The sequence below is a fragment of the Paenibacillus qinlingensis genome (assembly GCF_013204845.1).
GTDB lineage: Bacteria > Bacillota > Bacilli > Paenibacillales > NBRC-103111 > Paenibacillus_E > Paenibacillus_E qinlingensis.
On record NZ_JABMKY010000006.1, the window covers coordinates 1 to 57,671 of the forward strand.

Here is a 57,671-nt window from a genome sequence, read left to right on the forward strand (position 1 = left end):
AGCTTTGGATATCCCAACACTTTGAGCTACGGTATCCTGACTTTCCTTTCCCTCAAGGTACCTTCTTGCAGCTTGTATTTTTTCTTGTGGTGTTAATTTGGACATATAGAAAAACTGCACCTCCAATTGTTAGATTGTGTCTAACAATTGGGGTGCAGTTCAGAAAGTTACATCCTGACGGTCTTTGCTTTTAAGAGAATTTAACTACCTTGTTCTTTCCGGTCGTTTTGGCACGATACATCGCTTCATCCGCTTGTTTGATGAGTTCTTCGGCACTTAGTCCGTTCTTGTACTTGCTATATCCGATGCTAGCGGTAACGATCGTTTCTTTTTCAATGCGACTGCGAATACGTTCAGCAAAGGTTTCCATTTTCACACTCGGATCAGAGACGAGCACAACCATTTCTTCACCGCCGTAGCGACCGGCAATCCCGCATTCTTCCGCTTCATCTTTCATAATTTGAGCAACCTGTTTAAGTACATTGTCGCCCATTTGATGCCCTTGTGTATCATTCAGCTTCTTGAAGTTATCAATGTCGCTAAACAACACATAGATAGGCAAATGACGCTGTACATGTTGGGTAACACGATTGTAAAAAAATTTACGATTATAAAGGCGAGTTAAGCCGTCTGTAATAGATGAATTGTAGATGGCTTGCATGAGCTCAACGACACGTTCAAAGAGAATCAAAAATAAGAGAAAGTAATAGATGATGGGCAGGATATTGACAGCTAAGATAAGCACCGGCTGCGCATCATTATACACATATGTATTTAGAAGCTGTGACGTCTGGAACAAAAAGTAAATCGTCAAAGCCAGTTGATATTTCATTTGCTGACCTATGTAGGGTGGAATCATATAGAAACAGAGAAAGATGAGCACGAATACATATAACTCAAGTCCAATATCCTGCAAAAGACGAACTTGATGCTCCGTCCCGTTGTATAGATTTGGAACGATATAGTGAAGTGTAGAAACGACGAATCCCATCACGATTAAGCCGTAGAAAAATATATATTGCTTGCGATTTGTGCGATTATATAATTGGTAAATCCCCATATTTATAAGTACAAATGAAATAATTTTGAGCATGATCTGGGAGTAAGCAGTGACGCTCGTGTTGCTGCCGCTTAGCATGAAATACATTTGAAGCAAATAATGGATGCCGACGAATATAAGCGATATCGTCATGGACATATACGCTTTTTTGCGTCGGTCTAAAAACAAACGCAGTGAGATCACAATCATGAGCGCAATGATGACAACGATCATGGCATGTGATAGAAACGAAGCTAATTCACCGAATAGTAAATCCATGATGTCCATGAGTTCCTCCAAGTTGGTCTATTTTTCCACAGAAGTAGACTCTATTATAAAGGAAAAAGCGGAGCAGGGATAGAACATTTGTGCTGTTGAGTTTGTGTTCTCTTTTCTATTCGCCAGGCACAGGTTACAATAGGAAGTGGTAAGCTCAAGGATTTGGGAGAGGGGCTCATGCAATGAACATATTGCAAGCATTATTTTTCCCCCCGGAACAACCGGGTGGGGTATCATCCATGGTTCCCTATATTTTGGAACGATTTAATAAAAAAGGTTGGGAAATGGAACTGTTCTCGCTACCTAAGCGTATTCGCGGCAAGGGATCCGAGGATGTGTCATTCGCTACGTTTGATTGGCGGAAGTATGCCGGCAACCCAATTATCGATAAATACATTCAAACCTATAAAGACTATGTATGGTGGACAAAGCTCAGAATTTCTAAGAAATTTGATATTATACATGCTCATCACCCGATTGCTGCACTGGTTATGAAACAAATTTATCCAGATACACCTGTTATTTTGACAATTCACTCTAGTTTCGAGAGAGAGCTTATTCTAAATGGGCGAATTGCTGAGAATGGCGTGGAACATCAATTCTTAACCCAGATCTATGGGGAGTTAGAGGCGAAGGTAGATCAGATTATTACGGTTTCAAATTCGTTTAAGCAATACATGGCTGATTACGTGCAAGACAGTGAACGCATTGGCGTCATTCCAAATGGCTTTGATGAGAAGCGATTCCGCCCGATTTCACATGAAAATCAAGTCACGCAATTTATTACGGTTTGTCGTTTAGTTCCGGCGAAGGGCTTGGATACATTGCTGATTGCATGTGGCGAGCTGAAAAAACGCGGACATCCATTTGTTTTACATATTATTGGGGATGGTCCCAGTCGTGAGGAACTTGAGAAATTAGCCGTCGAGCATAATATTTATGAAGATACGATTTTTTATGGGTATATGCTTCATCCGGAAGAGTTCATGCCATTCTTCGATGTGTTTGTTCTGCCATCTCGTGCCGAGGCCTTCGGGTCTGTATTCGCAGAAGCAGCGCTGTGCTGGTTAGCTTTGATTGGTACGAATGTTGGCGGAATCGCTGAGCAAATTGAGCATGGCCACAATGGATTGCTTGTACCTGTTGGTGATGCGATGGCTTTGAGCCATGCTTTGGAGAAAGTCGTCATAGACCCTAGCTTCCGCTACAATTTAGCGCGAGCTGCATGGGAAAAGGCGAAAAAAACCTACTCATTAAATCGTGTACTTCGTCAATTAAAAAGTGTGTATGAACGCTATCAAGTCACGGAGCCAACAAGTCCAGAAGAAGCAGGTCAACAGGAATAAAGTTCATAAAGGAAGGCGTTTGAGCCATGAAACGACTGCGGTTTATACATGCTGCCGATTTGCACTTAGATAGCCCATTTAAAGGCATGTCGGCGCTTCCTGAACGGGTTCGAGAGCGAGTTCGAGAATCGACGTTCGAAGCGTTGAAGGAGCTTGTGGCGCTTGCGATACAAGAAAAGGTGGATTTTGTACTAATTAGCGGGGATGTCTATGATGTATCGGATCGTTCACTGCGGGCACAAATTCGCTTTCAAAAAGCAGTGGAACTTTTAGCGTCTGAAGGCATTCCTGCTTATATTATACATGGTAATCATGACCCCGAGGATGGACGTGCCGCAAAGTTGGTTTGGCCGGCAGACGTTCATTTTTTTGCGTCTGATCATGTGGAGACTTTACAGGTCGTGAAGCAAGATCGGGGCATTATCGCCGAAATTCATGGGATATCCTATGGGAGCTCAGCAGTAACAGAGAATCTTGCTTTGAAATTTAAAAGAGGGCTTAGTCAAGTGTGTCAGATTGGACTCTTGCACACAAATGTTGATGGCGATCCTCATCATGATAATTATTCCCCTTGCAGTAAGCAGGATTTAATCGATGCAGGCATGCACTACTGGGCACTTGGACATGTACATACGAGACAAGTAATGAACCTTCAGCCAGCGATTGTGTATCCAGGTAATATCCAAGGCCGAAGTATTCGGGAAACCGGTCCTCGCGGCTGTTATCTCGTAGATATCGACGATACTGGGCGGGCAGAGCTTATTTTTCATGCCTTAGACACGGTTCGTTGGTATCAAGAAACATTGTCTGTGATCTCAATTCCATCGGAGCAAGTGTTGAAAGATCGCTTAGGCGAGTTATTAGACCGGCTTCATCAAGAGGCTAACGGCCGAGATGGGATTGTCCGCATTGTATTGGAAGGTCGCAGTGAAATCCATGAGCGGCTGCGCAAAGGCCGTCCCTTGCAAGAATTGATGGATGAGTTCAGAGATGACGAAATGGAGCGCAGCAGTTTCGTGTGGATTGAATCCATCGAGGATCGGACAGCCAGTGAGCTTGATCTGGCAGCCGTTCTGGAAGAGAAGAGCTTCCTAGGAGATCTATTAAGGTATGCATCGGTGCTGCAAAGTGACGAATCAGCCTTGGAAAGTTTCGCTGAAGAAGCGCTGGCAGCGCTCCAGGGGATGCCTATATCTGCTAGGAATCCAGCGGCAGCAACGCCTGAACAGCTGCGCGATTGGCTGCGTTCCGCGGAAGTGCTTGTTGCTGATCTGCTAACCACGGATGGAGGGGGACCTGGATGAGAATTATTGCCATCCAAGTCGATGGATTTGGCAGCTTGCGTGATCGTCAGCTGCATACGGACAGCAATTTGGCTGTGTTTTACGGCGCCAACGAAGCGGGCAAGAGCACGCTCATGGGCTTCGTCCGAGCGGTGCTGTTCGGTTTCCCGACGCGAACGAATCGTTCGGAGCGTTATGAGCCTTTGGGCGGCGGTGCCCACGGAGGTGCCCTAACCCTGCTCGATGAGCAGGGTCAGCGCATCCGCGTTGAGCGCTACGATGCGCCCGCCACAGGCGGCAAACGAGCCTCTGCGGGGCTCGTTAAGGTCACACTCGCCGATGGTACCACCTGCGGAGAAGAGGAGCTGAACACGCTGCTGGGCGGCCTCTCGGCCGACCTCTATCGCAGCTTGTTCGCTTTTGGCTTAACCGAGCTGCAGGAGCTTCGCTCCCTGCAGACGGACGAGCTCAGCGGCTATCTGTATAGCGCTGGGCTTGGTGTAAGCGGCTCGGCCATCATGGAGGCCGAGCGCAAGCTGACGGCGCAGGCGGACGGCCTGTACAGACCCCGCGGACGCAATCAGGAGATGAACCGTCTCCTGAAGGAGCTCGAGGGTCTGGAGCAGTCGCTGCGCCGCAGCCGTGATGGAGCAGCCGACTACGATCGGCTGCAGGAAGAGCGCCGCGCCGCGGAGGCGCGCGCTGCTGCCCTGGAGGGGCAGCAGGAGGCGCTGCGCGCGGAGCTGCACAAGCTCGGCTTGGCCGGCAAGGCGCGCAGCGGCTGGCTCCGCTTGCGGCAGATCGGCCGCGAACTGGAGGGCCTGCCGGTACGGCCGGGCTTCCCGGAGCAGGCCACGGCAAGGCTGGAGGCGCTCGAGGCCGAGCAGGAGCGCCTCCAAGCGGAGTGCGACAAGCTGCTGCTGCGCGTGCAGAGCTTGCGTGGAGAGATGGCTGCGCTCCAGTTGGAGCCCAAAGTGCTCGCCAATGGGATTGAGCTGAATCACTTGCTAGAGCAAGCGGCTGGCTATGAGGAGCATAAGCGCCAAATTGAGCAGCTTGGGGTTGAGGTAGCACACCAACGTGCTCAAGTGGATAGACTCCTAGCCAATTTGGATGTGCAGTGGGATGAGACCGATGTCACTTCATTCGCTGTGACGATTTCACTTCGTGAACAAGTGCGTACGTATAAAGAGCAATTCCGCAATCGCTCCGAACTTGAACTGCGCATTGGAGCAGAATTGGACAGTTTACATACACAAGTTAATCGTGGACAAGATCAGGTAAGTCATCTTGAAGCGACATGCAAAGGCATACAAGCAAACGCAGAGATGATGGTCTCTGATCCATTTATTTTATTACAGAAGTTGGCTGCGGATTATGCGCGTTGGCAGCTAGTCACAAGTCAATTTACACATCAGCAAGAACGCCAAGCTGAGCAAAATCACTACTTGCAGAGTCTCGAAGATGCGACAAAAGCTGGTAAAGATGCAACGCGTGCATTTCGTCAACGTATGATGATAGGGGCAGGCATTCTTGCGCTTGGCACTCCGTTATTTATCGGATGGCAGGGAAATTGGCTTGCAGCCTCATTTGTTTTCCTTATTTTCGCAGGGGTGACCGGCTATATTTGGCTTATGGGTCGTCGAGTGGAAGGGAGCAGGGCATCTCGTGCCATGCCCGCCACCATTGTCCAAGATCATCGTTTGGAGCAGGAGCTGGGGCAGCTGGAACGTAGTATTCAGGAGCAACTGCGCCATTTTGAACAAGTGCACGATCTACAATCTAATCTTCAAGAAGCGGCTGCTGCAACAGAATTTACCCAACATGGTCACTATCGTAATGCTAGTGTGTCGATTCAAGACCTTCAGCCACATCTGGATGCTTGGTTCCGAGAAGTAGATAAAGGTAAACATGCACATAGTGAACAGCTCCGTAAGCTTGAGAAATTAAGGGATGCGCGTGAAAATTTACAACTGCTTCGGCAACAAGTTGAGCAGCGTATTCGTTATGCAGAAGAAATCAAAAAAGAAACGCTGCAAATACATGCCTCATGGGAGCAATGGTTGCACAAGCTGGGGGTAGGGGCGCATCTATCGACGGATGCCTTGCTAGAAACGATTGGAGTCATCGAGTTGGCACAGGATGGGTTGCGCCAACTTCACAAATTGAGTTCCAAAAGAGACATGTTAACCGAAAACGTTCATACCTATGAAGAAACGGTTCGCAAATTACTGGAATTGCCTCCCTCCAACCAAGATTATTTGTTTGCTTTGAAGCGATGGAAAGAAGATGAGCAGCGTCAGCACGTACATATCGCGGAACAAAGGCAATTTGAACAGTTAATCGTTGAGACGGAACAGGCGCTTCTGCTAGTTCAACAACATATGGACCGGACACAAGCGCGTCTTCATCAACTCTTACAGGAAGCCACTGCACGAGATGGCGAACACCTGCGGATTATGGAACGGGAACAGCTGGAACGCAACAAACTTGAAGACGAAAGTCGCGTACTCCAAGCCTCCTTTGAATCGTTAGTAAGCCGTTCATTAATGGGGAGCTTTATGGAGCTAATGGAATCACAAGGAGAAGAAGATCTGGCTCTTCTAGCTACTTCGCTGCAACAGAAGTTGTCGGAGACGATCACGCAAGCGAATGAGCTCAGAGAGGTCATTGGCAAGCTCTCGGGGCAGATTGAGAAGCTAGAGCAGGGGGCGGAAGCGGCAAATCTGCGACTGCAGGCGGAAGGGATTCGAGCGACGATATCTCAGCAAGTAAATCAATATGCGGTGGCTTCGTTTGCTGCGCTCCTATTGAAAAAGGCCCGTGATATGTACGAAAAGGATCGTCAACCAGGCGTGCTTCTGCGGGCTTCTACGTATTTCGCAATGATGACGAATGGTGCATTCGAAGCTGTGAAGGCCCCATTTGGCGAACAACGCTTACTGGCGGTAAGAGCAAATGGACAACAGGTGGATACGAATCAACTGAGTCGTGGCACAGCTGAGCAATTGTATTTATCCATGCGATTTGCACTTGTAGAAGAGTATGGCGGCAAAGCTATATTACCGCTGGTTTTGGACGATATTCTCGTGAATTTCGATGAGGAACGGATGGAAAGTTGTTTGCGTGTCTTAGCTGATTTGAGCCAGCGTCATCAAGTGCTGTTATTTACTTGCCATGGCCATGTGCGCGATGCAGCTGCAAATGTAATTCCTGATCACCTGTATATTCAATTATAGGGGTTGTCCGAACTGGACTTTTTAGATCACGCAATTATTGAAACATGGGACTGGAGGTCTCGAACGTGGAAGGAAACGATAAGCGGAAAGATCATCGAGAAATTTCCTATCAAGTCGGATGGAAAAAAGGCAAGATTCAGTGGAATGAGGGAGCGAGTGACGCTCTCCGAGTTCATAAGGGAAATCAAGAGGACGGGGAGCTGGAAAAGAAACAACTGCAGTTGCTGTGGTTTCCTGCGATAAAGCTTCCTCACGTGATGATCTTACCCTTGCTCTATGCGCTACCAGTCATTAGTTTCGGCTGCACATTATTGCTCATTTATGGCTTGCGCCAGCACTAGCTCAAGGTCAAATGAAAGGAGGGTCATGAATGAATTTGTTTTTAGCTATTCTAGGTGCGGTGGTCGGTCTATTTGTGACAGGTGCCGGCTTCTATACCGCATGGACGGTGCATCAGCTATGGAGGCAGCAAGCTGCCTCGCCAAGAGCCGTCGGCCAAGCCCAGATTGCAGTCACCTATCTCTCAAGATGGACGATCATGGATTACTCTGTCGTTGGTTTATTTATCATAGGAATTTTACTCATGATCGCAATGCTAGTGGCTGTCGGTCGAGATCACACAGAAATCGCAAATTTCCATTGGGCATACTTACTTACTGGTATTATCTTTTCTGCGATGGGGATGCTGCTATTGATCATACGGTTGATTATCGTACTCAGTTTCCCGCTAGGGAATGCCCTACAACGTACTTCGACGGTTACGCCAGATCATCAACACGAGCCAAACGACACTCACCACGCCAAATAGCGGGTATAAAGCGGTTAACAGCGTTTTAAAACCAATGTGACTGATGGCATAGCTGAGAAGTAAAATACCGATGAGCAGCAATTTGGGAGGTATCTTGATTCGTTGCTGGAGTTGCATGGATAACCCATAGGCATCCCCGATAAAGGTCGTGAATATTTCGCCGTAAATAACGAGCAGATAGGCGACTTGCGGGAAATAACCTAGTTTTGTCATAATATTTCCCATCGGAATTTCAAATTGTGCGATGCCCGGCATTTGTGCAGAAAGGGCATAATGTGCGGCAAGTAGAAGTAATCCAATGCCAGCACCTCCAAGCAATCCGCCCCAGTAGAGGACAGAGCGATCGCGGATCGCGCCTCCCATCGGAACGAGTACAGCTTGTGCCATGGCCAAATTAAATGCTGTATATAGAAATGGTGCAAACCAAATGCGTACAAGAGAATCATCGCTGGAGATATGCAGCCAGTTGCCGGACGTTGGCGAATGCCAAGTATACACAACAATGACGAAGCTGAAGAGCAGCATGATGGGGACAACAATGGAGTTTACGGTCATGATGGCTTTGATCCCGCGTGTTAGAATGACATAAGAAAGTACAAGCGTGATTAGAAGTCCTGTGGTGTACGAGAGGTGGAGCTGTTCCTCAAAAACTGTTCCTGCACCTGCTAACATGACGGTTGTAATGCCAAAAAGAACAACCATCATAAACAAGCTGATCCACTTTCCGATTTTTTCGCCAAAAAGAACTTTATTCAAATCCTCATAGGATTCTGCTTTTAAGTCATGCGCCATAAGCATAAGTTGTATCCCAATCCAAATAAACAACACGGTAGATAAAGCGATCGTTAATGTAGCGAGCGAGCCATAGCGAGTGAAAAATTGAAGAATTTCTTGCCCGGAAGCAAACCCAGCCCCAACGACGGTTCCGATGTAGGTGAAGGCGACACGGACAATCTGTGCACGATTTCGCATATATTGCCTCGCTTTCTTTCGTTTGATATAGTACAAGGTATGTTTGTACATAAGCTTGCATGACTGTTACATAGGACGAGATTTGTTTAAGTCCCTTTGACAGCTAAGAGGCAGTTGAAGTTAAACTCGGGAGAGTGTAGGTCGTGAAGGAATTCCTGTTTGATTTTATTAGCCAATATGGCTATGTTGCCTTATATCTTTTGTTGTCCGCTGGGATGATTGGCGTTCCAATTCCTGATGAGACCTTGATGGTCTTTATCGGTTCTTTGACCGCTTGGGGAGGTCCTTTTGACTTCGGTCCCACACTAGCTGTTATTTATGCAGGGACTATGACGGGCATGACGGTTAGTTATTTCATTGGTCATCGCGTAGGTAAACCATTTCTCAATCGGTATGGCAAATGGGTGAAGCTGACGCCGAGCCGAATCGAGAGAGCGGAAGGCTGGTTTAAGAAATACGGTCTGTGGACGGTTTTCTTCGGTTATTTTGTGCCTGGCGTACGTCATTTCACTTGTTATTTGTCTGGCGTTAGCGGTGTGAAGTTTTATAAGTATATTTTGTATGCGGGAACCGGGGCGCTGCTCTGGTGTACAACCTTTGTGACGCTGGGCCGATTTATCGGCAATAATTTCGAGAGTTTCTTACATTTGTTTCATACCTATATGGGGATTTCATTATTCATATTGGTCATACTAGCTGCTATTGGCGTATTGATCTACCTGCGCTTTCGCAACCATCACGTTGTTGTACTGAAACGAAAGCCGAAAAAAAGACCATGAAATTCAACCTTTAAGGCTGAATTCATGGTCTTTTGTTTAATAAATGTGTACGAATTTAAGAATTTGCAAAAAGTTTAATGGATTGGATCGTGTTGTCATGCGGGTCGATATCGATTTTAAGCAAAGTGCCTTGTGCTTTATAAGACAGGACATAGGTGGAGTTCGTATCAGGCTTGCCTAGGATGGCAATCGCATCTTGTTGACTTTGCCCTAAACGCAAGCCATGTAACCCTGGATCAATGTCAATCGAGTGCACGTCTACGAATTCAAGCGTTCCTTTGCTATTGAAACCAACCGAAAAGTCGTTGAAATCATAAACCTCGATGTCGTCTTCTTCCATCAGGAATTGCTTCTTCACTTTACCAAAACGCTCCAAGACTGAAGCTTTCGGAGTGCCCAACTTTAAGCCCATCAAGGTCGGCTTTTCTTGCTGATAGGCGTCCTCAGCTTTAATCTTCGGCTTAGCAGTGGGCTTCGGACTTGCAAAAATTTGCGATGGGACATCATCTTGATCCACTTTGGTAATACCAGCCACTTGTGCCTCATGCTTGATGCTTTCGTCTACCACAGGTGTCGACGTCGGAGATACAACGATAGTCGGAGGCGTGGATTCCTGGTTTACCTGTGAAGGTATATACGTTGTTGTTGCGTCTATGGTAGCCTTTGGAGCAGGAGCAGATGATTCTTGGCATCCAGTCACCAAGAATGATGCAATTGCAACAGGCATACAGCCTACAAGGATGGGTTTAATTAGGTTGTTCATTGCCATCTATCCTTTCCTCCGAAAAGTAGTTGAAGTGTGTAATTGAAGTGAAAAATATTAGTAAGATTAATGATACTGTTTTATCGAAGGTTTTCAATGCATCTTCGTGCCCAAATGTGAGCAATTCTAGAACGAATTCCAATTGAATGAAATCCTCATATATATATAGACACCACAGAAGCCCAAAAAGTTTCAGTGTTTTTTGTTATTTTCTAAATGGACTTGAAAGAGGCGGGAGCAATATGGTAACTTACTCATAATAGACAGCTATAGGGGGCCGATTTCATGGAGTTATTAAAACAGCGGATCTTAGAGGTCGGCGTCGTTGCTTCTGATCAAGTACTTAAACTTGATGCTATTCTGAATCACCAGGTAGATCCTGTTCTCATCATGGAGATGGGGAAAGAATTTGCAAGATTGTTTAGAGAGACCAAGCCAGACAAAGTGTTAACTGTGGAATCATCCGGTATTCCTATTGCGTATACGACGGCTTTGCAACTTGGTGTCCCGATGGTATTCGCTCGTCGCAAGAAGACGTTGACGATGGATCAAGATACGTATAGTGAACGTGTTCCTTCTTTTACCAAAGGCATTGTTACTGATATTATGGTGTCCTCGCATTTGCTTGGTAAAGGGGAGCGTATCCTGTTGATTGATGATTTCATTGCTAACGGGGATGCTGCACGCGGCTTAATTCGCATTGTGGAAAAAGCAGAAGCAGAACTTGTCGGTGTTGGGATTGTTGTCGAGAAATCCTTTCAAAATGGCGGAAAATCCATTCGTGAACGCGGTATCCGCGTAGAGTCACTCGCTCGAATTGCTTCACTTGCCAACGGGCAGATCACTTTTGACTGATTTTACATGACGAGAATGACTTCCCTGAAACCGATTTATCCTTTATAATGATTACAAGGTAAGAGAGGAGGCTGACATCTATGGGTATCGAAAATGGTTCCATTGACTATTTTATGACAAAGCTAGGGGAAGCAAAGACTCACTTTGAACGTGCGCTTGATTGTAAACATACAGAGTTTGATGACCTGTATCCGTATATGATTGAACACCCTCAATTTTTCTGGTATAAACGCTATGTAGCCTGGTCCGAGTTGTTAACAATCGTGAAGCTTTGTACGGAGCTAACAATCGAGTGGGAGCAGCAGTTCTCTGTTGCACAATCGGATTATATTAAGAAACGTGTGATGTCAAGCAAAGTCCTTGATTTCTGGTTTGAAACGAACGATTCGAAAGAGCATGTAAGTTAAATAAACCATATATGACAAAAAGGCCAATGAATTCCATAGGGATTCTTGGCCTTTTAATGTTTGGCAAATTCAAGGCTAGATGCCATTTTCTAACACGTTCATGGTTTCAATATGCCTTTTGGTTTGCTCAGAACCAAGTCGGTGCAGCGTACGATATACTTCGGTTAAATAGTAATCATATTCCTGATTCGTTTCATTGGAGTAATATACTTTCCAGGGGAGCCAGGAAGTCGCATAGCTGCCTTGAGATGAATTGTCAGTTTCCTCAAAAAGCTCCTGCAGCTTGGCGACATCATCTTCCGTTGCAGATATTTCAAATTCATAATCAAGTGCTGTGCTATCTTCGAGTACTTCTCCCGTGCCAACATTGATGTAGTACGTTCTCTTCTCCATTGGAATGTCCCCCTTACGGTAGCCATGAGTTAGCCTGTGCCTTATCGCGTGCCTCGTCCTCGTTAAGTTAACCGAAGATCAACGGATTTATGTAAAGTTTCACCGAATGGCAATTTGGTGTATGCTAAGGAAGAACGGTTTGATTATAACCATGCCTAAAATGGAGGTGCTATATAGATGATTTCGGAAGACCAATTGGATCAATATCGCGTAGATAGCACATTGCTGCGAGTAATACGAGATGTAAGCCCGACGAACGATGTTCGAGGCATTGTTGTGGCTTGGGATGATGAGACGGTTCTTATTCGCAAAAAAAACCGAAGAGTCGTCAAGCTGGCCCGCGGATACGTATATCAGCCTTATGAGAATGAAAGGCCGCCAGCGTTCATGTTGCCTCAGGAAACGATAACGCCGGATGATTTATCCGATGATGCAGAGTGAGGGAGAGCGAACTTCAGCTAGAAGTTTAATAGCTGGTGTTGAGATGAAGCAAGTGATATCGTCGCATGGTCGGTATATGGCGATATCAAGTGAGAATCTACTGCGAACATTGAATTCCTCACCGTGGGGCGGTGGTTTTGGCCACCATCGGGTGTTGATGAATCGACAAGTGGACAAGACGTATAACGAGACCGACCCGTTGGTAGAGATGGAGGCTTTTATTGGCCGAGAAGGGCTGGAACCTTCTGATACGGCAGGGATGCTCACCGCGGCGTGGGTAAAGGATGTTGGATTCAAGGAGTTAGCTTGGCCACCTGAGGAAGAATGTAGTGTTCAACGTGAAGATGAGCTAAACGAGGTAAAGGAAGACGAATCACTTCGTGTTGCTGCATGGGTGACTGTCGGACTGGGGAATAAAGCGCGAGCTGGTGCCGTATTGCCAGCAGCTTCGCTCTATCCGGGCACGATTAATACGATTGTGGTCATCGAAGGTAGTTTGACGGATGCGGCCATGGTGAATGCAGTTATTACCGCGACGGAAGCCAAAGCTGCCGCTCTGCAGGCATTGAACATCACCGTGGATGGTCAAATCGCAACAGGAACAACGACAGATGCCGTGTTAATTGCTGCAACAGGCAGAGGAACGACATACCGCTATGCAGGTACAGCGACGACGCTGGGGTACTTGATTGGCAGAACGGTTCATGAAGCTATTCTAGCTTCTAGAGAGTTATATGAGCTTGAAATGAGCAGGCGCGTTGGGGGGCACTCGCAGGGATAACGTGGATGTCAGCGGTGAAATGGAAGAGAATCGCCAGCTCATGGTGCTGTAACGGTGGAAAACACGCTTACAGCGGCGAAATGGAAGAGAATCGCCAGCCCGTGGCGCTGCAACGGTGAAAAACACGCTTACAGCGGCGAAATGGAAGAGGATCGCCAGCCCGTGGCGCTGCAACGGTGAAAAACACGCTTCACCTCCGCACTCTACTGGTGATCACTTTTTGCACTTATTTTAAATCGATAGGCTGTTCCGATAAAAAAGGTTGCTTTTTTGCACTTTTGCTAGGCATCGCAGCAGTGTTCATGAACAGAGTGGTTTGGAGCATTGGTTTCAAGGTAGATCGCAGCGAACTCCCATGCCCCCGAACCACATTACAAAAAGAGGGCCCCCTCCACAATAGTGGCTTAGGAACCCTCCTCGTTTGTGCAGTTGGATTAGCTACGTTCTGCGGAACACGCCAAAGCCGAGGCCTGCCGCAAGCGCGTCGATATCAGAGATATCGTCATCTTCATTCTCGTTTTTGAAATTCGGATCGTGAACGATCCCCTCTGCTTCACCCTCGGTTAAATGACGCTGATTGCCTGTATATTTCGGCTCTAATGCTTTGATTTCTTCTTCATCCATAGATCATACCTCCTTTGGGATTAGGGTTAGGAAGTGGCCATGGAATTATGCATTGTTGTCAAAAGTTTCATTGACGAGCTTTTGGGTCACATGGTATATTAATTTTGTAAACGCGATCATGGCGGAATTGGCAGACGCGCACGGTTCAGGTCCGTGTGGGCTTACCCCCGTGGAGGTTCGAGTCCTCTTGATCGCATCAATGAAACACCCTTCTCTGACATATTAGAGAAGGGTGTTTTCATGTCCAACCGCCACCCTGTAGCGATTTTCATGAATGTCAGGTATAATACATAGGATAGATTGTACATTTCTTTATATCTAAAGGAGCTGAATTTCATGGATAGAACAGTTACGATCACACAATCCGGCAGCTTTGCACACGTGCTTCAAACGTTTGCCATTTCCCTATTAGTTTCATTTCTTGGAACATTGATCGGTGCGATGGTTGTACCGCCATCCATGGTTATGCTTTTCGTCATTGCAGAGGTCGCGATGCTCGTAGCCGCTATCGTGATTCGAATTCGCGGCAAAAATATTGGCTACGGTTTTCTATACGCATTTACAGCCATTTCAGGCGTGACGCTATATCCGGTCATCATGGCTTACGGTGGTCAGCTAGGGGCTAGCGTGGTGTCGGGTGCCTTCTTTGCAACGGCAGCGATTTTCGGCTCTTTGGCCTTCTATGCTCACCGTTCCCAACGTGATTTCAGCTTCTTAGGCGGATTCTTGTTTGCAGGAACAATTGGTCTTGTTCTCATGAGTGTGCTCGGTATGTTCTTACATTTTGGATCCATGATGAACTTGGTATGGTCCATGGTGGGGATTCTGATCTTTAGCGGCTGGGTTCTCTACGATGTGGCTCAATATCGTAACGGTGTTGCAGCGGAAGCTGTTCCACTTGCTGCATTGAATATTTATCTGGATTTTATTAACTTGTTCCTTTATATTCTGCGTTTCATTGCTTCAATCGCGGGAATCAACAGAAACTAACATCAGTTTTACACACCACGATGATATAAAAAGCACGATGGCTCCGAACCACAGGAAGTGGGGGAGTGCATCGTGCTTTTTTGCTGCTGGGCTAGGCTTTGCCTGGCAGCTTTTTCGTATGAAAAAAAGGAACATCTCCTCGAAAGCTGCGATTGATTTCCAGCAGGGTATAGATTAACTGGGTCAAATCTGTATGGTTCATACGAATTGTTAAAGGTACTAAATCCCGATCTGACTTTATTCGGATCTCGAGTCTAAGATTAACTTCATCCATATAAATCTCAAGCTGCTCGGTTGCAAGCATTAGTTCCCACATTCAAACCAACACCTCTTTCTCTCTCTAGTTACTCTAGCTTATGTTTGTTGGACGAGATTAGAAGCAAATGCAACGATCCGGCGATAGGCTTTTTGGGGAAATAAGCACGATTTCAGCTCTTGCCTCATACAATTTAATGATCCTATTTGAAAGAGGTGAGAAAACCTATGGCAACTTGTAGCACATGGATGTATAAAGGGATTTCGCCTTCCGTATTCAGAGCACTGCAGCAGGTCGGTAGGAGGCAAGGGTTTGCTATTCCTAACACAGCATCAGGCAAATTCACGATTTCAGTCGTCAGCATGAATGTTGGCTTCCAATATGCCTGGGATACGAGCGCTCAGACCTTGCTGTTGCAATGTGACAATAAGCCAATGCTGTTAGGCTGCGGCACGATTAAATCGTTTGCTGATAAAATTATTGCGGAGAGCGGCGGAAAACCAGCGTGAATGGCAATAAGTAAGCGGCCTGCCACCTGTCTTCGTGTAGTTTAAAGCCTTGTTGCTCTGGTTACAATAAGGGTAAAGGCAGGTGGGCGTATGGCAAAAAGCGATGATCTTGTGAAGTACATAACCCAACAAGTCGTTACCTATATCGACACGCCGAAGGAAGTTCGTCAACAAGCCAAAGCGTCGATGAAGGAACAACGTGAGGGTTGGCAAACGCGTTGGTTTGGGATGCTGCCATTAGCGACACGGATGCTGTTCGGGCGGACGAAGTCGAGAAAATGAGCGGGGTATAATGTGCAAAAAAGTGGCTGTCACCTTGTAGAATCTTCTACATGTGATCAGCCACTTTTTGTTATGAACAGATAACAGTTTGATTAAATGGTGTCAAGTATGCCATCAGAGATCACACGTTATGCGAATCATAAATGATGAAGGGATCGTAGGTGTGCTATTCACATTAAAATCGAATCATTTTAGCAAGAAGGGGAACGAGAGTGCTCTATTTATCCGATTTTGCCAGTTTCCTGCGATTTTCGGCTAGATAAGTCACTGACGTTCCCCTTCGGAACCTATTTGGCGCAAAACTACAAAATAGCGTATCCTAGTTCCCTCTGACTACGGATAAATCTTCCCAAGCCCAAGCGAAGCATCCAGTAGCACATATCGCGGGCCATCATGCTCGAGTATGAGATAGTTATCCCCATATATCCATTGTTGATAACCTAATACCGTTAACGGCATCGTCACCTGATCATCATACAACTCCGTGACGTAGGTCAGATCACCTTGCTGCTCAAGAGCAATCTGGAGCTCAGGCAAAGTTGACACTTGCAACGGTGTGCCTTTAATCCATGGCATCCGCTCATAAGGATCAAATGGGGGGCGAATCAGGCTTTGAGCAGTACCATGCGACAAATCAGATGAGTGACTAAGATCATACACCATACGTGGTGTTGGATCCTCCGTGAGCGGAAGCAATTCTCCTGATTTGGCATCGAGATAATAGGTCTCGCCACCCTGCTCGATTTTCCAAACAGAAGTAAGGGTATCCATATATAAGCGGTCTTCGATGATCTTTTCATTTTGCACAAAATCGTTGTATAAAGTTGTAGAAGGGATGAGTTCTTGTTGTATCAGAGAGCGATACAACGTAGCTAAACTAAATAGCGGAGATTGGCCTGTCCCATATTCGGTCAAACGGAACCCGCCAGAGTCAGTGGCATGCACAATCATGTAGCCCACTTCATGACCTTGGTCGGTGAGGATGACGACCCAGCCATGGGTCCCAGGTCCAAGCGGATAGCTGTTCCAGCGTGCGTTCATCCAGCCTGCAAAACCTTCTTCCTTCGCAAGCGTAGACTGCCACTTCTTGATCGTTGAATCGAATGATGATGCGCTCGTCAAGTCCGGGGTTGAGGCTACTGCTTTATTAGGTTCTTTCACTTGCGCCTGAGTAGGGCTTGTCCCGCCTATGTTGTCAACAGCTGAAGTGTGTAGGGGCATGAAGCCAATACTGCACAAAATCATACAAGTGGCTGTCCAAGTGGTCCACGACTTCATCTTCGTTCACCTGCCTCTCGCTAACCTCTTAGTGTATGTGACTATTGTAATGTTTATGCTTTAAAAAGAATGTTAGAACCTGTTGCGGGTTATTTGCGAGGTTTTAGCGACTAGCGTCAGTTTCTGGATGCGTTTCGGCTCGCATTTAAGTGAAATAGTCCGCCATTGATGACGGAGACAGCGATCCGCGGCTTATGCTGCCAATCGATCTCTTCCAAGCGATTCCGACATTGAATTTCGATTTCGTCTCTTTTGTCAGGTTCTGCTGCAAGCAATAGGCCGTTGTAGTAGCCCTCCACACGATCGATTTCACTGCGATGCCGGGCATTCGCCTCATCGGCCCAGCGGTGATCGTAGGTGCTGACTTTGCGCTCGAGCATCATCTCTAAGGCATTGATTGCCTTCGGGATGGAAATCGTGTCTGGCAAGATGTGACTATTCGCCGGGAGCTTTGGGGACAAACTTTTCGTAAGCATTTGCTTATGAAAATGCTCGCGTATTTCACCAGTACCCAGCTGGATCGCAAGGGAATGAATTTCTGTCCGCTTCCGGTCACAGAGAAGCTCAACCTTGTAGTTCACACAGAGCCACGTATTGTAGACGAGAGAAGCATGATACGTAGCCCCCGTCGGAAAGGGCTCTTCGAATAAGTGAATGAATCGACCGCGTTCGCGAACGATACCGAAGATTTGATCGAGTCGCCGACTGCCGAAGGTGACATCATCTTGTGGAATTCGCGCAGTGATGGTCGTCGGAACGAAGCCGAAATAACGCCCGAGTATGCTGTCGGGCGCACTGCCTGCAGGAGCACCAACACCGCCTGTGCCCGAAGGCCCATAACCGGTGGACGGAGGGCTTTGGACAGCGGTCACGGCCGCGGGTTTCGGTTTCGTTTCCAGCTTCATTTGCTCCGGATCGATTACGAATTTATACGTCATCGTTTCGGCAGCAGCGCCTGTTCGCTCAATGAAGCTCCAATAGTAGGGGCGGCCCGTCATTTCCCGATCTGCCTCGGGAGAGAGTTTAACCGTCACGGAGGCAGGTGTTTTCTCTAAAATCGTACAGTCGTAAGCCTCGAGAAAACGCATCACGAACGAGTGGATGTTTCGTTTATTCATGGGCCCACCTCCATACCTTGGGAACCACCGACAGCATCAAGGATGTCTTGGAACTTGGCGCCATATTGCGGATTTTGTTCAATTTCTTCTCTTACTTCGCTGATGGAATGTCCGAGTTCATCGATTTTACGGCGGATTTCCTCGCCGGAACCGGCTTCCATCACCATGCGGAACAGGGATGTTTCAAGCGAACCACGTTTCTCGATTTTCTCTAGAATCGTATCCAGTTGGCCAATAACTAACTCAAACATATTGATCTTCTCGTGCAAGAGCGAGAGGATATGTTCTTCGATCGTATTCCTTGTGGATAAGTTATAAATGTTTACGTCATGTGTTTGCCCAAGGCGATGAACCCGACCGATCCGTTGTTCCACGCGCATAGGGTTCCACGGCAGATCGAAGTTGATCATGTTGTGGCAAAATTGCAGATTAATCCCCTCGCCGCCGGCCTCGGTGGCTATAAGAACTTGTACCCGATTTCGGAATAAATCCATCATCCAGTCTTTTTTGCCGCGATTCATGCCGCCGCGATAGGGGACTGCCGTTATTTTATGTTCCTTAAGATAGTTCAACAAATACTCTTGCGACGCCCGATACTCCGTGAAAATAATAACTTTATCATTGATGTCTTGAATGAGTCGCATCGTGGTTTCCGCTTTGCTATTGGACTTAATGCTGCGAATAAGCTCGACCAGCTCCCAAATTTTGGGGCGTACTGGCGAGTCCTCGGCTGTCTTTTTGAATAAATTGACCAATGTAATAAACACAGCGTCTCGCGAGCTGCACACTTCACGTTGCAGTGTGATCATAGACAGCATGGAGCTAAGATCGCCGCCACTTTCGGAATAGCGTGTTCGCACGAAATTCGTAACCCCATCATAGAGCGCTTGCTCATCATCCGAGAGCGTGAGCGGGATATTACGCACTATCCGCTTCGTATAGTGAACCCCTCCGTCTCCCCGACGGTTGCGGATCATGACTTTAGAAAGCTCTTGCTGCAGCTGAATCTCATTCTTCGGTGTACGTTTGCCGACAACGAAGTTGCTCTTGAAGCTGTTCTGCCCGCCAAGCTGACCTGGCTTCAGCAGCGTAATCAGGTTGTAGAGCTCTTTGAGATCGTTCTGCACAGGCGTAGCTGTGAGGAGTAAGCAGTATTTTTTGCGCAGCTCGTTGACGAAGGTGTAGTTGGTTGTTTTTTTATTCTTCAACTTGTGCGCTTCATCGACGATGAGCATGTCGTATTCAAGGCCCATCACAATCTCGCGATGCGGGTCCCTTTTGGCCGTATCCATAGAGGCTACGATAATGTCGGCTTGCTGCCACATGTAGGCTTTCTTATGCGCAACGGCAGGGATGCCGAATTTGGTATTCAATTCCCGAACCCATTGCAGCACAAGGGAAGCGGGTACAAGGATGAGCGTTTTGCGGACAAGCCCGCGAATCATGTATTCTTTTAAAATTAAACCAGCTTCGATGGTCTTCCCAAGTCCAACCTCATCGGCCAAAATGGCTCGTCCACGCATCTCGTTGAGCACTCGTTTCGCTGTATCAATCTGATGCGCCATAGGTTCTAGGGTCCCTAAGTGCGCAAGGCATTGCATATCATCAAACGTAGAAATAAGCCCCGATTCTTCTGATTCGTAGGCAAGCTGATATAAGGTCCAGTCATCCCAAGGACCTCCTCCACGTACACGATTGTCCAGCTCGGTAAACCAGTCCCTCTCAAAATGCATATCCAGCTGTTTATGAATGGGGCGAATGTTCTCTTGCTGATCATGTTGACGCATGGCTGTGCCCTCCTAAAAGTTTTGCGTAGCAAAACTAGCCTCGTAAGCATATGCTACGTTCTCATACTGCGCCTACCCTCGCAAACGTCGCATACTTGTTAGTATGTCCAGAGAAGAATCTTTCATAACTTTTTCCATGTAAGAGTTTTACTTAGGGGTGTGGTCTCGGAGGTCGAATGCGGAACTTGAATATGCTATGATAGATGTTAGTTTTCGAGAAAGAGTGAAGTTCTACACGAAAGGAAGTTGAATGAGATGACAGCTTGGCGATTTATACATACAGGAGATCGTTCTCCTGCTGAAAATATGGCTTTAGATGAAGCAATACTTACCGCTCATAGTGAAGGCAAGGTTCCACCAACGGTTCGTTTCTATGGATGGAATCCAGCGACGTTATCGATTGGTTATTTTCAAAAAGCAGCAGAAGTGGATCAGGAAGCTGTAGCGAGCGAGGGAATTGGCTTCGTAAGACGGCCTACTGGCGGACGAGCTGTGCTGCACGATAAAGAACTGACGTATAGTATCATCGTGGCTGAGGATTATCCAGGCATTCCCCGCAATGTAACGGAAGCTTATCGGGTTTTGAGTGAAGGGCTGTTGCAAGGTTTTCGCGCGCTAGGCCTTGCAGCAGAAATGGTGCAGCTGGCGAGTGATGAGGAAAAAGAGAAATATGCTTCCGCTGGTTCTGCGGCATGCTTCGATTCACCTTCGTGGTACGAGTTGGTTGTAGAAGGTCGCAAAGTCGCTGGCAGTGCGCAGGTTCGTCAGAAAAATGTGGTTTTGCAGCATGGCTCGATCCTGCTGGATATGGATACGGATCAATTATTTCGGATGCTGCGCTTCTCGAATGAGAAGGTGGCCGATCGCATGAAACAAAGCTTTCTGAAGAAAGCGGTGGCGATTAATGAATTGCTGCGTGCGCAAGGGAAAAAGGAAGTGACGATTGGTGAAGTCGAAGAAGCGTTTCGACGTGAAATCGCCCTTGGACTGGGCGTCGATCTCGTCGAGTCGTCATTGACGGACTATGAGGTAGAACTTACGAATCGTCTGGTTGCCGAAAAATATGGCACGGATGAGTGGAATTTACGGCGCTAACAGGATGTGGGTTGGTCAGGTAGAAATGCCTTGCCAACCTATTTTTTGTTTCGATGGCAAGCGCTTACCTACCATCATCTCTCTGCTAATTGGCTTTAGTCCGATATCTCCGAACTAAAACGAGGATTCCCCGGTGCAAAGAAGTAATAGTCAGATTCTGCCGAACTAATCCTGTCATTTTATCCTGCGAGGCAAGTTTTATGTAATTTAGTTAGGCCATTTAGGACTATTCAGGATTTTTTAGCGCGAAGGGTGAGATTAGTTCGGTAATTTCGGACTACTCGGTGCGTTAGTGAGGCTCATCCATCTCTTACCCGCATATACCCGAATCGTGTGTATTGAATGAACTTTCCTCACACTTTAAAGTGTAACCATACCCTAAGAAGTGGATGGAGGAGTCCAATGAGAGCATCACCTGGAGAGAAAGTATTTTATGCAATGAATTATATGGTGCTAACCATCATCGGGATATCGTGTGTGTTACCGTTGATCCATTTGTTGGCCATATCATTTAGTGATCAGCCAGCTGTCATTTCGGGACATGTTGGCTTATGGCCGGTAGGCTGGAATGTGGAATCGTACCGATTATTAATTAAGGGAACGCAAGTTTTACCAGCTTTTGGGAACAGTGTCAAGATCATGGTAGTCGGGACCCTATTAAGTATCTTGTTCACGATTTTCGCGGCGTACCCGCTGTCCAAGCGGTATTTCTATGCTAGAAGATCTTTCACGCTGATGATGATCTTCACCATGCTGTTTAGTGCCGGATTAATTCCCAATTACTTGTTAGTTAAACAGCTAGGCATGGTGAATACGTATTGGTCGCTTTGGCTGCCTGGGCTTATTAGTGTGTATAATACGTTGGTTTTAAAAGCTTTCTTCGAGAATATTCCTGCGGAGTTGGATGAAGCAGCAAGAATGGATGGCTGTAATGAATGGCGGCTAATCGCCAAGATTTATTTGCCGCTCGCGATGCCTGCTATCGCAACACTGATCTTGTTCTACGCGGTAGGTTACTGGAACATGTTCCAGAATGTCCTCATCTATATTAACTCACCGCTGAAACAGAATTTAACGGTTATCGTCCAACAAATGATTATGAACAGTATGATCTCTGTTGATCAGTATCTGCGGCCAGAAGAAGCGATTCAAGTGACACCAGAATCTATCAAGTCATCAGGTGTCATCGTCATGATTCTCCCCATGTTGATTGTGTATCCATTTGTTCAGAAGCACTTCGTGAAAGGCGTCATGATAGGCTCGGTCAAAGGGTAAAGAAACCCGAAATAGGCATATCGCTGAAAAAGGTATATCCCCTAGAACGAGGCTATACAGAGATTCTTGTATATTGCTGATAAGGTTCTTGCAGGGCTACATTGAGGGCAAGCGAACCGCATCGGTGATCCCGATGATCACATGGTCGTATATTCTCGAGGAGGTCATAAGAATGAAAAAGAGATTACTCGTTGTTTCCACTGTAGCTGTTGCGTTAGCGTCCATAAGTTTACTTGCTGCGTGCAGTAAGAGTGAGGATGGTACAAGCACGGCAACATCCACAGGCGCGGCAAGCACACAGGCTACTAAAGCTCCTGAGAAGAGGGGCAAGATCACGACCTCGATTTACGATCGGGGAAATATGGTGCCAGAAGAAGGTACGCTGGACAAAAACCGTTGGACAGATTGGATTAATAAGAATAGCCCTGTCGATGTGACATTCATCCCGATTCCACGTTCCAAACCAGAGGATAAACTGAATGTTATGTTTGCTTCCGGAGAGGCCCCTGATTTAATTCAAGATTATGATGGTAAAAATCGCAGTTCTTGGTATGAATCCAAGCAATTATTGCCTTTGGATGATTTAATTGAGAAGAATAGCGTAGAGTTCAAAGCGTTGCTGGCTAAAAATCCACTTCTGAAGAAATTTGGCACACGTTCAGACGGGAAGCTCTATGATATCGCGGTCCTTGCGAAGCTGGATGTGAACTGGGTGTATTTGGTTCGTACGGATTGGCTGAAGAAGTTGGGCTTGGAAGCTCCCAAAACGACGGATGATCTCTTTGCCGTTGCGAAAGCTTTTACGGAGAAAGATCCGGACGGCAATGGCAAGAACGATACGTACGGTATTTCGCTTGGCGGCGGCTATAACAACAAGGTTATTGACTTCATGTTCGGCGTGCCCGTATTCTCCAATTACAATTTGAAAGACGGGAATTTGCAATATGCTTGGGAGAATCAGCTAGCAGGCCTCACATTTAAGAAGAAGTTATTCCAAGAAAATATCATTGATAAAGATTTCGCTGCGGATACCACGGGGGACAAGGCGAAGCGGGATTTCTTAAACGGAAAACTTGGCTTCTATGTGGGGGCATTGCCGAGTACAATCGAGATGGAAACGTTGATGAAAAATGATCCCAATGCGACGTTGTCCCCAATCGTGCTTCCGAAGAGTTCGTTCGGGCAATTCAGTCCTCCACTTACTTCACCTGTGCAAAATGCCGCTGTAGTGAATGCGAAAGCCAAAGATCCAGTCGCTGTTATTAAATATCTCGATTTCTTAACCAGAGAAAATTCGGTTAAAGCTTTGAAATGGGGTATTGAAGGGGAGCACTACAAGCTGGATGCGAAGGGCTGCCCGCAAGTAATTGACCCTGACAAGAACAAGAAGGAACGCAGCTATGCAGGGGATTACGGTATGATCATGTCATCGCTTCCAGGCCTGCCAAGTTGCGATACTAGAATTGATCAATTAAGCGACAGTAAACCAGCAGAAAAAGAGATTAAACGTATTCTGACAGAAGCGCGTCAGTTGTATCTCGCTCCTGAGCGCCCTCAATCCGGCTTCTTCCTGGATGTACCTTCCAGTCCCAAAGATTTGGATATGATTGTACAAAGCGTGCCTAACACACAAATTGCTGCCGCGAAAATTGGTACGCCGGATGAGTTTGTCAAAGCGATCGTAACACCAGCTATTTCTGCCGAACAAGCGATCAAAACTTCGCAGGATATTTGGAATAAAGCAGGTGGCACCAAAGTTGATGAATGGTTCCAAAATTGGTATAAAACGAATAAAGAGAAAGCCATTCTAGTTACGGATATCTATAACTTGAAATAATCCATATTTCATTGAAGATCGGACAGAGAATAACGCTCTGTTCCGGTCTTTTTGTCATGCTGCAGGAAAATTGTATATCGCTGAAAATAGCGTATGGGCAAGCCGATTAGATCAAGGTACAATGAATGCTACCAGCCCTACATCGAAGGAGTAGTGTGTCATGCAGACAAAGAAGAACTGGTTTAATCGGCTACTCATTTCGTATATTCCTGTGTTCGTAATCATCGTCTTCCTGTTATCTGGATTGTTCTTCGTGTTCACCAATTATATGACGCAAAGCCAATCGAACAAGACCAACGACATCTTCATGCAGCAAGCGCTTGGTAATCTGGATCGCACGCTAAAGCAAATTGATCAAGGGGTATTGCGAGAACTCAATTATAACGATGGATTGAATGGATTTTATTTTGCAGCAGAAGGGGAACGTTATAACGGTTTAGCGCTTCCTGCGTCCAAGCTGGAGCAGTTGCTTTCGGGTTATCCCGAAATTGACTCTGCCTATTTATATCGTAACACGGATGGTAAAGTCCTAAGCCGAAGTCTGATCGTTCCCTCTGAGCTGTTTGGAGATGCCGAATTTATTCAACGCATGGCGAAAAGTGGTGCGCCAGCGGAATGGCTTCCCGTGCGCAGTTACACGGAATATACAGGCGAGAGCCCGCGAAACGTTATCAGCCTTGTACGAAGAGCACCTCTCCTAACGGGAGATAAAGGATTTATTGTCATCAACGTAAATGTGGAGTATATCGGCAAAATGATTGATGCCATGGCGTATTCCCAGTACAGTTTTATTCAAGTGTTGGATGCCAATGGTGTTGCGTTTAATCGTGCAGGCAAATTGTTGGGGACTGCAACTTCGTTACAGTCAGGCGTTATGACATCTCCCTATACGGGATGGGTTATGCAAATTGGCTTGAAAGAAGGCGGATTTACGTATCTGTTCTCCAGCTTATATATTTTATGGGTATTAATTACGATCGTGATGTTGGTCGTTGGTGTATGGTGGATCATCCGTGTATCGAAGCATCATTACAGGCCAGTAGAATCCATTTTGCAACAAGTGAGGACGGGAGCCCTTCAAAAAGGTACGGACAAACATTCAAAAGGACAGGATGAGTTTCATTTTATCCAAAATGCCATTACCGAACTCATTGATCAATCTAATGAATTTAGGCAGAAGCACAGACAAGATATGGTGTATCGAAAGCAGGTTTTATTTACAGATTTGCTCCAAGGCAGTAAATCCTACACACCGGAAGCTTGGCAGGAGCAGTTAGCCGCCTACAGAATACCCACTCCATATATGGGAATGCAGATGGCTGTCATTGAAGTGGATAAATTTCAGCAGTTTTGCGAGATGTACAATCAGCGTGACCAAATCTTGCTTAAATTTGCACTCAAAAGTGTCACAGGTGAGATTGCGGAAAAGCATGGGTTGGCTGCTTGGGGAGAATGGATTGATAACGATCGTCTAGGTGTCCTCTTGTTTCTAAGGGAAACAGCGGATGGACATGCGACCAAAGTGGTGTTGGAAGAGATGCATCAATGGGTGAATGATCATTTGCATTTTACTGTAACAACGGGCTTAAGTTCGCTTGCTGGACAGTCGGAGGATGTCCCATTGGCTTATGAAGAAGCGGTTACATCGTTAAAATATAAGACAGTTCTAGGGTTAAGCCGCGTCATTTACTTCCCAGATGTGAGAACGAAGATTGATAGTGACGTGTATAATCGCTTGCAGAATGTACGTGGCATTGTCATTATGTTCAAGCAAGGAAACGGGGAATGGCGTACGGCTTTCCATAGTCTGATTGCTAATTTACGGGATGAACATGCCGTGAAGGACGATATTGTCATTACGATGGAATACTTCAACTATCAATTGAATCAATCCATGAAGGAACTGAATGCGGCCTATAAGGGGCATTGGGAGACGGAAGCTTATCCAGCTTTGTTATTGATTTTGGATCATTATGAGTTGTTGGATGAACTAGCAGATCATTACCTGAAGCTTCTGGATCAAGAATACAGTCATCTTACCCACATTCATGAAAGCAGCTCAAATCGGTCGTTGATTCGGCAAATCCAGAAATTTATTGATGAGCATCTCGTCAATCCGGATTTATCGTTGAATATGATCGGAGAAGCATTCGATATGAATGATAAACAAGTCAGCCAATTAATTAAGCAAGAGCTGGGCGAGAAGTTCGTTGATTACTTGGCGCGCCTGCGCATTCAATTCGCGAAGCGTTTGTTGGAAGACACCGATGAGTCCATTCAATCCATCTCGTTAAAAGTGGGCTATATCCATTCGTTGTCTTTCATTCGTATGTTTAAGAAGATGATGCAGATGACACCTGGTGATTACCGCAAGTTGAATCGGTCGTCCTAATACTCGTAAAAGCTTATAAAGCTAAAAGCATTCACCTATGGGAGGTGGGTGCTTTTTTCATGTAACTACGCACGCATATACTGGATTCTTGTGTATTGTGAATAGGCCAGAGCACCCGTAAAGTAGGGGGAGTTGATGAGCGATTTTGCATGAGTGAAAGGAGTAATTGAAGATGAAACATTCGGCTATGTACACAAGGAAAAAACTTTGGGTGTTAAACGGGCCACTCCTGATGATGTTCGTTCCCGTTCTATTGTATTTTATTATTTTCAAGTATGTGCCGATTGGCGGCTTAGTTATTGCTTTCAAAAGCTATAACTTCACAGATGGAATATGGGGAAGTCCTTGGGCGGGCTTGGACAATTTCAAGCTGCTGTATAGCAATCCTAATATGTTCAGCATTATTAGAAACACGTTGACGATTAGTCTATTAAGCACGTTTATTGGTTTTCCGTTTCCGATTCTGCTAGCTATTCTGCTGAACGAAGTGCGTAAGTCATTTTTCAAAAAAGCCGTTCAGACGCTGGTGTATTTCCCCCACTTTCTAAATTGGGTCATTATTGGATCCTTTGTTGTCCTTATTTTTGCCCAAGAACATGGGATTATGGCTTCTATTTCTAAAGGAATAACGGGGGAAAGTTTTCCTTTCCTGTATGAAAAAAGTTCCTGGCTAGCTATCTTCTTGGGATCTGGGATATGGAAAGAAGCGGGCTTCTCAGCCATTATTTACTTGGCAGCTTTGAACTCCATCGACCCTAGTTTGTACGAAGCGGCAAGCATGGATGGTGCGAATAAGTTGAAGCAAATGTGGAATGTCACGCTGCCGGGTATAGCACCGGTCATCGCATTAATGCTGATTTTATCTATGGATCGCGTTATGAATGTTGGTTTTGAACAAATTTATGTCCTTGGCAATCCGGTCGTATCCGACCTTGCAAATGTGATTAGCGTATGGAGCTACAATGTTGGTCTTCGAAACGCTCAATTCAGTTTGTCGACTGCACTTGGTTTATTTGAGTCCTTGGTTGGATTAACGCTAGTTCTTATTGCGAATGGGATTGCACGTAGGTTTGGTCAGAGTATGTGGTAAAAAGAGTAGAATACCTGTGGTCAGACATCGTGGTAAGTAATCCTTTTATTCTTCAAATATGTCCCAGAATGAGCAAATTAGATACAGGAAATCCATCTATTTCGCCTGAGATATTACTTCAACTAGAGGATCTACGCCTCCCAGAACCAAGCGCCCATCCTACTATCTCAGCTCTAACAGAATGGCAACGTCAATCGTATGATGAACAGAAATAGAGGTTATAAAAGGCAAGGGGGAACGGTCTGGCCCTCTTTTCTTTTCATAATAGAAGTGTTAGAAAGGAGGATCTGAAGACGTTCTACGTTGCACCGAGGCAAGTGTACACTTACTTACAAACTAATGGATGAGGTGAATGAAAGAATGAAGGTTAGAACGAAATTAGGGTTGAAAAGTATGTTCATGTCCTTGGCTCTGATGGTTGCTGCTCCTTTCTCGGTTTTGGCATTTGATTATGGCGATTTACCTAGCACGATTTTCCCATCAGCTGGGTATACGAATACCGTATGGGGAGATCCAGGTGGATGGACGACGCTCAACGTAACTTCGTATAGCGTTCCTGTCAACAATCCAAGTGTAGATGCTTCTGTCGCAGTTCAGAATATGATTAACAGCACTTCAGGTCGTCGGATCTTGTATTTCCCAGATGGCGCTTATTATTTTAAAACCCCGCTCAGTATCACAACAGGCAATATCATTATTCGCGGAAATGGGTTGACGAACACAACGTTCTTGATCGGTGATTCAGCGAATGTGAATACGGAGCTCCGTTTTGATGGAAGCCTCACGGGGAGTCCAGTACCTGTCACAGGCTCACCTGCTCCTGGCAGTCAGACCATAACTGTGGATGACGCCAGCACGCTGAATGTGAATGATAACATTCTGCTTTATCTCTCCGGGGGCAAGCTTGCATGGAGTTTCTACACGGAATCTCAAATTTTTACAATCACTGGAAAAACAGGGAATACCCTGACGCTGGGTAAGTCGATTGGGCTAGATTATCCAGCTGCTAAACAGCCGATGGTCCAAAAGCTCAATTTGCTGCCGAATATCGGCGTGGAGAAGGTTAAACTCGTGCGTACGGTTCAGCCAACGATCGAGAATATCAATAATCTCTCTTTAAATCGGACAGTGAACAGCTACGTGAAAGACATTGAATCTGTGCTCAGCGGTCGGGGACATATTTCCATAGATAACAGCAAGGATGTCGTGGTAGAACGGAATTATGTTCATGACGCTTTTATCAAAAATGTTGGTGGCTACGCGTATGGGATCGTAAATAATGGTTCCACAAGCGTTCGGATTACGGATAATAAAACGTGGGATCTGCGACATCATATCCTGCTTCAGTTGGGAGCCAACCACTCCGTTGTTAGCTATAATTCGTTAGAATCACCCTATACCGATTATAACGATTTGGCGTTTCATTCAAATTATGCCTATATGAACTTGATTGAAGGTAACAGCTTCAGAGAAGGATATGCGGATAATTCCAAATCAGGTGATCCTGTTATGACAGCTACGGGTCCTCGCAATACATGGTTTCGGAATAAAGCTACTGGCAAAATTGGAACGGATAATACGTCTACGGTTAATCAAAATATGATTGGCAATTATATCGGCAGTATGTCTACTTCGGGGTCTGGTCACTATCTGGGCGCTAATAAATTAACGAGTGGTACGATTAATTGGGGATCCCTCAGTGCTGTCTCAAACATCCCAGCATCCTTATATCTGACAGCTCAGCCATCATTCTTAAGCGGGAAGCCATGGCCATTATACGGTCCTAATGTAGGAACGGATTGGGGAGCTAGCAACACGAATCCAGCCAAAGATAGAGCGATTCCTGTAAGCGGTAACACGATAGTCGATGATTTGAACGATTGGAGCAAAACATACAGCCACACGGCTAACCTTGGTTTTGATATGTTGAATACGGCTAAATTCGAAAGCGATACTTCCCGTGCGAAGCGAACAACCAAGACGAATGAAGAGATCGTGTGGAATCAAGCGGGAATGAAATCCTTTAGCGCGGTTACGTTCTTCTGGCCATCCGAAGGCGTATCGGCTTTCACACTTTATACGTCACCAGATGGTTCGACGTGGACGGTGGCGTCACCTGCGATATCAGGTGGATCAGGGGATTGGAAGAAGTATACGTATACGCTAACAGGCATGGTAGGTGTGAATTACGTGAAGATGCGATGGAACAATACAGCAGGTTCCGTGTGGAATCCGCAAATTAGTAAAGTAACGATGACGACGTATTAATGTTGCCCGTGATGTGTTGAAAGGCAAGCATCGACTCCACAAACAAAGGAGCTAAGCGATCAATCCGCTTAGCTCCTTTTCAGCATAATAAATGGATTTCATGTAGCTAAATTAGAGGAAATGGCCGACTTTATAGGAATAAATGGATTATATACAGGTAATCTCAGCCATTCTCGGCATTTTGGTCAGAAATTGCTGAATTAGCTGTAGAATTTACAGTTATTCAAGTAATTGAACGAAAATGTTCTGAAATAACTGGAGTTTTTCCAGTTAGCTGATTCTGAAGGAATTTAGCACTTATTAGGAGGAATACGAGATAGAGGGTGAGGAATGCAGAGAAAGGCAGTGAATGTAGAGAAAGACAGGGAAAGGCATAGAAAGGAAGCGAAAGAGAAAGGGAAAGGGAAAGGGAAAGAAAAAGAAAAAGAAAGGGCGGCCCCTCACCATGTAGTGAAGGACTGCCCTTCTTCTATTAGCCAAGTACGACGCGGTCATCGGCTAGCTTATTACCGCTGATGTGCTCAAACTCACCGAGCAGCTGCGCTACCGTGAGATTCTTCTTGCGTTCCTCGTTCACATCAAGAATGATGCGACCTTTATCCATCATGATTAGCCGATTGCCGAGACGGATCGCTTGCTCCATATTGTGCGTGACCATGAGTGTGGTCAGCTTCATTTCGCGCACGATTTCCTCGGTCAATCGTGTGATGAGTTCAGCCCGCGCGGGATCGAGCGCGGCAGTGTGCTCATCCAGCAGCAGAATCTGCGGCTGGGTGAACGTCGCCATCAGCAAGCTGAGGGCTTGACGCTCGCCGCCGGAGAGCAGACCGACTTTCGCGCGCAGACGGCTTTCCAGGCCGATGCCGAGGCGCTGCAGCTGTTCAAGGAACAGCGCGCGCTTCCGCGCATTGGTGCCGAAACTGAGCCCGCGCTTCTTGCCGCGGGCATAAGCCATGGCGAGATTCTCCTCGATGGTCATTCGAGGAGCGGTCCCCGCCATGGGGTCTTGAAAGACGCGGCCGATCCAGCGGCTGCGTTCGTATTCCGGCAGATGGTGAATGACTTCACCATCGATTAGTACTTCTCCGGCGTCTGGCGTCATGACGCCGGAGATGATGTTCATCAGCGTCGATTTGCCTGCGCCATTACTGCCGATGACCGTGACGAAGTCACCGGGCTTCAGGGTTAGGTTAATGCCGATAAGCGCAATTTTCTCATCGGCGGAACCAGGATTAAAGAGCTTGGAAACGTTCGAGAGCTGCAGCATTAACGCTCACCTCCTTTGTTCATTTGCAGCGCGAGCTCGAGGAGCTCGGCAGAGCGCTTCTTCGCATTCGCTTTTTGTTTTACCGCTCGCTGCACAGAGGGCAGAACGAGCGCGATAATGACGATAATCGCGGTAATTAACTTCAAGTCGGACGCTTTCAGCCACTCGACTCGAAGTGCTAACGCGACAACAATCCGGTACACGATGGAACCGAGTACAGCAGCAAGTGTCGCTTGGAAAACGGAGCGAGCCCCAAAAATCGCTTCCCCAATAATAACAGAAGCTAGTCCGACTACAATCATTCCGATTCCCATGGAGATGTCGGCAAAGCCGGATTGCTGAGCAATGAGTGCACCGGATAAAGCGACTAACCCATTTGATAAGCTCAGGCCAAGAATCGTTGTTCGATCCGTATTGGCACCGAAGCTGCGAATCATTCGTGCGTTGTCACCTGTTGCACGGAGGGCAAGACCCAGATCGGTATGCAGGAACGGCATCAAGTAACAATTTGAATACAATCACAATAATCAGTACAACGGTAATTGGCGACATGGAAGTGAACAACGTATCTACACCAAGAAGTGAAATGTTCGGCTTGCCCATGCTGCGCATATTAATTGAATACAGGGCAATCGAGAATCCCGGACAGAAGCCCATTAATTTTTCCCTTCGTATGAAGCAGTCCTGTACAAGCGCCAGCAATAAGTCCACCAGCAAAAGCGGCTAAACAAACAAGAATCGGTGAGTAGCCATTTGCGATTAGAATTGCAGCAATGGCTCCGCCTGTTGTAAAACTCCCGTCTACGGTTAGATCGGGGAAATCAAGAATACGAAACGTAATATAAACACCTAGCGCCATCAACGCATAGAGCAGGCCTAGCTCGACGGCACCAATCATTGAATCCATCATCCTTATTCCTCCTTACTTTGAAAAAAAAGAGATGAACGAAAGTGACGTTCACCCCTTTAGTGTCTTTCAATCTTACTGAATAATATTTTTCTCTTTATCTTTTACTGCGGCTTTCATAGCATCCGTTACTTCGATGCCCTGTGCTTTAGCTGCTTTTAGGTTTAGGATGAGATCCATTTTGTCAGGTACGGTAACTTTCATGTCTGCAGGTTTCTTCCCATTTTTGAGAATATCGACAGCCATTTGGCCTACTTGGTAGCCATGATCGTAGTATTTGAAGCCAACGGTTGCGAAAGCTCCTTTTTCAACGGTATCACGGTCACTGGAGAAGAACGGGATTTTCTTGTCGTTCGCGATTTGAATGATACCATCCACACCACTAACGACTGTGTTATCAAGCGTAATCAAGAATGCGTCTACACGGCCAACTAGGGATTGTGCAGCTTGTTTTACTTCTGATGTGTTGGTAACAGGTGCTTTAATTAACTTGATGCCATGCTTACTCAAAGATTGTTCAGCATTTTTGGCCATAATGACAGCGTTGGGTTCTCCTTCATTCAGGACAAGACCAACTGTCTTAATCTTCGGCATGTTAGCTGCTACGAAATCCATTAATTGGGCGATGGCCATTGGATTCGTATCGGAAGCACCTGAGACATTGCCGCCTGGCTTATCCACATTGGTTACGATTTTGGCTGCAAGAGGGTCCGTAACAGCTGCGAAAAGAATCGGAGCTTTCTTCACTTGTTGTACAACTGCCTGTGCCGAAGGTGTTGCAATACCAAGTACAAGATCGTTGTCGGCAGAAGCTATTTTTTGAGCGATGGATAAGTTATTGGGTTGATCACCTTGGGCGTTATTGAAATCAACTTTCAAGTTCGTGCCTTCTACGATGCCTGCATCCTTAAGTGCTGCTAGGAAACCCTGACGTGTGGCATCCAAGGATGGATGTTCCACAATTTGCGAAATCGCGATTTTGTACGTTTTGGATGCGGCTGCTGTAGCTGCCGGCGTAGTTGAGGCAGAGATCGGAGGGTTTCCGTCAATTGTTTTATCCGTAATTGTGATTTTTCTGTGAAAATTTGGCGGGAAATGGAAGAAGTACATTTGGGGAGAGATATGTTGGTAAAGAAGAGAGCAACCTTAGAGGTCATTTGAGATGACTAGGGTTGCCCTTGAATGTAGTGAAGTCTGCGACTTCTATTGGAGAAAGGTTCTTTCAAATTCAGCTTGAAGTCTCTGGGTAATTGGACCAGGTGTACCCGTACCGATGACTTGTCCATCGATTAGTAGAATTGATGTAATCTCAACTGTCGTCCCAGTTATGAAAACTTCATCCGCTTGCAAAAGCTGCTCGGTCGTAAAGGGTTCTTCTTTAACTTGTACTTGTAAAGCATGCGCTAATCTAAGTACCACTGCACGCGTAATACCATGCAGAATCAGGTGATTCGCAGGATGGGTGTAGAGCAAATGATCTTTGACCATCATCAGATTCGATGCGCTGCATTCGGTGACTGTTCCTTCTCGATGCAAGATGACTTCTTGTACGCCATGATCTAGCGCAGCTTGTTTTGCAAGTACATTAGGAAGCAAGTTCAAGGTTTTGAGATCACAACGTAGCCAGCGAATATCGGGTTGAGTGATGGCTTTTATACCATTTTGAATTGTAGATAACGGACGTTTCACTTCAGAACAGTAGGCCAGTAAAATCGGCTCTGCCTGTGCCGGGAAAGGATGCGCGCGAGGGGCCTCTCCGCGAGTGATTTGCAAATAAACCGTACCTTCGATGAGGTTGTTATGATGTATAAGCTTGTTGATAATGTCGATGATTTCTTCATTGTTGTAAGGTAATTGCAGACGTACCTCGCTTGCTGTGCGTTCGAGCCGCTGCATATGTGCTTCGCCTTCATAAATCTGCCCATTGTATACGCGAAACACTTCGTAAATCCCATCTCCGAAATAATAACCGCGATCATCAGGTGAAATCTGAATGTCTTTTTTATGAATGAATTCGTTTTTATAAAAATACATGTGGGTGCGCTCCTTTGTATGAAAATATTTATGGAACATATGTTCTAAAATATATCCTGATGTGGTATCCTACTTATAGGTTAACAAAGGAAGAGAGACGCGTCAAAGCTAGTAAATTCGTGACTAGAGTGAATTTGGTTCTTTTGCCAATGGTACATCCATATCTTGTGTAGTATAATGATTTAGCACTACCATATATTGAGATTTATTGGCTATCGACTCTTGTAGTGATTATCTTAATTGCAGCTGAATTTGCACTTTATTGGGAGGCTTATGTTCATGGGGAATGTGTATGAGAGTAAGAAGCTAACGGGATTGAGTGAGAAAATATTTCTGGATCGCTATGCACTTAAGAATGCGGACACGAGTCATGCGAAGGTAGGGGATACCGTCCTCGTATTGACCAAAGATGATCCCAAATTCCCAGCCAAAGAGGTTGGTGAAATTATTAGTCGTGAAGGAAATACCGTGAAGGTTCGAACGCGCAGTGGAGAAACCGTTGAATCTGCAGTAGAGAAACTTACGTTAAATATGGAAAAAACACCGGAAGAAATGTGGGATCGTTTAGCAGGAGCAATGGCTTCGGTTGAGAAGACAGCGGAGAAACGTCAGGAATGGACGGAAAAATTCAGATATATTCTAAACGATTGGAAGCTTGTACCCGGGGGCCGTATTGCAGCAGGAGCGGATGCGAGCGATGAATTAACTTTGTTCAATTGCTATGTCATTCCTTCGCCGAAGGATAGCCGTGGCGGGATTATGAATACCTTGACCGAAATGACGGAAATAATGTCACGCGGTGGTGGTGTTGGGATTAATCTGTCATCGCTTCGTCCGAGACGTTCTGTAGTGAAAGGTGTTAATGGTTCTTCCAGTGGCGCAGTCTCTTGGGGCGGATTATTTAGCTATACGACAGGCTTAATCGAGCAAGGAGGAAGCCGTCGCGGTGCGCTAATGCTGATGATAAACGATTGGCATCCGGATTTGGAGGATTTCATTACGGTTAAATCTACAATGGGGCAGATTACGAACGCGAACTTATCTGTATGTGTAAGTAATGGTTTTATGAAAGCTGTTAAGGAGGATCTAGAGTGGGAACTGGTGTTCCCGGATACGACAGATCCAGAGTACAATGAGTTGTGGGACGGTAATTTAGACGCGTGGAAGAAATTAGGCAAGGCTGTTAAGCCTTATCGCACGGTTCGCGCGCGTGATGTTTGGCATTCGATCATTGAGTCGGCTTGGAAATCGGCTGAACCGGGTGTAGTGTTCTTGGAATATTACAATCAGATGTCCAACAGCTGGTACTTTAATCCAATCATTTGTACGAATCCATGTGGAGAACAGGGGCTTCCTGCTTGGGGTGTTTGTAATTTATCAGCGATCAATCTGTCGAAGTTCTATGATGCTGAGAAGCATGATGTTGATTGGGAAGAGCTTGGTACCGTCGTGCGTTATTCAACGCGTTTTCTTGATAATGTCATTGACAAAACACCGTATCATTTTGAAGAAAATCGGGTGAATCAGCAAAATGAACGTAGGGTAGGTCTAGGTACGATGGGCTTGGCGGAGCTTATGATTCTTTTGAAAATACGGTACGGCAGCCCGGAATCACTCAAGTTCTTGGACAAGATTTATGGGTTCATGGCGAGAGAAGCGTATCTGGCTTCATCTGAGATCGCAGGCGAGAAGGGATCCTTCCAAGCTTTTATCGAAGATAAATTCATGGAAAGCGGCTTTATGCGCAAAATGACAGAGGTATATCCTGAGGTTGGTGAGGCCATTCATCAGAATGGTATGCGTAACGTGACGGTCATTACCCAAGCACCAACAGGAAGTACGGGGACAATGGTTGGCACATCAACTGGGATTGAGCCTTACTTCGCATTTGAGTACTATCGTCAAAGTCGCCTAGGCTTTGATAAGCAGTATGTGCCGATTGCGCAGAATTGGAAAGACGCGAATCCAGATCAGGAACTGCCTGATTACTTCGTCACCTCGATGAGCTTGTCCGCTGAGGATCATATCCGCGCACAAGCAGCGATTCAGACGTGGGTAGATAGCTCGATTTCGAAGACGGCTAATTGCCCTGCTGATTTTACTGTTGAAGAAACCAAACGACTTTATGAATTGGCATATGATTTGGGTTGTAAAGGCGTGACAATCTACCGCGATGGCAGTCGTGATGTTCAGGTATTGAGCACCAGCTCGGATAAGAAAGAAGAAGTGAAAGTGGAGGCACAGCCGGAAGTAGCTCCAGTAGCTGTCGCGGCAGAGGCAGTTGTGGATGAGGAAAGCTTATCGCGTCTGTCTGGAAAGCTTGCGGTTAATGTGGATGCGAAGACGGAGCAGGTCTTCGATAAGCAATACAAGCGTCGTCCGCAAATTTTACGTGGCGCGACTTATAAAGTGAATACCCCATTCGGGATGGCGTATATCACGATTAACGATATGAACGGAACGCCAAGCGAGATTTTCCTTAACGTAGGGAAAGCAGGGTCTGACGTGTTCGCGATGTCCGAGGCACTCGGCCGTGTATGCTCCTTGTTCTTGCGTTATGGCGATCACGGTGACAAAGTGAAGCTGCTCGTGAAGCACTTGAAAGGCATTGGCGGCTCTGGCGCCATTGGATTCGGCAACAACCGCGTCGAGTCGATCGCAGATGCGGTTGCTAAAGCGCTCGAGCAGCACGACGAAGTGATGAGCGAGCCTGACGACGCGCGGAACTACGTGACCGCCACGAGTGAGGTGCTTGAGGCAGCGCCGATTGCGGCTGCCCAGAACGGGCACATAGCTCCGAGCGCGACGAATGTCGCGGCGATGGACCTGTGCACGTCGTGCGGTTCCGCTTCGCTGGTGAACAGCGAAGGGTGTAAGAATTGTGTCAACTGCGGGTATAGCAGATGTAATTGATGAAAAATCCAGGGCGGGGCCCTGGATTTTTTATAATATTTTTTTTATTTCATAATTAACTGTAAATATGTTTCGAAAATTGTTGTAGTTTTTGTTTCAAACAATGCGTCATACAATGAAATGCATAAATATACAGTGTAGATCATTTAATTAATGAGGAGGCTTTTGTTCTTCACAATGTTTAAACAAAAAGTTATCAGAACTATTAGATGTATAAATAAGCACAAAGTAAGCCGATTCTTATTATCATCAGACGTAGTTAATGCTTTTAGTATTTTTAAAAATAAAAGGAAGTAGATAACAATTGAAAAAAATATTAAATAGAAAAGCAATACTCGAATATGATGAAAGTCTTAAAGGCATCATTTCATTGGGTTAGTGAAAATAAAAAACTAGGCGAAGTAATGTGGATTTACGATATAGTTAAACTGAAATCATACAAAAAGCCAACTGAAATTCATTACCAAGAAGCGGATCTTTCACTATTGTCAGATCTATTAAGTTTGGAAGTTGAGACACTATTATCGTTAACATTTATACCTGACTTACAAATGTGCGATCCAATTGTTCGAAATACAATAATTCATTATGGTATCGGAACTTATAAAACTAAAGTTTGTCAGCTTTGTATAGAAGAAGGTTGGATAAGGAAAATGTGGCACATTAATTTACTTGCAACTTGTCCTAATCACTGTATTAGACATATTGAAGTGTGTCCAAGTTGTAACAAAGACATTTCTCCATATTCAAATAAATTCAATGTTTGTAAATGTGGTTTTAATTATCAAAACAGTCCCCCAAATTAAGAGTGCCGAACAGGAGATTGAGTTCAGTAGATTAATTCATCAAAAATTATTTGTTTAAAGTCCGTTTAAAGTTGCAAGAAACAATCCTCTCTATTTGTTAGAGTTCAATCAGATAAATAAATCAAATCTAAGGAATCAACGGAATGAAATTGTTCTTAGAACATACCAAATCTTCAGTAATTTTCCAAGTGGTTTTCATGAATTCTTGGATGAATTAGCTCTTATATCTAAATCTTCTAAAAATAAGAGCTATAATGGCATACATCAACTTTTTGGGAATTTTCACTCGGCGGTGATAGATAAATTTCTATCACCAGAATACCGTTTTTTATTGATAAATTAATTAATGAGCCTCAAAGAATGACGAATGGAAAGCTGAAAATGAAATTAGTTGATAATCAGAGCGTCACATTAAGAAGATTTTTATTTCCTGAAAAATATAATAACCAGAACTTATCCAAGAAAAAAGAGTGCAAAATCAATGTCTTGTACGTGATGAAGTCTGTGAGATACTAGGTATTGGTGAAGATAAAGTGACGGCTTTGATAAAATCTAATTTAGTAAGTATTGTTAGAGGTCCAGATATCAATGGCAACAATAAATGGGTAATTGAAGAAAACAGTGTAAATGATTTACTATATAAATTCAGTGGAAAATCGAGAATTCTTGATGAAAATGATGAAAGCTTTTAGTTGAACTTCCTTCAAGCGCAAGGCAAAAAGATATTGCTTCGAAAATTTTGGGGGATCTGTTCTTCGATAAAGGGACGGAGAAAACAAAGAGAGTTAGAATAGTTGACTACATTGAAAGCAAGGGCGTTGAACTACTCATTTTAGATGAATTTAATCATCTCCTTGATAGCGATACAAAATGTGTACTTCAAAAAGTTGCTGATTGGATAAAGGGATTAGCAAATACGATAAAAAATCCAATTATCTTATCTGGTGTTCCCGATGCTGAGAAAATATTCAAAGTTAATATTTAATTGGATACTTTTGAAGGAATCCATCTCTCTGCTAGACCACACACTGTAAATCCATTTAATAATGCTACTTTTAATTTCAAAGTAGCTATTGCAGAAGAGAAGAAGAAACAGGACGATGAGGTTAGTTGAATTTGGAATTTATTGAGAAATGGATGCTGGAAGGGAAGAGTCTACTTTCGGCTACTCCATTTATACATTAGAATAAGTCAACTTCGAAGAGACTGCCAAAGATTTGGAAGATTTGATCTCAATTGTCACAATAGGACTGATCAAAGTGATTGAAAATTTCTCACTGAATAAGGGCACGAATCTGTCGACTTTTGCAGCGCGTTGTATTGAGAATGAGATTCTGATGCATCTGCGTTCCTCGTAGAAATCACGCAAAGAAGTATCACTGCATGATGATCCCATCGGAACGGATAAAGAAGGGAACGAGATTACACTCATCAACATCCTCGGCAGCTAGGCGGACAATGTGGTAGATGCTGTGCAGATGAGCATCGAGAAGTCAAAAATTTATCGAAATTTGGAAATTTTCGAGGAAGCAGCGAGAACCACTGGTGCTACAAGCGCTGGAAGCGGTTGATTTACTGGATCGCTGGCGTCGGAGCTGTCAGGTGGGTAGCAGCAACGTGTGGCAAATGCACGGACGTTGGCTGCGACCGCCGATTATTTTGGCGGATGAGCCAACGGGAGCACTGGATTCGAAGACGGGCGCGGAAATAATGGATATTATCAGAAGGTTGAATGAGCAAAGACTGACGATTATTGTGATTACCAATGATCAGCAGGTTACGGAGAAGGCGAAATAGGTGGTACATTTTCGGGATGGGCAGTTGTAAGAGAGTGCTTGGTTAAAGGGGCAGGCCAAATTGAAAATTTTTATGCCCCTAATAACGTTTAACTTCTCTATCAGATATTCGGTAGGAGGTCTTTAACAATGTTTTAATTTCATGATAAATATTGTTTTACTTATTTCAAGCACTAGAGGCCTTCTGATGTTAGGTTCTACGGTTAGGGGAAATATCCACGATCGACTGCATGTTCGACCAATACGGCTACTAATGCTCTAAAGCTTGGCAAGGGAGTTAAGGAACTAGCATTCTGAATGGAGTTCTCGCAGCTATAAAGGTACGGTGAAGATCTAACTCCGTCGCCTTCCAATAGTGGAATGGCTAATTGAACGGCTTCCGTACTGATGTTGTTGCCTACTTTGATGACCCATCTTTCAAACTCTTTCTGCGGTAATAAGTCAATAGCATATCCTAGTTCTCTCAGCGCTTCAATAAATGCATCATAATGTACTTGAACCGGATTGCAAATGTGGTAGATTTCACCGAATGTCCGCTGCTTCATTAAGGAAACCATAAAGCTGCTTGCAAAGTCTATGGGGGAGATATCCATATATGCGTCTACGATGGGCGCTTTACCTAGAAGCAAGAATGCCTTGATCATCCGATAGAAATAGTTTTCATGTATATTTTTTTGAAAGCGGCCGGTCACACTGTGGCATGACAAATTGCCTGCTCGATATATCGAACATGGCAGTCCTGCCATAATGGCTTCAACGACAGATTTTTCTGCTAAAAGCTTACTGTTTGTATATACATTTTCCAATTCTACGTTATAAAAATCCTGAGAATTTTGCGATACCGATTCCCAATTTCCGGATGATGCCATATCTTCCGGTATTCCTATTGTAGAAATGAAGTGGAAGGGGACAGTCGGCCTATCGTATACCAATTTCAGCAGGTTTTGAGTGCCTATCACATTGGTTGCATGAAAATCATCTATACTGCCAAAATGTCTAACATCCGCACCAGCATGAATAATTGAAGTGATTTTAGTAGAAACAAACTTACGGTCCTCGGCGCCCAAGCCTAAGTCAGCATTCGCCAAATCACCCTCGAGTACGAAAATTCTATTGGTATACTTGGCAAAAAAAGTTTGCCCCCAATAGGAGTCCAAGGTTTCCCATACCCGTGCAATCCCGTTATGACCCAATTTGGGGCGAACCAGCAGGTGGAGGTTGGCATCAGTGGTTGTCAACAGCTCATATATCAAATGTGAACCCAAATATCCAGTTGCCCCGGTTAGAAAAATGTCCAAACCTAAACCATCTTGTCCCTTAATATGCACTTTTGGAAGTATTGGCAGCTCCCTCAGTGTCCTGTACTCAGCGAAAGTCGGTTCTTCAACTTCGTCAGTATTACTGGATAAAGTAGACATATATGCAGCCAAATCTTTCACGGTTGGATGTTCATACAAATCATTCATCCGCAAGTTGAGGTAATCATATTTTAAACTTGATAAAACCGCCATAACACCTAGAGAGTCTCCACCAATCTCGAAGAAACTTTCGTTGCGACCGACTTGCGCAAGTCCTAGAGTTTTAGCCCAAACCGATGCAATGTCATGCTCTAATTCACTAGTGGGCTCTTCATATGGTGTATTCGTCTCTGCAAGATTGATGTTATCCATGGTGAGTAGCTTTTTCCTGTCTACTTTGCCTGTTGGCGATAGTGGTATTTCCTGTAGGCAATAAAAAAAGCTAGGAATCATATAATAGGGGACGTATGATTTTAAATGCTCACGCAGCTCAGTGCTGGATATAAGCGACTTGGTAGAGTAAAAACAAGAAAGATGCTTTACCGTATTGTTCTCTTGGACAGCGACTACGGCTGCATCGAGAACGGAAGGGTGCTTGGACAAAGAGTTCTCAATTTCGCCAATTTCAATACGGAAGCCACGTAGTTTTAATTGCCCGTCTTTACGGTATTGAAATTCGAGATTGCCATCTGATAGCACTTTGACGATATCACCCGATTTATAAACCTTGGAGTTAGGAGCGCTGCTGAACGGGTTAGGAATGAAAACTTCGTTCGTTTTGTCAGGGAGATTCAAATATCCTTTGGCGAGGGCAAAGGTTTCAATGAAAAGCTCTCCTTCTTCGCCGACTTCCGCAAGCGTCCCATCAGCTTTAACTACATAAATCTTGTAATTGCCGATAGGGGATCCGATAGGGACCGTTATCGATTTACTGTTCCAATAGTCAGTTATCTGGAAGGTCGTTGTAACTACCGTGCACTCTGTTGGTCCATAAGCGTTGAAAATGACGGTATCCATGCCAAACTTGTCTTGGAACTTACGTACATGGTCGGAGAGCAGTGCTTCCCCGCCTACAGTAATGTTTCTTACAGTCTGCCACATAGATTTGGGGTTAGAAATTGTTGTTTCAGATAGCCGATTAAAAACAGATGTGGGAATACAACCAATGATAGTAATTTTTTTTCTTTCAAGAAGTGACGAAAAAAGATCGGGCATCAATTGCTCTTCCTTAGTTAAAATAGCAAGCGTTGCACCGTTGAGCAAGCAGTTGAACGTATCTAAAATGGAGGCGTCAAAACTAAATGTAGAAAACTGAGTGAGCACGTCTGCGCTTGAAATCTCCAATTTGTTGGTAAACGTATTCGAAAGATTCACAACACCTCTGTGAGCAATCAGCGTACCTTTGGGATTGCCGGTGGAGCCGGATGTGTAAATCACATAAGCCAAATCGTCCGGTGTGATGTTCGCATCCTCGAAGCTGGTTTCGCCGTTCGAAAAACAGGTTTCTATTGAAATCGGGGTATCGACACCTAAGGCAAGACATAACTCTGAAGCGGTTTCAAAGTGGCTCTTCTTGATGATCAATTGTTTGCAACTAGCGTTTTGTACAATATACCGATTGCGTTCAATAGGATGCTCCGGGTCAATAGGGACATAAATACCGCCCATACGCAATACCCCAAGAATGGAAATAACGGTTTCGGGGCTGCGTTCCATATAAATACCAACAAAATCGCCTTTACGGCAGCCCTCATTGGTCAATGCGTTAGCAACTTGAGAGCTTTTTGTGAACAAATCGGCGTAAAGAATTTCAATGTCACCATGAGAGATTGCTGCTTTATTTGCATACATCGTTGCTACGCGCCGAAAGATGGAAGATATCGTTTCCGTTTCTGGATAGGCTTCGTCCGTATGGTTGATTTCACTGTAGATGGACGGTTTTTTTTTGACGAGATTCAGCATGGTCTCTCTCCTCTATACATGAGATATCTTATTAGAACGGATTACAGGGCGACAACCGCCTTGTAATCCGGAATTCCTAACCGTTTATTTCATCTCTATATCAAACTTGCCTACCATATCCCTCAATTCCTCAGCAACCGTTGAGAGCTTACTGGCGAAAGTTGAAATGCTTTGTAAGGATGATTCCTGAGTCAGAACCGATTCCATGATTTTGTTAGTACTGTGCGCCGTTTTTCTGGATATTCCTCCCAGTTCACCCATCATGGCAGTCACTTGCTCTGTACTTGCAGACATTTCTTGTGTAGCGGATGAAATATCTATAACTTGATTCGATACGACCTGCGATGCATCCAAAATATTTGTAAAGGATTCTCCTGTGCTTTTGGCAATTTCCAATCCTTTTTTGGTTTCATTTGTACCTTGCGTCACGAATGTAGCTGTATTGTGAGTCTCTGATTGAATGTCGGCAACAAGCGTTTCAATCTGGCTTGTCGAATTTTTCGATTGATCGGCAAGCTTACGAACCTCAGCAGCTACAACTGCGAACCCTCTGCCATGTTCGCCAGCTCGAGCAGCTTCAATACTTGCGTTTAAAGCAAGTAGATTGGTCTGAGCAGTTAAGTCCTTAATGAGGTTGAGAATACTACCAATCTCTTCTGATTTCGATTCAAGGAGCTTGATTGTGCCTGCGGTGGAAATCGAGTTCGTATTGATGCGTCCCATTTGATCCGATATCGTTTGAGCGGCCATATTGCCTTCTTCGGATAGATTTTTCATAGCATGAGAAGCATTGGCAACTTCGGTCGCGTTTTGAGCAATAACTTGCAAAGAAGCTGCAATTTCTTCAACTGATCGTCCGCATTCTTCTGTAGAATTTTTTTGCTGGTCGACATGCGTATTCATGTCTCTGATTTCTGTTGTGATCAGCTCAATGCTGTGACGATTGTCTTCAGTGATGCTGAACAGTTCGTTGGAAGCTTCGGATACACTTGAAGCTGTTTGTTTAATACTTGATAATATTTCGCGAATACTAGAAAGCATCATATTGAATTTTTGATTTAATTCGCCGAAACCGCCGTTTTCCTCCAATGTGAAATTGAATTTTCCTTTAGAGGCTTGTTCGATTCCGCGCATTAATTGGTTGATCGGCATAAGCGTTCTTCTTGCCACCCAATATTGCGCCCCGTTGCAAATCACCAAGGCGATTAAGAGTAGAATGATCGAACTCAGGAGGAACGATTTTTGAGCATCGGGAATCACTTTAGCGTCTACATCCACGCCAAAGTAAGCTGCAACATTGCCACTATCGTCAATAATGGGGTAAAGAACGCTGACCCATGTGCCGTAATCATCTTTATAGTAAGAAGTGAAGGTCTCGGTTTTAGTTTTCAACATGGTTTTCAAACCCTTGACGATCCCTTTCGGTTGCTCATACATATCTCCAATGTTCAGACCTGCCTCTTTAAAAGCTGTAACAACGTGACTTGGAAACGAAATCAACGATGTTTTATTCCCATCCGCTAACTCAACCCCAAATATGTAAGCTTGCGCTACATTGGCATTGAAGGCAGTGTAACTATCAAATTGCTTGGTTAATCGTTGTTGCTCACTTGCTTCATAGCTTTTATCATTTAGTGCACCTTGGACGTCTTTATAGGTTATACCTTGTGCCCATACGGATGTCATATTATGGGTCTGCTGTCTCAATGTATCTGTTAAAATTTGGTTCTGAAAATAAGCGCTGATAGAAATAAGCACTACCCCGATGACTAGCAAATTCAACATCGAGAATAAAAGATTTTTGCCGAAATAGTTCTTGGTCTTCAATGTAACTACACTCCTTAGATGCTATTTGAGTTGACGTGAAACGCTATAATCTGTGAGTATCCCCCATTCTTCGACATTTTTTGAATATGCAGTAGGGATAGAGGCATAAAAAAAGCCTACCCAAAATTGTTCGGGATAGGCTTACTATCACAAACTGGCGGTTTGGCAGCCATAGCTTCGAAGCTTTAGGCCCATAACTTTGCGCCCTTACCTTTCGATAAGTTTGCCTTTTACAGTTGCTTGCTTATTTACAAATTATGACTATTATAAATTAACAATACATATATGTAAATATAATTTACATATATGTATTGTTAACATAATATGAAATATGCGACTTTCAGGTCGTACTTAAGTATTGTGATATGTCTTGTTTCATAGGTAAATTGAATCAGTCACTTCAAATGTAGAAGGGGCACTCGCCAGCGTCGTCCGCTGAGGTTACAGGCTTTATAAGGGCCGCAGTGATGTCTGAACAGAAAAGATCAATCGAAATTCAGACTATTCATCACATAAGTAAAACATTTACGTTGGTTATTCAAAAGCGGGGAGAACCACAACAGACTGGTTCCTGGCAAACCGAATTTTATAGATGGCGTAGTTACTATTTGACAAAGATACAGTAACAACGCTGTTAATAGACTCATTACCTTTAGTATCCTGTTTACGTAGCGCCTATGATAAAAATACTTTAGGGATATCCGTTCTATCTTTAAAAACCTGTTTAAAGATAGAGATAATCTTTTCCAGAATGTCGGATTTAATTGTTCTTTGTTCCTTTTGTAGTATCGTTATCTCTATCAATTCAATATAATTACTTTTGTCATCAATCTTTATGCGCCATAAACTGTCCGCGTTTTAATAGTTCTTTTTTCGCCTGCGTATTTTACAACTGGTAAGAGAATGTAGACTTTGAATATGCTGGGTGCTAGGGCTATAAGATTCATCGGGCTTTTATTCTCAAGACCTTTTATTTTCGGTTTTTCTGACTAAAAGCATCATTACCCACATGAACTAGGGTTTGTTAAGTTTCTTCTTATTACCCATTCCAAAATCCTCTTCATTTTTCCAACGTACTTTTCCAGTTATTTGATATTAAAAGCCGCACCTGGGCTAGATCGCCAGCACATACTGCCGTTTGTATTTCATATATTCGGTAATAACGCTGTCTATCATGGATTGATACAAGGGCAAGCTGCCCTAATACAAATAGCTGCCCTTCGGTCTTATCAGCTGTTAACAGTCCCATTAGGTGATTCACTACAGCCAATTTAGTATATTTGTCGATAAACTGTTGCGTTGCTCGCTTATTCATTCTCGGCCACCTTCTCACCACACATTAATGCCTCTGTTGTGGACTTCATCACTTCTTTACTATTTTATTATATTTATATTAATGCTTTAGGATGAAAATTTCTACGATACTTATAGTCCACATGAACTATTTTAACGGCACGCATAGTTAACGAGATCTATTTTAAAGCAATTCAGAACTTAATTTTCATCAATTTATTCACCGATTAGACACCTTTTGAGGTTATACATGTGTATTTGAGTAAGTTCTTGTTAATCTAATATGTCATCAACTCTCCTCCAAGGAGTGGTCATTAAAATGCTGCAAACCATTGTGTCCGATCATATGCACAGTCTGGAATCCATACTAAGATACATAAAATGGAATGCCCGGCCGATGAAGCACTAACTCGCCGAGTCGAAGAATAGCTGGGCTTTCTTCTTCTCGACGATCTCCGTTCTCTTTATCTCCTGCATAATGGCAAGCTTACGAAGAGCCTCGGATTGATCTTAGGGATAGAATTCATGCCTTTAGAGGAATTGTTACGGCAATAGAAGACCTGGAAAGAGATCGAGGAGAAGTATCAGGATGAATTCGACCATTATACAGTTCCCTTCGGTTCGATAAAGGAGCAGTATATCAACCTGCGTTGGTTACCTATTGCCCATAATGGTAGTGTTAATCATTTGGGAGTGATCTAGATCCTGATTGGAGTGGGAGCGTTGGACAAATCATTAGCTTTGGCCGTGATGAATAGTACAAGTATGACGTTGCAGCGTCGCCCCCTAATTTTCTACGTATCATGCTGCAGTCTCTCCATAATGGCGAATATACGATCCACTACGAGGATCATTTTACATGGTAACGGTGTTCTTAAGACAATTTCAAGTAGTAATTTCCCAGGGAAAGAAGTTATTAATGTTGTGAGTTGAGGTTGTTTGCAATTTACTATCTTTTTACTTGTATACTTCTTCAAGAAGCAAAGAGTTTCCTAAATCAATCAAAAACAAAGAACCATTTATAGTTTTATGAACATCAACCGATATAAGGTATTAAATATGGTCTTTTTCGTTCCACAATATAGGGCCCTAGATTGAATTTAGTTGAGCTATAACCTAACAAATAGAGATTCGGGAAGGTGATTATCATAACAGCTTTTATAGTCAACGGAGACAACCTATTTAAGTTAGCGCAAAGAAGATATGGTGATTCGGTCGAAAATTTTAATAATGTTATTTCATTAATTGACCAGCAAATTTCGGAATCTGCTATTCAATTTAGCAATGTACTACAAGCCCAATTGGATGCAAGTAACGCCTTCACAGAGGTAAAGAGTGAAGCAAGGCATATTCAGATCCCACCTACCGATACAAAGTTATCCTCCGAGAGTTTATCAATCCCATTTAAGGGTAAGAGCACAACCTCCATGCCAGTCTTTAGTCCAAGCAGTTCAAATACTGGTATTGTTGCTCAGTCGAACTATACACCTACCTCTGCTTCCGTCACAGAAGATTCCAAAACTCAGAAAACGGACCTTAAAGATAAGTTAACAGTTGAAACAAAAACAGATACCCGTGCAAAAGATGCTGATTCTACTGTAAACAATCTTTATTCTTTCCTTACGGGGAAAAAGACCCCGAGCAAGGAGGACAGGGATAAAGTCGACTCGATACTGAACATCTTACAAGATGGGTCGCTCTATATGCAACCCAATGTGCTTTCAAGTCTTCAAGGTACAGCAAACAGTAAGGCTGCGAGTGGAAAGTCGCCATCCACATCTGATCTCTTAAATAGAGGATCGTACTTACAGACTCTTCTTTCAACAATGTATGGGAATTCCGCAGTAACCGACCAAAGAACATTTGATGTAGATCTTAAACGCTAATTCTGTATTTTAAAGTTCAGAAATCTTAATTGTTGGTATTGAGACCGAAAGAAGCATGTCATTAGTGATTACATCCTACGTCAATCATTTATAAATGGATGTGCGCTTAGCTAGAAATCTAGTAGAAAACACCTATTTTATGAAAAGGCATGTGTGGGTTAGCACTTGTCCCATGCCTTTTTCAAAGTGGCAAGTCTAAAAATTGGGGAGGAGCTCGATGAGGATCTGGTAGAAAGGATGGTCCCAAGAAACAAAAATATAAGTGAGTATTATTGTTTTACTAACTGACGCGCAATGGACAGCACTTGAAAAAGAAGCAGAAGTAGAGAATAGCAAAATGGCGTCAGTTATGACTAAGCAAATAGAAATATTGACAAATGAAATAATAGTGAAACATAGGTTTAATGAACCGAAAAACTAAGACCATATAGATGATAAAAGCGAGTAGACCTTCAGGTTTACTCGCTTTTATTTTCAGAATCAAGTGATGAGAATGAATTCTTTTCAGCAGGAACGTTTTTACTGAAGATCAGCTTAATGTGATGGAATGTACAGTTGATACAGAAAATATGAGTTCTGTTATTGCCTACAACTATTAAAAATTTCTTGAAGCTGCGTCAAGTAATTCAGTGAATATGAAAATTAGAGTTTGCAGCGGATTTCCCACTCGGATCGTCTAATAAGGTGAAGGTGGTGATTACGTGAAGCAGGCCGGCAGTCGACATAAGGAGGAATGGATGCGCATCTAGGCTACCAGAAGCATGATATGCTGGGTAAGCAGACCACCAATAGCCGTTATGTACTATTATTTCTCTGCATCGTTGTGTCTCTGGGGTGTAATGTTGGTGGTTTTGTGCTTTATCTGATGACACAAATTCCTATCAATCTCTCACTCATTTAAAACCCATCACGGGTCTTCTTAACTGTGCGCCCAGCATGGTTCTTACTACCGAAGGCATACGAGAGTAAATGGAGCAGTTAGATGGAGAGGAAGATAGCATTCTTACCTGAGGAGATCTGTACGGAACGTAAAGTTTACTTTGTGAAATTGTTGTAATTTGGCTTTTTCACCTTAAATCACCACTTTAATACAATTATTGGGCAAAACGATATCAAACACTTTACAGCAACATAATATGTTTCCACTTTCTTATTTAGTTGGAAAAACTCCGTTACTATACTTGCAGGAGATTTAGTTAAAAGTAGCCCGATAGAATATTCTAAAACGCTTATAACTAAGTAGGGAGGAGAGAAGACAATGAAGACGATTCATCGTGGTGATCACTCGTTCATTTTCAGAAGCGGGGAAGCTTGGAATGAAATAAAGAACTGTCGAAAATCTTAACAGTGACAACAACTTTTTAATGACATCTTTCGTCAAATATATACAAAATCTTTTCAGCTAAACTGACGAAGGAAGGTCCTTACAATGATTGTTCGATTTGCAATGGAAAGAAAGCAATATTTACTGCTTGGTATTGTTTTCTCAGGTGTGGTTGGTATGACATTTCTTAATTATACAGTGACCGGCCAAGTGCTTCCAATCCCGCTCATGGCCAAAACGATAATGCCCGAGGCGGGCACGCCTCAAATCCAGCAAGAGACCAAACCCGCAAGTCAAGAACAAGGCAAGCATCAGGAAAGGAATCCATTGCCCTCTCCGAAAGTAGAGTCTGCCGAACACACTGAGCAGCTTTCTTCGGCAGCAGCGAAACTTGGTCTAGGTTCCCAATCAAGCACTAGTCAGACAAAGAGCACGGTAGGCCGCAAAAAAATTGCCTTATCCTTCGACGACGGACCCGATCATAAGTATACGCCTCAAGTTTTAGATATTCTAAAAAAGAGCGGTATAAAAGCGACTTTTTTTGTTGTCGGTGATCAGGTTAGAAAATACCCTGACGTGCTTCGCCGCATCTATGCAGAGGGTCATGCGATAGGGAACCATACGTGGGATCACGCAGACTTAAGCAAACTCTCTATCCATCGGGTTAATGAGGAAATTAAACGAACTGACGATTACGTCAAGCAAATTCTCGGTGTTCCGCCCAGCATGGTCAGAGCTCCTTATGGTGCCGTGACATCTGCGATTAAAAGAGAGGTCGAATTGACCGGACGCCCCTTAGTAAGCTGGGATGTTGATCCCAAGGACTGGGCGGGAACTTCGTCCTCTAATATCCTGCAAAATATCCAAATGAATGCCAAAGCAGGCAGTATCATTCTCTTACATAGCTTTGGGGGGAAACAAGGCAAACTAGACAATACAATTGAAGCACTTCCAAAAATTATTACGTTTCTGCAAAAGAATGACTTTCAGCTCATGACGGTCCCTGAGATGAATTTCGGAGTGAAGGGGACACCATGATCAGCAATGGATTTAGAATAGGAGGCTTTACACCAGAAAATATATATGAAAATACTTTTAACGTTATGGCTGGTATGTAAGCTTGATGGTGGTTATTGGTTCATACCTAGAAGTAATCTCTATATATTTTGAATCAAATTCTGTCTGAACATTTACAGTGAAATATTATACTTTAAGTATTGAGTCGTAAATTAGAACATCATAACCGCCACGTCTAGCGCATTCTTTACTTTATATTTGGCGGTTATTTAACGTGGAATTATTGAGTGTGTCAGGTCCATATCTGAAAGTTATAGTCCTAGAGTCTCTCTATTTTCTAGTGTAATCTTGATGATCTATCATCGCTATGATGCTAATATGAGTAATTAATGAAAATGATACTCATAGTCCGTCGACTCTGTGTAGCGTGTAGCATATGATTGATGTATACCGTTTGACCAGAAGGACATTTCTAAAAAACTACAACTTTGATTAAATATGTCACAAGAAACACTTTATTTTTAGTTGGTGATCAATTTTGGGGTTACTTCCCAATTAAGTAATAAAGATGTGTCGTTTCGATTTTAGGGGGATATCGTTTCTTATCCATAATTGCAAGATGATAACAAAGGACATCCCATTAGGTTCCAGCATGAAGTTATAGCGGTAGTGGAGCGTTTAAACTGTGGTTTCTGCCGAATTGCGAGCAAGTCATCGTGCTTTATAATTCAATTGTAATTTCAGAAGCGCTGTTATATTGAGGATAGCTGTTGTCGACTGAAGTCGTGGATGATTTAATACATTTACTCAAACAGTATCTAACATACAACAAATAACTTGTTAGTGCATACTGTGTCTGGCAAGTTCTTAATTTATTGTGAGGAGGAATTGAATATGTCTGTTGAAGTTCACGGATCGGCTGTTAAAAGTGTTATTGAGGGTTGTGGTGTATTTCAGAAAAGGGTTAGGACACTTCTTGCAGAAAAAGGAATAGCTGAATTGGATGTACAAGCATGGTACTCACTTGACGATGTGATTACTGTAATTACAGATCTTTCTGCTTCTGTGGGGAGCAACTTACTGCTTGAAATTGGTAAATATATTCCTAAAAACTCGGTTTTTCCTCCGGAAATTGATAGTTTCGAGAAAGCGGTTGTCCTGTTGGATATAGCTTACAAAATGAATCATCGTAACGGAAACTATGGTGAATACAAATGTATTCAAGAAGATCCACAAACCCTTCGGTTTATTTGTAATGTTCCTTACCCTGCTATGGTTAATTTGGGCATTTTGCGTGGTTTCGCTCGTAAATTCCAATCGTTGGCTATCATCGAGGAAGTCAATATGAATGGCGGCGGTGAGTTTGTTGTTAAACTGTAGCTTAAAACTAAGACAGGGGACTGAATAGAAGTGAACGAAAAAATAAAAGCCTTAAATTTTCTAAAAGCTCTTAAGAGAAGTTGCCTATTCTTAATAGGAAAACGGCATATCGATGATTTGAACAATGTGTCTCCCAAAAACGATGCTATTCTGTCCTCACAAACTGAAACAACAGCTGATGCCTCTGAACATTTAGATCGTGCACATCGCTTAGCGATTATGGAACTAGTTGATTCAACAGATCAAATCGCTTCTTACTCTGACGAGCTCTCGGCAACAACTACCGAGAGTACACGAGGTATGTCAGCTATAAAAGTCAGCACCGAGCAAATTTCTCAAGGAAGTATGCAAATTGCTACATTTAGTGAGGAAAGTACACGTTCTATGGAAGAAATGGCTCAAGGAATTTCCAGAATAGCCGAAGCTTCTGCTATTGTTTATGAAGCGTCCTTGCAATCTGCTGAAGAAGCGGAAAAAGGCAACATCTCTTTGCAAAGCGTGATGATTCAAATGGATTTCATTACTGAATCAGTAAATGAATCCGATAAGCTCATTCAATCTTTGGGCGAGAGTTCGAACAAGATACGTGAAATTATTGAGTTTATTTCTGGGATTGCATCGCAAACAAACTTGCTTTCCCTGAATGCTGCTATTGAGGCTGCACGAGCTGGCGAACATGGTAGAGGATTTGCTGTAGTTGCTGGAGAAGTCAAGAAGCTCGCAGAACAGTCATCGAAGGCTGCTAAACAAATCAATCATATTCTTGAAGACATTCGAAATAAAAATGAGCAGTCTATAAGAGCCATGATGGATGTTCGTAAAGAAGTAAGCACAGGTGTGCAAAAGGTAACTGAAACGAGCGACGCCTTCGAAAAAATTCTTTTCAGCGCCAGACATGTCACCGAACAAATCCACGATGTTTCTGCAGTCGCGGAGGAGCTATCTGCAAGTTCAGAAGAAATCGCCGCATCTGTCGCAGAGATGAATCATGTCTCCCAAACAACAGCTCATAATGTTGGAACCGTTTTAAACTCAACAGAAGAGCAGCTTGGTTCAATTGAAGAGATTGCCGCTCTAGGAGAGTATTTGAACCAATTAAATCAAGATTTACGCGAAAAGCTGTCAAAATTTTTGAAATAGGATAAAGGGGCCGTCCCATAAATAGATAATCTACTTGGGGGACAGCACGTGTTTACAATGCCTAACTTTAGCTCGACCTCATAGCAAAAATCTACGAAATCCTCGTTTTTTAGATCCCCTAACAAGCTCGCGACCTTGATCATACGTTAAATTGAAAGTGCAAAAATTTCGTCGTTTCTGAATACTCATATGTATGATGTTTGAATTTACTTGAAAACGCTTTAATAAGGTGGTGGCACTATCAATTCTCTGGGTTTGGATTTGTTTGAGATAGAATATGTATTCGTGTTTTTGGGTAAGTTTCTCGGAATTTGATGAAAAACTGTTCATTTAGCTGATAATGTGATGCAAGGTAAAGATTCGGCTTATTTAAATCTATCAATAATGTTTGTTTTTATCCTAGTGTAAAAAAATAAGTATGAATTATAGCTATATATTTAGATGTATATTTGAATTGTAGGTGAATGTTTTGCAGATATATAATGTAGTAAAAGCTTGGGAATTGATAGCTTTAAGCAAATTCTCTATATTGCAACTCAAGCCATTTAAGAAGAAATATTGAGATCAGTGAGAATACAGGAGAACCAATTACTCTAGAGTGGGAGATATCAATGAAATTAAAAGTGCAAGTATATAATGAAAAAAAGGAAATGACATTTTGTAAAATCAATTTATGCAAGCTTCAAAACAATAGTGATAATACTGTAGAAAGCAATAAGGTATCAGTCTATTGCAATGGAGAATATGAATTTGAACTGGTATCCGGAGAGTATGATATTGAATTTTATAAGGGGAATTTATTTATACCTGTAAAAGAAAAGGTTGGGATTTATGGGGATGTTATTATAGAGGTATGTTTAAAGGAATTGATTGACACTAAAAGCCTCGGCCTATACTCCTTTGATGCGCATTCCCACGTTTCAAGGAATAAGAAATCAACAATAGGGAACCTTGAACATGCCTCTACTATCATGCAAGGGGAAGATTTCAATTTCCTGTTTGCAGGATCGCCATATGATCGGGAGACCCATATTCAAGATACGGATAACAGTTCTGTGGAAATGGTTCCATACAGGGTAAAGTATTCTGATATTATTCAAGCGGTAAACAATAACAGTTTTATTCTGGATATTGGTAACGAAATTGTAAAATGCCGCTATGGGCATATGTTTTTAATGAATTATGATCAGATGCCTCCTTATAGCCAATATTATGATCGAGCATGGGACCCATGGCTTTTTACCAAAGTTGGAGAAGAACCGGAATACGACATTGCATACCCCTATGAAGCACTTGGAAAGGAAAGAGGCCCAAACTCTGTTGCTGTGGCTGCCCATCCGACTAGTTGGTGGCATCATAACGGGGAATTTATATCCAATATTGCAGCAACTTTAGGGTTTGAAATCCTGGCAGAATCGATTGATGCAATGGTGATCATGGGGTATGACAGTGACCATACATCATACCAACAACTTTGGTATGATGTTTTAAACAAGGGTTATTTTATGCCAGGGGTAGCTGAATCGGATCACACTTTCGACACGACTTTAATGAAACACCTTAAGTTTAAAACCTACACCTATGTAGACAGTATTAGCATTGACTCCTTATGTACATCGGTAAAAGCAGGAAGAAATACGGTTTCCTCAGGCCCCATAATCCTATTTCATGTTAACGATCATAAGCAGGGAGCAGTCTTGAGCTATGAAGAAGAGGACGAATTTAATATTGAGATAGAAGCATTCCAATGTTACCAGGCGCTTCTTAGTAAAATCCAAATCATTGTTAACGGTAAAGTTTGGATAGAACATGGAATAAACGATAGTAGGTATGTTATGAAGGAAAAACTAAAATTTAACCAGGACAGCTATGTACTTGCAAAGTGTTATGATTTTGCTGGAAATGTTGCCATCACGAATCCCGTTTATATAAGAAACACTCCCTTTGAGAACAGGAATTTTAAATCAGATTTGACATTAAGGGTCCTTAAGGATGGAAAACCTGCAAACGGACTTTTCTGGATTGATGATAACCTGAATAAGTCTAATTTTTCAAAGGAAATCAATTGTATGATCAAAGTTGCTTCTGAAGTGAATATTGAGGTTGCTGGGATAGTAAAGAAAGTGAAACTGTTTGAAATGGACGAATTACAACAAATATTTAAGAATTTGTATTTTGGTTATTTTAATCAAGACAAACAGTATGCTCCCGGAGAAGTACCTGCATCATACTTTGAACTTGCCCGCATGAAAAAAATATTAAGCAAGGTTGATCTTCAGATCAGCTTCTAGGACGGTTCTTCCCATACAAATACTGGTATGTTAAACTATTTTATATCCATATTATGTCTCTATTGTAGTGGTGCATGATCCTGAAATTACAAAGGAATAGGTATATGATCCATGACTAAACTACTCATTGTTGAAGATAACGATTTTGAAAGAAATGCTTTACAAAATTACATGAACTGGGATATTTTGGGTATTCGGCAGGTGGAAACTGCGTTTAACGGTTTGGATGGACTGGAAAAAGCGAAAACACTTATGCCCGATATCATCATCAGTGATGTGAAAATGCCGGGTATGAGCGGGATTGAGATGGCCAAAAATATTATAAGGTTTTGCCCTGATGTCAAATTCATTTTCTCAAGCGGACATGAAGATGTTAGCCTACTTCAGGAAGCGATGGAAGTAAGGGCGTTAAGTTATTTGATCAAGCCTTTAAAACAAGAAGAATTGATAGCGGTTATTAAGAAGACTACATCTATTCTAGTAGATGAAAAACTTACGAGTCTTGAGAATACTAAGATTGTTGAACAATTTAAAAATAATCTTCACTATTTGCAAACCAAGTTTCTTGAGGAATTAATCACATCGGGAAAAAGCTCCAGCGATACCAAATCTTTGTTTGTTCAGGCAAATGATCTTAAGCTGAGAATGATTGGGATGTATAAGTTGGCTTTGATCGAGTTTGAGTTTGGTGTGGATACGGATATTTTTCAAAATTCCGACTTGCTCAACGTAGTTCTATACAAACTTGAAAGTATTTGCAACAATAAGAATGTCATTTTGATCAAGTATTCAGGCAAAGGAATCATTGTCCTGCTCCATACGCTAGTTCGAGGGAATGAGGAAGGATCCTGGATCTTAAACGATATTGAAAAAGAAATTGAAAACTTATCCCAGGAAAATAATTATAATTATATCATTGGCGTTAGTGATGTATTTGCGAATATTGAGGAGCTGCACATCGCATATAAACAATCCAGATTTGCTACAAGCCGCAAAATAGCGTTAGGGTATGGACATATTGTTTTTTATGCGGAGGGTAATGAAGCTCATTCTGTTTCTTTGGAAACGGAACAGCAAGATATTAAAGCTACAATTTCACAAATAATTGACATGGCATGTGAGGGTGAGAGTTGTGAGGAGGCAATAAGCAAGCTGGTACATTTAATACTTGTTGACCCGAACCACAAAATGGATAGTATTCAAAGCTTATTTATTTTTTTGTTTTCTAACTTATCCATGCAAATGGCAGGCAGGGGTGAAAATTTCGGAAAAATTGCCGAACAAGAAGTAGACATTTTTAAGGAAATTATTAATTCCAAGACAATCCCCGATATTATCCTGTATACCAGTAAGATCTTAAAATCCATATCTTCGTATATGGGAAGGAAAAAACTAAATAAAGATGATTATATCATCAATGAAATATTACATATCTTAAATCACGAATATCAGAAGCCTATTACCCTTACCTATCTTTCAGATCGGGTATACTTGAGTCCCAACTACCTAAGGATCATATTCAAGCAAAAAATGAAGATAAGCATACAGGAATATTTGACGAATTTACGTATGTGCAAGGCCAAGGAGTTATTAACCCAGACCAGGTATAAGGTTCATGAAATAGGCGAGAGGGTAGGATATGAAAACAGCACTTATTTTAATATCGTGTTCAAAAACTATATTAAGATGACACCAGGGGATTATCGTAACAAGTTCATGAACTAGAATATAAAAAGACTTATGGTAATGGGGCGTACAAGGTAATGAGAGAAAATGGCATTTATATCAAAAAAAATGATTACAAATTCTTTCACATCATACTTACCTTTAATATCTTTATTGTGCTCATTTGTTCCGTTACCATTAGCTCAATCATATACGGCAGATTAAACCAGACTCTTAACAAGCAAAATGAAGAGTTTATGCACTATGCCACTTCCCAAGCTCTCAATGGCGTAGAAAACATCATGAAGAACAGTGAGTTGACGGCCAGAAGCATATATTCAGATAGTACAATAACGAGTTTTTTCCTTGGTAAGAATGCCGGGAATGTCGATTATGTTCTTTTTAACCAGTTTATGAGCATTAATAATATGTTTGAAAACTATATAACAACGAACAATGATATCAAAAGTATTACCATTTATAGAATGGATCCTGAACTTATTACGGATGGTAAAAATATTAAAAGTATGGAGAGCTTTAAAAGACAGGATCTGATGAAAAAGGCGATAGATGCACGCGGGAAGGATGTTTGGGTAACCTATGAGGAGGAAGGCGAGGGGACTAAGATCCTTTTGCTTAAGTACATCAATATTAACCTGCCTGGTGGAATTCTAGCTAT

46 protein-coding genes, 1 tRNA gene, 3 pseudogenes and 1 riboswitch (1 of these 51 running past the window's edge) are annotated in these 57,671 nt (G+C 43.5%); of the genes and pseudogenes, 33 read left to right on the top strand and 17 right to left on the bottom strand.

The features are described 5' to 3' along the window. The coding region (locus HQN88_RS38625) for a hypothetical protein (RefSeq protein WP_173112440.1) at positions 1–105 on the bottom strand (105 nt) is incomplete at its 3' end. A gap of 85 nt (positions 106–190) precedes the next feature. Beyond that, a complete protein-coding gene (locus tag HQN88_RS13485; protein ID WP_246320233.1) occupies positions 191–1,327 on the bottom strand; it encodes a GGDEF domain-containing protein in 1,137 nt (378 codons plus the stop codon). 173 nt (positions 1,328–1,500) lie between these two features. Here HQN88_RS13485 and HQN88_RS13490 point away from each other — a divergent pair, with 173 nt between their 5' ends. From HQN88_RS13490 to HQN88_RS13510, 5 genes are all read left to right on the top strand, one after another. Further along, the gene (locus HQN88_RS13490; protein ID WP_173112443.1) at positions 1,501–2,664 is read left to right on the top strand and encodes a glycosyltransferase family 4 protein; all 1,164 of its coding nucleotides are present in this window, start codon (positions 1,501–1,503) and stop codon (positions 2,662–2,664) included. Between the two features lie 26 nt (positions 2,665–2,690). Next, entirely contained in the window at positions 2,691–3,968 is a 1,278-nt protein-coding gene (locus HQN88_RS13495) for a metallophosphoesterase family protein (RefSeq protein WP_173112446.1), read from the top strand. After that, complete coding sequence (locus tag HQN88_RS13500; protein WP_173112449.1) at positions 3,965–7,186, top strand: AAA family ATPase; 3,222 nt, start codon at positions 3,965–3,967, stop codon at positions 7,184–7,186. Before HQN88_RS13495 ends, HQN88_RS13500 begins: the two co-directional genes overlap by 4 nt. Before the next feature lie 65 nt (positions 7,187–7,251). Further along, the gene (locus HQN88_RS13505; protein ID WP_173112452.1) at positions 7,252–7,527 is read left to right on the top strand and encodes a hypothetical protein; all 276 of its coding nucleotides are present in this window, start codon (positions 7,252–7,254) and stop codon (positions 7,525–7,527) included. A gap of 29 nt (positions 7,528–7,556) precedes the next feature. Continuing rightward, a complete protein-coding gene (locus HQN88_RS13510; protein ID WP_173112455.1) occupies positions 7,557–7,994 on the top strand; it encodes a hypothetical protein in 438 nt (145 codons plus the stop codon). Here the strand turns inward: HQN88_RS13510 and HQN88_RS13515 are convergent. Then, on the bottom strand, positions 7,926–8,966 hold the full coding sequence (locus HQN88_RS13515) for a YkvI family membrane protein (RefSeq protein WP_173112458.1): 1,041 nt from the start codon (positions 8,964–8,966) through the stop codon (positions 7,926–7,928). The genes HQN88_RS13510 and HQN88_RS13515 overlap by 69 nt on opposite strands. Positions 8,967–9,109: 143 nt before the next feature. Here HQN88_RS13515 and HQN88_RS13520 point away from each other — a divergent pair, with 143 nt between their 5' ends. Then, positions 9,110–9,745 carry a DedA family protein gene (locus tag HQN88_RS13520; RefSeq protein ID WP_337995189.1) on the top strand — a complete coding sequence of 212 codons (636 nt, stop codon included), beginning with the start codon at positions 9,110–9,112 and terminating at the stop codon, positions 9,743–9,745. Positions 9,746–9,800: 55 nt separating this feature from the next. On the opposite strand, the gene HQN88_RS13525 is transcribed toward HQN88_RS13520, so the two are convergent. Then, positions 9,801–10,514 carry a DUF4309 domain-containing protein gene (locus tag HQN88_RS13525; RefSeq protein WP_173112461.1) on the bottom strand — a complete coding sequence of 238 codons (714 nt, stop codon included), beginning with the start codon at positions 10,512–10,514 and terminating at the stop codon, positions 9,801–9,803. A gap of 279 nt (positions 10,515–10,793) precedes the next feature. Here HQN88_RS13525 and HQN88_RS13530 point away from each other — a divergent pair, with 279 nt between their 5' ends. Both HQN88_RS13530 and HQN88_RS13535 read left to right on the top strand, forming a co-directional pair. Further along, a complete protein-coding gene (locus tag HQN88_RS13530; protein WP_173112464.1) occupies positions 10,794–11,363 on the top strand; it encodes a xanthine phosphoribosyltransferase in 570 nt (189 codons plus the stop codon). A gap of 80 nt (positions 11,364–11,443) precedes the next feature. Further along, positions 11,444–11,770 carry a hypothetical protein gene (locus HQN88_RS13535; protein WP_056615938.1) on the top strand — a complete coding sequence of 109 codons (327 nt, stop codon included), beginning with the start codon at positions 11,444–11,446 and terminating at the stop codon, positions 11,768–11,770. A 75-nt stretch (positions 11,771–11,845) separates the two neighbouring features. On the opposite strand, the gene HQN88_RS13540 is transcribed toward HQN88_RS13535, so the two are convergent. Continuing rightward, complete coding sequence (locus HQN88_RS13540; RefSeq protein ID WP_173112467.1) at positions 11,846–12,163, bottom strand: hypothetical protein; 318 nt, start codon at positions 12,161–12,163, stop codon at positions 11,846–11,848. Positions 12,164–12,340: 177 nt separating this feature from the next. Between HQN88_RS13540 and HQN88_RS13545 the strand changes: the two genes are divergently transcribed. Continuing rightward, on the top strand, positions 12,341–12,604 hold the full coding sequence (locus HQN88_RS13545; protein ID WP_173112470.1) for a hypothetical protein: 264 nt from the start codon (positions 12,341–12,343) through the stop codon (positions 12,602–12,604). Beyond that, on the top strand, positions 12,591–13,385 hold the full coding sequence (locus HQN88_RS13550) for an adenosylcobinamide amidohydrolase (RefSeq protein ID WP_246320234.1): 795 nt from the start codon (positions 12,591–12,593) through the stop codon (positions 13,383–13,385). The genes HQN88_RS13545 and HQN88_RS13550 overlap by 14 nt, the downstream gene beginning before the upstream one ends. A gap of 438 nt (positions 13,386–13,823) precedes the next feature. Here HQN88_RS13550 and HQN88_RS13555 read toward each other — a convergent pair whose 3' ends face one another. After that, the gene (locus tag HQN88_RS13555) at positions 13,824–14,009 is read right to left on the bottom strand and encodes a hypothetical protein (RefSeq protein WP_173112475.1); all 186 of its coding nucleotides are present in this window, start codon (positions 14,007–14,009) and stop codon (positions 13,824–13,826) included. Between the two features lie 112 nt (positions 14,010–14,121). On the opposite strand from HQN88_RS13555, the gene HQN88_RS13560 reads away from it, so the two are divergent. Then, a tRNA-Leu gene (locus HQN88_RS13560) sits at positions 14,122–14,205 on the top strand. 140 nt (positions 14,206–14,345) lie between these two features. After that, positions 14,346–14,999 (top strand): Bax inhibitor-1/YccA family protein, encoded by a 654-nt coding sequence (locus HQN88_RS13565; RefSeq protein ID WP_056615922.1) that lies wholly within the window; start codon positions 14,346–14,348, stop codon positions 14,997–14,999. 91 nt (positions 15,000–15,090) lie between these two features. On the opposite strand, the gene HQN88_RS13570 is transcribed toward HQN88_RS13565, so the two are convergent. Next, positions 15,091–15,315: a hypothetical protein gene (locus HQN88_RS13570; RefSeq protein WP_173112478.1), complete on the bottom strand. Its 225-nt coding sequence runs from the start codon at positions 15,313–15,315 to the stop codon at positions 15,091–15,093. Positions 15,316–15,482: 167 nt separating this feature from the next. On the opposite strand from HQN88_RS13570, the gene HQN88_RS13575 reads away from it, so the two are divergent. Together HQN88_RS13575 and HQN88_RS13580 are read left to right on the top strand one after the other, a co-directional pair. Further along, positions 15,483–15,764, top strand: coding sequence for a hypothetical protein (locus HQN88_RS13575; protein WP_173112481.1), 282 nt, complete (start codon positions 15,483–15,485; stop codon positions 15,762–15,764). Positions 15,765–15,854: 90 nt separating this feature from the next. Further along, complete coding sequence (locus HQN88_RS13580; protein ID WP_056615913.1) at positions 15,855–16,046, top strand: YqzE family protein; 192 nt, start codon at positions 15,855–15,857, stop codon at positions 16,044–16,046. 333 nt (positions 16,047–16,379) lie between these two features. On the opposite strand, the gene HQN88_RS13585 is transcribed toward HQN88_RS13580, so the two are convergent. The 3 genes from HQN88_RS13585 to HQN88_RS13595 form a co-directional block, all read right to left on the bottom strand. Continuing rightward, on the bottom strand, positions 16,380–17,324 hold the full coding sequence (locus HQN88_RS13585; protein ID WP_173112484.1) for a hypothetical protein: 945 nt from the start codon (positions 17,322–17,324) through the stop codon (positions 16,380–16,382). Positions 17,325–17,440: 116 nt separating this feature from the next. Next, positions 17,441–18,442 carry a YqhG family protein gene (locus HQN88_RS13590; protein WP_173112487.1) on the bottom strand — a complete coding sequence of 334 codons (1,002 nt, stop codon included), beginning with the start codon at positions 18,440–18,442 and terminating at the stop codon, positions 17,441–17,443. Then, positions 18,439–20,229, bottom strand: coding sequence for a DEAD/DEAH box helicase (locus tag HQN88_RS13595; protein ID WP_173112490.1), 1,791 nt, complete (start codon positions 20,227–20,229; stop codon positions 18,439–18,441). The genes HQN88_RS13590 and HQN88_RS13595 overlap by 4 nt, the downstream gene beginning before the upstream one ends. 255 nt (positions 20,230–20,484) lie before the next feature. On the opposite strand from HQN88_RS13595, the gene HQN88_RS13600 reads away from it, so the two are divergent. The 6 genes from HQN88_RS13600 to HQN88_RS13625 all read left to right on the top strand — a co-directional run bounded on the left by HQN88_RS13600 (position 20,485) and on the right by HQN88_RS13625 (position 30,186). Then, entirely contained in the window at positions 20,485–21,324 is an 840-nt protein-coding gene (locus tag HQN88_RS13600) for a lipoate--protein ligase family protein (RefSeq protein WP_173112494.1), read from the top strand. A gap of 402 nt (positions 21,325–21,726) precedes the next feature. After that, entirely contained in the window at positions 21,727–22,599 is an 873-nt protein-coding gene (locus tag HQN88_RS13605; protein ID WP_173112496.1) for a carbohydrate ABC transporter permease, read from the top strand. Positions 22,600–22,771: 172 nt separating this feature from the next. Next, positions 22,772–24,436, top strand: coding sequence for an extracellular solute-binding protein (locus HQN88_RS13610; RefSeq protein ID WP_173112499.1), 1,665 nt, complete (start codon positions 22,772–22,774; stop codon positions 24,434–24,436). Between the two features lie 160 nt (positions 24,437–24,596). Next, positions 24,597–26,828: a helix-turn-helix domain-containing protein gene (locus HQN88_RS13615; protein WP_173112502.1), complete on the top strand. Its 2,232-nt coding sequence runs from the start codon at positions 24,597–24,599 to the stop codon at positions 26,826–26,828. A gap of 172 nt (positions 26,829–27,000) precedes the next feature. Beyond that, positions 27,001–27,918, top strand: a complete 918-nt coding sequence (locus HQN88_RS13620) for an ABC transporter permease (protein ID WP_246320235.1) — start codon at positions 27,001–27,003, stop codon at positions 27,916–27,918. Between the two features lie 360 nt (positions 27,919–28,278). Next, positions 28,279–30,186 carry a right-handed parallel beta-helix repeat-containing protein gene (locus HQN88_RS13625; protein ID WP_173112505.1) on the top strand — a complete coding sequence of 636 codons (1,908 nt, stop codon included), beginning with the start codon at positions 28,279–28,281 and terminating at the stop codon, positions 30,184–30,186. Positions 30,187–30,658: 472 nt separating this feature from the next. Here HQN88_RS13625 and HQN88_RS13630 read toward each other — a convergent pair whose 3' ends face one another. From HQN88_RS13630 to dat, 4 genes and pseudogenes are all read right to left on the bottom strand, one after another. Continuing rightward, a complete protein-coding gene (locus tag HQN88_RS13630; RefSeq protein WP_173112508.1) occupies positions 30,659–31,453 on the bottom strand; it encodes an ABC transporter ATP-binding protein in 795 nt (264 codons plus the stop codon). Then, positions 31,453–32,363, bottom strand: a pseudogene (locus tag HQN88_RS13635) (ABC transporter permease). Before HQN88_RS13635 ends, HQN88_RS13630 begins: the two are co-directional and overlap by 1 nt. A 72-nt stretch (positions 32,364–32,435) precedes the next feature. After that, positions 32,436–33,470: an ABC transporter substrate-binding protein gene (locus tag HQN88_RS13640; RefSeq protein ID WP_173112510.1), complete on the bottom strand. Its 1,035-nt coding sequence runs from the start codon at positions 33,468–33,470 to the stop codon at positions 32,436–32,438. Positions 33,471–33,563: 93 nt separating this feature from the next. Then, positions 33,564–34,394, bottom strand: coding sequence for a D-amino-acid transaminase (gene dat / locus HQN88_RS13645; protein WP_173112513.1), 831 nt, complete (start codon positions 34,392–34,394; stop codon positions 33,564–33,566). 279 nt (positions 34,395–34,673) lie between these two features. Between dat and HQN88_RS13650 the strand changes: the two genes are divergently transcribed. From HQN88_RS13650 to HQN88_RS13675, 6 genes and pseudogenes are all read left to right on the top strand, one after another. Further along, entirely contained in the window at positions 34,674–37,307 is a 2,634-nt protein-coding gene (locus HQN88_RS13650) for an adenosylcobalamin-dependent ribonucleoside-diphosphate reductase (RefSeq protein ID WP_173112516.1), read from the top strand. Between the two features lie 341 nt (positions 37,308–37,648). Next, on the top strand, positions 37,649–38,113 hold the full coding sequence (locus HQN88_RS13655; RefSeq protein ID WP_173112519.1) for a hypothetical protein: 465 nt from the start codon (positions 37,649–37,651) through the stop codon (positions 38,111–38,113). Between the two features lie 470 nt (positions 38,114–38,583). Continuing rightward, the gene (locus HQN88_RS13660) at positions 38,584–38,805 is read left to right on the top strand and encodes a MerR family transcriptional regulator (RefSeq protein WP_173112522.1); all 222 of its coding nucleotides are present in this window, start codon (positions 38,584–38,586) and stop codon (positions 38,803–38,805) included. A gap of 47 nt (positions 38,806–38,852) precedes the next feature. After that, the gene (locus HQN88_RS38630; RefSeq protein WP_420794173.1) at positions 38,853–39,098 is read left to right on the top strand and encodes a TniB family NTP-binding protein; all 246 of its coding nucleotides are present in this window, start codon (positions 38,853–38,855) and stop codon (positions 39,096–39,098) included. Positions 39,099–39,309: 211 nt separating this feature from the next. Further along, a pseudogene (locus HQN88_RS13670) lies at positions 39,310–39,642 on the top strand (sigma factor); the annotation flags it as partial. 60 nt (positions 39,643–39,702) lie between these two features. Then, a pseudogene (locus HQN88_RS13675) lies at positions 39,703–39,910 on the top strand (ATP-binding cassette domain-containing protein); the annotation flags it as partial. A 202-nt stretch (positions 39,911–40,112) separates the two neighbouring features. Here HQN88_RS13675 and HQN88_RS13680 read toward each other — a convergent pair. From HQN88_RS13680 to HQN88_RS13690, 3 genes are all read right to left on the bottom strand, one after another. After that, positions 40,113–43,169, bottom strand: a complete 3,057-nt coding sequence (locus HQN88_RS13680) for an amino acid adenylation domain-containing protein (RefSeq protein ID WP_274319396.1) — start codon at positions 43,167–43,169, stop codon at positions 40,113–40,115. A gap of 84 nt (positions 43,170–43,253) precedes the next feature. Next, positions 43,254–44,996, bottom strand: coding sequence for a methyl-accepting chemotaxis protein (locus HQN88_RS13685; RefSeq protein ID WP_173112528.1), 1,743 nt, complete (start codon positions 44,994–44,996; stop codon positions 43,254–43,256). A 153-nt stretch (positions 44,997–45,149) separates the two neighbouring features. Next, positions 45,150–45,234, bottom strand: a riboswitch (cyclic di-GMP riboswitch). Positions 45,235–46,056: 822 nt separating this feature from the next. After that, the gene (locus HQN88_RS13690) at positions 46,057–46,311 is read right to left on the bottom strand and encodes a hypothetical protein (protein ID WP_173112531.1); all 255 of its coding nucleotides are present in this window, start codon (positions 46,309–46,311) and stop codon (positions 46,057–46,059) included. A 1,117-nt stretch (positions 46,312–47,428) separates the two neighbouring features. Between HQN88_RS13690 and HQN88_RS13695 the strand changes: the two genes are divergently transcribed. The 7 genes from HQN88_RS13695 to HQN88_RS13725 all read left to right on the top strand — a co-directional run. Next, positions 47,429–48,175, top strand: coding sequence for a hypothetical protein (locus tag HQN88_RS13695; RefSeq protein WP_173112534.1), 747 nt, complete (start codon positions 47,429–47,431; stop codon positions 48,173–48,175). 1,429 nt (positions 48,176–49,604) lie between these two features. Next, positions 49,605–50,537, top strand: coding sequence for a polysaccharide deacetylase family protein (locus HQN88_RS13700; RefSeq protein WP_173112537.1), 933 nt, complete (start codon positions 49,605–49,607; stop codon positions 50,535–50,537). An 873-nt stretch (positions 50,538–51,410) separates the two neighbouring features. Further along, entirely contained in the window at positions 51,411–51,896 is a 486-nt protein-coding gene (locus tag HQN88_RS13705; RefSeq protein ID WP_173112540.1) for a hypothetical protein, read from the top strand. Between the two features lie 30 nt (positions 51,897–51,926). Beyond that, a complete protein-coding gene (locus tag HQN88_RS13710; protein WP_173112543.1) occupies positions 51,927–53,036 on the top strand; it encodes a methyl-accepting chemotaxis protein in 1,110 nt (369 codons plus the stop codon). Positions 53,037–53,647: 611 nt separating this feature from the next. Further along, complete coding sequence (locus tag HQN88_RS13715) at positions 53,648–55,327, top strand: CehA/McbA family metallohydrolase (protein ID WP_173112546.1); 1,680 nt, start codon at positions 53,648–53,650, stop codon at positions 55,325–55,327. A gap of 111 nt (positions 55,328–55,438) precedes the next feature. Next, on the top strand, positions 55,439–57,052 hold the full coding sequence (locus HQN88_RS13720; RefSeq protein WP_173112549.1) for a response regulator: 1,614 nt from the start codon (positions 55,439–55,441) through the stop codon (positions 57,050–57,052). Positions 57,053–57,090: 38 nt separating this feature from the next. Continuing rightward, positions 57,091–57,671: the 5' end (the start) of a sensor histidine kinase gene (locus tag HQN88_RS13725; protein ID WP_173112552.1), read on the top strand. Its footprint extends 1,177 nt past the window's final position; the window shows 581 of its 1,758 coding nt (coding positions 1–581); the start codon lies at positions 57,091–57,093; its stop codon lies off the right edge, out of view.

Coding starts and splice junctions, on each gene's coding strand:
- HQN88_RS13485 (WP_246320233.1), bottom strand. CDS start 1,327: ATGGACATCATGGATTTACTATTCGGTGAATTAGCTTCGTTTCTATCA.
- HQN88_RS13490 (WP_173112443.1), top strand. CDS start 1,501: ATGAACATATTGCAAGCATTATTTTTCCCCCCGGAACAACCGGGTGGG.
- HQN88_RS13495 (WP_173112446.1), top strand. CDS start 2,691: ATGAAACGACTGCGGTTTATACATGCTGCCGATTTGCACTTAGATAGC.
- HQN88_RS13500 (WP_173112449.1), top strand. CDS start 3,965: ATGAGAATTATTGCCATCCAAGTCGATGGATTTGGCAGCTTGCGTGAT.
- HQN88_RS13510 (WP_173112455.1), top strand. CDS start 7,557: ATGAATTTGTTTTTAGCTATTCTAGGTGCGGTGGTCGGTCTATTTGTG.
- HQN88_RS13515 (WP_173112458.1), bottom strand. CDS start 8,966: ATGCGAAATCGTGCACAGATTGTCCGTGTCGCCTTCACCTACATCGGA.
- HQN88_RS13525 (WP_173112461.1), bottom strand. CDS start 10,514: ATGGCAATGAACAACCTAATTAAACCCATCCTTGTAGGCTGTATGCCT.
- HQN88_RS13530 (WP_173112464.1), top strand. CDS start 10,794: ATGGAGTTATTAAAACAGCGGATCTTAGAGGTCGGCGTCGTTGCTTCT.
- HQN88_RS13535 (WP_056615938.1), top strand. CDS start 11,444: ATGGGTATCGAAAATGGTTCCATTGACTATTTTATGACAAAGCTAGGG.
- HQN88_RS13540 (WP_173112467.1), bottom strand. CDS start 12,163: ATGGAGAAGAGAACGTACTACATCAATGTTGGCACGGGAGAAGTACTC.
- HQN88_RS13545 (WP_173112470.1), top strand. CDS start 12,341: ATGATTTCGGAAGACCAATTGGATCAATATCGCGTAGATAGCACATTG.
- HQN88_RS13550 (WP_246320234.1), top strand. CDS start 12,591: ATGATGCAGAGTGAGGGAGAGCGAACTTCAGCTAGAAGTTTAATAGCT.
- HQN88_RS13555 (WP_173112475.1), bottom strand. CDS start 14,009: ATGGATGAAGAAGAAATCAAAGCATTAGAGCCGAAATATACAGGCAAT.
- HQN88_RS13565 (WP_056615922.1), top strand. CDS start 14,346: ATGGATAGAACAGTTACGATCACACAATCCGGCAGCTTTGCACACGTG.
- HQN88_RS13570 (WP_173112478.1), bottom strand. CDS start 15,315: ATGTGGGAACTAATGCTTGCAACCGAGCAGCTTGAGATTTATATGGAT.
- HQN88_RS13575 (WP_173112481.1), top strand. CDS start 15,483: ATGGCAACTTGTAGCACATGGATGTATAAAGGGATTTCGCCTTCCGTA.
- HQN88_RS13580 (WP_056615913.1), top strand. CDS start 15,855: ATGGCAAAAAGCGATGATCTTGTGAAGTACATAACCCAACAAGTCGTT.
- HQN88_RS13585 (WP_173112484.1), bottom strand. CDS start 17,324: ATGAAGTCGTGGACCACTTGGACAGCCACTTGTATGATTTTGTGCAGT.
- HQN88_RS13590 (WP_173112487.1), bottom strand. CDS start 18,442: ATGAATAAACGAAACATCCACTCGTTCGTGATGCGTTTTCTCGAGGCT.
- HQN88_RS13595 (WP_173112490.1), bottom strand. CDS start 20,229: ATGCGTCAACATGATCAGCAAGAGAACATTCGCCCCATTCATAAACAG.
- HQN88_RS13600 (WP_173112494.1), top strand. CDS start 20,485: ATGACAGCTTGGCGATTTATACATACAGGAGATCGTTCTCCTGCTGAA.
- HQN88_RS13605 (WP_173112496.1), top strand. CDS start 21,727: ATGAGAGCATCACCTGGAGAGAAAGTATTTTATGCAATGAATTATATG.
- HQN88_RS13610 (WP_173112499.1), top strand. CDS start 22,772: ATGAAAAAGAGATTACTCGTTGTTTCCACTGTAGCTGTTGCGTTAGCG.
- HQN88_RS13615 (WP_173112502.1), top strand. CDS start 24,597: ATGCAGACAAAGAAGAACTGGTTTAATCGGCTACTCATTTCGTATATT.
- HQN88_RS13620 (WP_246320235.1), top strand. CDS start 27,001: ATGAAACATTCGGCTATGTACACAAGGAAAAAACTTTGGGTGTTAAAC.
- HQN88_RS13625 (WP_173112505.1), top strand. CDS start 28,279: ATGAAGGTTAGAACGAAATTAGGGTTGAAAAGTATGTTCATGTCCTTG.
- HQN88_RS13630 (WP_173112508.1), bottom strand. CDS start 31,453: ATGCTGCAGCTCTCGAACGTTTCCAAGCTCTTTAATCCTGGTTCCGCC.
- HQN88_RS13640 (WP_173112510.1), bottom strand. CDS start 33,470: ATGTACTTCTTCCATTTCCCGCCAAATTTTCACAGAAAAATCACAATT.
- dat (WP_173112513.1), bottom strand. CDS start 34,394: ATGTATTTTTATAAAAACGAATTCATTCATAAAAAAGACATTCAGATT.
- HQN88_RS13650 (WP_173112516.1), top strand. CDS start 34,674: ATGGGGAATGTGTATGAGAGTAAGAAGCTAACGGGATTGAGTGAGAAA.
- HQN88_RS13655 (WP_173112519.1), top strand. CDS start 37,649: ATGATGAAAGTCTTAAAGGCATCATTTCATTGGGTTAGTGAAAATAAA.
- HQN88_RS13680 (WP_274319396.1), bottom strand. CDS start 43,169: ATGCTGAATCTCGTCAAAAAAAAACCGTCCATCTACAGTGAAATCAAC.
- HQN88_RS13690 (WP_173112531.1), bottom strand. CDS start 46,311: ATGAATAAGCGAGCAACGCAACAGTTTATCGACAAATATACTAAATTG.
- HQN88_RS13700 (WP_173112537.1), top strand. CDS start 49,605: ATGATTGTTCGATTTGCAATGGAAAGAAAGCAATATTTACTGCTTGGT.
- HQN88_RS13705 (WP_173112540.1), top strand. CDS start 51,411: ATGTCTGTTGAAGTTCACGGATCGGCTGTTAAAAGTGTTATTGAGGGT.
- HQN88_RS13715 (WP_173112546.1), top strand. CDS start 53,648: ATGAAATTAAAAGTGCAAGTATATAATGAAAAAAAGGAAATGACATTT.
- HQN88_RS13720 (WP_173112549.1), top strand. CDS start 55,439: ATGACTAAACTACTCATTGTTGAAGATAACGATTTTGAAAGAAATGCT.